Genomic DNA, 57671 nt, shown 5'->3' with positions numbered 1-57671 from the left:
ACGGTGCAGGGCAATGTGACCCTGCGTCTGGTCAATGTGCCGTGGGACCAGGCACTGGACATCGTGCTGCGCGCCAAGGGCCTGGACAAGCGTCGTGACGGTGGTGTGGTCTGGATTGCGCCGCAGCAGGAGTTGGCGAAGTTCGAACAGGACAAGGAAGACGCACGTATTGCGTATGAGAACAAATCAGATCTCATCACCGATTACGTGCAGATCAACTACCACAGCGCCAACGCCATCTTCAAGGCAATCACCGAGGCCAAGGGTGTCGGTAACTCGGGGAATTCCGGTGGTTCAGGTGGTTCCGGTGGTTCAGGCCAGAACGAGAATGGCTTCTTGTCGCCGCGCGGTCGCTTGGTAGCCGATGAACGCACCAATACTTTGATGATCAGTGACATCCCGAAGAAAGTCGCGCAGATGCGCGAGCTGATCGGGGTGATCGATCGTCCGGTTGACCAGGTGTTGATCGAAGGCCGGATCGTCATTGCCAACGACACATTTGCCCGCGATCTGGGTGCCAAGTTCGGCATCGGTGGCACGCGCAGCTATGGCGACAACGACGCAACGATCGGTAGTACCACGAGTGGCGTGGGCAATGCCAATCGCGGGCTCAACGTCAATCTGCCTGCGGGTACGTTTACTACGGGTGGCGCCCCCAGCTTGGCCTATACCCTGCTTGGCGCGAACTTCAACTTGGATCTGGAGTTGTCGGCTCTGCAACAGGAAGGTCGAGGTGAAGTCATTTCCAACCCGCGCATCGTCACCGCCAATCAGCGCGAAGGTGTGATCAAGCAGGGTAAGGAAATCGGCTATGTCACCATCACTGGCGGTGTTAACGGTGCTGCGGCGACCCCGAACGTCCAGTTCAAGGAAGTGCTGCTGGAACTGAAGGTCACCCCGACCATCACCCAGGACAACCGCGTCTTCCTCAACATGAACGTGAAGAAGGACGAAATCGACGATTACCTGGAAGTGGAAAACTTTGGTGTTGTCCCGATCATCAACCGCCGCGAAATCAACACCGCGGTATTGGTCGACGACGGTCAAACCGTTGTGATTGGTGGCGTATATGAGTTCACGGACAAGGAGAGCGTCAGCAAGGTGCCGTTCCTGGGCGATATCCCGTTCCTTGGCAATCTGTTCAAGAAGCGTGGCCGTAGCAAAGACAAGGCTGAGCTGCTGGTATTCGTGACCCCGAAGATCCTGCGCGTAGCCAAGGCTGCCCAGTAAGCACTTGTTACATCTAAGGAAAAGGGCCGCTATCGCGGCCCTTTTCCGTTTGCAGGCTGGCGTTTGGAACCATTTCACCGCAGATCGGTCAAACTGCGCCTATGAACCTGCCTCCCCAGCTGCCCAACCAAGACGATGCCGTGGTCCGTGACACCGGCCTGCATCAGGAATTCACCGCATTGCGCGACGCACTGTCCAGCGAAATCGTTGGCCAGTCTTTGTTGGTCGACCGGCTGCTGACCGCGCTGCTGGCGGACGGTCACTTGCTGGTTGAAGGTGCACCCGGCCTGGCCAAGACCACCGCCATCCGCGCCTTGGCCTCGCGTATCGATGCCAGCTTCGCGCGCATCCAGTTCACCCCGGACCTGCTGCCCGCCGATCTAACCGGTACCGATATCTGGCGTTCGCAGGAAGGCCGCTTCGAGTTCCAGGCTGGGCCGATCTTCCACCCGATCCTGCTCGCCGACGAAATCAATCGTGCACCGGCCAAGGTACAGTCGGCTCTGCTTGAAGCAATGGGCGAGCGGCAGGTAACGGTAGGTCGCAATACCTACCCGCTGCCTGACGTGTTCCTGGTGATGGCCACACAGAATCCGATCGAGCAGGAGGGCACTTTCCCGCTGCCAGAGGCGCAGCTGGACCGTTTTTTGATGCATGTGCGCATCGGCTACCCGGATGCCAGCGCCGAAACCGAAATCCTGCGGCTGGCGCGTGAGCGTGCGCTGCGCGCGATGCGGCCGCAACAGGTGACGATAGAAAAGATCTCGTTGCAGAAGATCGAACAGGCGCGCCGCGAAGTGCTGGAACTGCATATGGCGCCGCAGCTCGAGCGCTATCTGATCGCGCTGGTGCTGGCCTCGCGTGACGCCAGTGCGTATGACGCACAGTTGGCCAAACGCATTGCCTGGGGGGCCAGCCCGCGAGGTTCGATCGCGCTGGAACGTTGCGCCCGCGCCCGCGCCCGCGCATGGTTGGCCGGCCGCGACTACGTCACCCCTGACGACATCCGCGCCGTGGCAGCCGACGTGCTACGCCATCGCGTGCTGCCCAGCTACGAGGCCGCGGCCGAAGGCTGGGATGGCGAGCGCTTGGTGGCGGCGTTGCTTGATTGCGTGCCTCTGCCTTGAGGCAGAGTGTGATGATTTGCGGCGTTGATGGAATGATCATGAGGCCACGTTTGCAGGCGGATCAGCGATGAGTGCGCCCGTAGCCAGACAAACGCAGACGGTTGCGGCTGCCGCAGACGGCATCCGCCCGCAGCTGGCCGAGCTGATCGCGCTACGTGGCGCTGCCAATGGCGGCCGCAAGGCGCGGCGCGGGCACTACGCGGTAAGTGGCCGAGCCGCATCGATGCTGCGCGGTCGCGGCATGGAATATGCCGAGTCACGCGAGTACGTCCCCGGCGACGATGCACGGCACATCGACTGGAAGCTGACCGCGCGTACGGATGCCACGCACACCAAGACCTTCCAGACCGAACGTGAGCGGGTCACCTTGTTGATTGCGGATACCGCGCCTGCCTTGTATTTCGGCACGCGGGTGCGTTTCAAGTCGGTGCAGGCGGCACGGGCTGGTGCGGTGGCGGCATGGTCGGCGTTGCGCGATGGCGATCGCATCGCGGCGCTGCGCGGCTCCGCCCAGCAGGCCTTGGTGCCACCGGCAGGTGGTACACGCGGTGTATTGCGGACGCTGGATGCCTTGGTGCGCTGGTATGGCGAACGGCCTGCCGACGATGGCGGATTGCAGCTGGCTCTGGAGCAGGCTGCGCGGGTATTGCATCCCGGCGCGCGTGCGGTGGTGTTGGCTGATCCAGCCAGCGCGCAGGCAGTGCCTGCAGCAACCTGGTCGGCGCTGTCGATGCATGTTGAAGTGGAGTTGGTGTTGTTGCTTGATCCCCTGGAAATTTCACCACCGCGCTGTGTATTGCCGCTTGCAACGCGATCCGGCCGCCTGCAACTGGATCTGACCTCGTCCGCTGTGCGCGATGCCTGGCATGGCGCGCTGATCGGGCCGGTCGAAGAACTGTGCCGGCAACTGCCCGGTCGCCGTATTCGTGTCAGTACCTTGGTGAGTGACGATGCCAGCGATGCCTGGCTAGGCGCAGCGCCAAACCGGAGCGTGGGTTGATGGCCGCGCAACTGCAGCTGCGTGATGTGCATTTGCCGGCAGCACCGGGTTGGTGGCCGCTGGCACCGGGTTGGTGGCTGTTGATTGGCGCGGTCGTGGTGATTGCTCTGGTCGTGCTATCCATCCATTTCTTGCGCCGGCGCCGATTGCAGCGCTGGATGACCCTGTTTGACCGGCAGGTACAGGCGGCGCAGCAGGGGCCTGCCAGGCTGGCCGCAGCCTCGGAGCTGCTGCGTCGAGCGGCGCGGCGGCTTGATCCGCAGGCGGTGCAGTTACAGGGCGAGGCGTGGCTGCGTTTTCTCGATGGCGCCAAGGGCGAGGACTTCAGCAGTGGCGTCGGACGTCTGCTGTTGGATGGCGGCTTTCGCCCGACGCTTGAAGCTGCGCAGGTCGACCGTGTCTGCCAGCTGGCCCGCAGCCGTTTTCTGCAATTGATGGCCGGGCGCCGCTGATGCAGGACACGATTGCAAACTGGTTGAGCCTGTTGCCGGCGTTTGCGTGGCCTTGGGCATGGCTGGCGCTGCCATTGCCGCTGCTGATGTTGTTGTGGCCCTTGCGTGAACAGAACGGGGCGGCGTTACGCGTGCCTTACGAGCCGGCGCGTCTGCAGGGCCAGGCGCCTTCGCGCGCCGGTGCAGTTTTGCAGACCGTGCTGCTGTGGTTGGCCTGGTTGTGCCTGTGTGCCGCATTGGCGCGCCCGCAGCAATTGGGTGAGCCGATCGAGCCGCCGCGACAGGCGCGGCAGATGATGTTGGCGGTGGACCTGTCCGGCAGCATGAGCGAGCCGGATATGCAGCTTGGTGGCCAGGTGGTCGACCGCCTGACGGCGGCCAAGGCCGTGCTGGCTGACTTTCTTGAGCGTCGCGAAGGCGACCGCATTGGTCTGCTGGTATTCGGTCAGCGTGCCTATGCATTGACGCCGCTGACCACGGACCGCGCCACCGTGCGTGATCAACTGCGTGACAGTGTGGTTGGCCTGGCCGGGCGTGAGACCGCATTGGGTGATGCGATTGCGCTGTCGGTGAAGCGCCTGCGCGAACAGCCGCAGGGGCAGCGCGTACTGATCGTGTTGACCGACGGCGTGAATACAGCCGGCGTGCTGGAGCCGTTGAAGGCGGCCGAGCTGGCCAAGGCCGAAGGCGTGCGCGTCTACACCATCGCTTTCGGTGGTAGCGGTGGCATGTCCCTGTTCGGTGTGCAGCTGCCCGGTGCTGACGACCAGGTGGACGAAGCCACCTTGACCAAGGTGGCCGATGAAACCGGTGGGCGTTTCTTCCGCGCCCGCGATACTGATGAGCTGGTCAATATCTATGCCGAGCTGGATCGACTGGAACCGGTGAAGGACGCTGGCCCGGCAGTGCGCCCACGCATCGAGCGCTATCCATGGCCATTGGCGTTCTCCTTGTTGCTGGGTGTGGTGGCGTTGGCTTGGCGGGGGCTGCGGGCATGATCAATTGGCAGGATCTGCACTTTCTGCGCCCGGAGTGGCTATGGGCTTTGTTGCTGGTACCGGCAGCTTTGCTGGGAAGCTGGTGGCGGCGTCACCGCAGCGCGCGTTGGCATGAGGCCGTGGACCCACATCTGCTGGCTCGCCTGCTCACTGATGGTGGCAAACGCGGATGGTGGGGTAGCGCGGCGCTGGCGCTTGGCTTGACGCTGGCGGCGCTGGCGCTTGCAGGGCCGAGCTGGCGTCAGCTGGAGCAGCCGTTGTGGGAGTCGAAGACACCGCTGGTGATCGTGCTGGACCTGTCCAGCAGCATCCGCGCGACCGATCTGCCACCGTCGCGCTTGCTGCAGGCACGCGCAAAACTGGCAAGCTTGCTGCGTGAGCGCAAGGGCGGCGAAGTGGCCTTGATCGCCTTCGCCTGGGAGCCGTTCACCGTCGCACCGCTGACCGATGACGCAGCCAACGTCGCTTTGTTTCTGGATGCGTTGGCGCCGGAGGTGATGCCGGCCGATGGGCAGCGCGCAGAAAAGGCGCTGCTCTGGGCCGGCGATCTGCTGAAGCGATCCGGTGCCCGAAACGGCGAGATACTGCTGCTGAGTGATCATGCCGATGCAGCAGCACTGGCCGAGGCGGCCAAACTGCGTGCTGCCGGCTACCGGGTCTCGGCGTTGGGCTTGGGCAGCCTGCAGGGCGCCTCCTATCGCGATCAGCGTGGCGCGATTGAACAGGCGCATCTGGATGAAACCTCGCTGCGTGCTTTGGCAGCCGCTGGCGGCGGTGCTTATCAACGCATCGCCAACACCTCGGCCGACCTGCAGGCATTGGGTGTGCTGGAACCACAGGCCGGTGCGCAGGATCGTGAGCAGCAGGCCAGTGCTGGCAAGCAGTGGCAGGACGAGGGCTATTGGTTGTTGCCGCCGCTGCTGTTGCTGGCGGTATTCGCGTTCCGTCGCCCGCGTCGGGTGATGCCGGTGCTCGCGCTATGTCTGTTGTTGCCAATGCTGCAGCCGGCCCATGCGGCCGAGCAGGGCGGTTGGTGGCAGCGCGCCGATCAGCGCCAGCACCAGCGTCTGGGTGAAGGCGTGGAAGCGTACCGGCTCGGCGATTTCGCCACGGCGCAGAAGAAATTCGAAGGCATCGACAACGATCAGGGCTGGTACAACCTTGGCAATGCGCTTGCCCGTCAAGGCAAGTACGACGAGGCCATTGCCGCGTACGACCGTGCACTGAAGGCACATCCGGGCATGCAGGATGCGCTGGCCAATCGTGCTGCGGTGGATGCCGCGCGCAAGCGCAAGTCGCAGCAGGATCAGCAAGGCAAGCAGCAGAAGCCATCCAAGCCGCAGCAGGGCAAGGACCAGCCTGGGCAGCAGAACCAACAGCAGAATCCTTCGCAGCAGAACCAGCAGGGGCAGCCGCAACAAGGGCAGCAGGGGCAGTCGCAGCAGGGCCAACCGCCGGCCGAGCAGAATCCAGCCAGGGACGGAGGCTCGTCGTCCGACAAGGGTGAACAGCCGCCGCAGAGCGAAGATGCCGGCAAGCAGGAACAGGCTGACCAAGCGCAGAGTCAGCGTATGGCCGAGGCCATGCGTCAGCAGCAGGCGCGCGAAGGCGAGCAGCACAGCGCCGCCGCGCAGGCAGCGATGACACCTGCGCAGCGTGAGCAGCAGCAGGCCGTGGAGGCCTGGATGCAGCGCGTGCCGGATGAGCCGGGTAATTTGTTGAAAGCGAAATTCCAGCTCGAATACGAGCGACGGATGCGGGAAAAAAGATGAGAAAGATGCACACAGGCAACGTCATGCAGCTATGGCTGTTGCTGGGCCTGCTGGCCTTCACTGGCCTGCTGCAGGCACAGACCCGCGCCTGGCTGGATCGCGACAGCATCAAGCAAGGTGAGTCGGTCACCCTGACCATCGAGACCGACCAGTCCGGCAGCCCGGACTACGCGCCGTTGGAAGCCGACTTTGTGATCGGTGCGCAGAGCAGCAGCCGCCAGTTGCAGATGGGCGGTGGCGCCTCGCGCAACTACGCCCAGTACGCAGTTGCACTGACGCCGCGCCGTACCGGCATGCTCGACATCCCTGCGCTGCGTGTTGGCGGCGGCAGCACCACGCCCTTGCTGGTGAAGGTTGACGAGGCGCCGGTCGCCAGCCGTGATGGCAACGCGGTGGCCTTCATCGAAACCGAGGTCGATGACAAGCAGCCCTACGTACAGCAGAGCGTGGGGGTGGTGGTGCGGCTGTACTTCGCTACCCAGCTGGCCTCCGGCGAGCTGGTGCTGGATACCCCGACGGCGGCCTCATTGCAGCGCATTGGTGACGACCGCACCTCCGTGCGTGAAGTGGGCGGACGTCGCTACAACGTGGTCGAGCGTCGCTTCCTGCTGATTCCCGAGCGCAGTGGCCCGTTGCAACTGGCCGGTGCACGTTTCAGCGGGCAGGGCGCGGGCGGTTTCTTTGATGATTTCTTCGGCCGTGACAATGGCCAGCTCAGCGCCCGTGGTCCCGACCAGACCTTGCAGGTGCGCGCGACCCCCGCTGATGCACCGCAACCCTGGCTGCCACTGAAGAACCTGCAGCTGCGCTATACCGCGGCGCCCAACAGCGGGCGTACCGGTGAAGCCATCACCATCGAAGTGGAGGCAATCGCCAGTGGCGCCACCAAGGCACAGTTCCCGGAGTTGCCGGTGCCGTCGTTGGGCGACAGCGCACAGGTGTTTGCCGAGCCGCCGCAATACGACGAGACCTTCAGCGGCTCCAGTCCGCAATTGAAATTGACTCGCCGCTATTCGATCGTGCCGCAGCAGACCGGCGCGCTGACCGTGCCGGGTATCCAGATGCAATGGTGGGACGTGGCTGCTGGGCAGGCACGCACCACCTCGCTGCCGGCGCTGTCATTGCAGATTGCCCAGGGCAGTAATACCGGCATGGTCGCGCCGCCGCTGGTGCAACCGGGAGCGACCGGATCTGCAGCGCTGGCCGCAGGCAATGCCTTGGCGGCGTCGCAGGACGTGGCGAGCAACTGGCTATGGCCTGCGCTGGCGGCCGGTTTCGCCTTGTTGTGGCTGGCCACGCTGATCTGGGGGCTGTCGCGCCGGCGCAATGTGGCGGTGACCCGCAGCGAGCATGCACAGCAAGCTGCGAGCTCTGCTTCACGCTACAGCACCACGGACCTGCGCCGCGCCTTGGATGCCGGCAGTCTGGACGAGGTGGCACACATCCTTGCTGCGATGGGCGGGGTGGATGGTCTGGATGCGGTGCTGGAAAAACTTGATGACCCCGCGCAACGCGATGCACTGCAGCGGATGCAACGCGCGCGCTGGGGTGGCGAGGGCGATGTGAGCGCTGCGCGTGCCCAGTTGCGCGAGGTATTCAAGGCCGGTCCGCGCTGGCGGCACACTGCAGTGGCGGAGAAGCCGTTGTTGGACCCTCTCTACCCAGGACAAAGCTGAAAAGGGCGCTTGTACATCGTCTGTTAAGCTGATCCATTCTCTTGAGGGAAACCCACTTATGGCCAATGCAGCCAAGACCACCGCCAAAATGCCGTTCCACTGGAAGATAGGGATCGGCTTCGGCTTCGGTCTGCTGCTCGGCCTGTTCGTTCACCTCGTCAGCCCTGACGCGGCCTGGGTGCACACGGTCACCACCTACCTGACCACGCCGGTTTCCGGGCTGTTCCTGAGCTTGATCTTCATGCTGATCGTGCCGCTGATCTTCTCGGCGCTGGTGATGGGCGTGTCGGAGATGGGTGACATCCGCTCGCTGGGGCGTATCGGCTGGAAGTCTCTGGCCTACACCATCGTGCTGTCTGGGGTGGCGGTCTTTATCGGCCTGGTACTGGTCAATCTGTTCCAGCCCGGCGCCGGTGTTGACCCGAATGTGGCCGCCAAGCTGCTGGCCGAGAATGCCGAGCGCAGCCAGGCGATCGTGGCCGGTGCAGGCACCGCGCCCAAGGGCCTGGACATGCTGCTGTCGATCGTGCCCAACAACGTGCTCGACGCTGCATCGGACAACGGCAAGATCCTGTCGCTGATGTTCTTCGCATTGATGATGGGCATCGGCATGGTGCTGTCGCCGCCCGAAAAGGTCGCCACGCTGCGCAAGGCCATCGAGGGCCTGTTCGAGATCTCGATGACCCTGATCAATCTGGTCATCCGCCTGGCGCCGTACGCCGTGGCCTGCTTCATGTTCAATCTGGCGGCCATTTTCGGCTTTGACCTGCTGGTCAAGCTCGGTGCCTATGTGGGCGTGGTGGTGCTGGCGCTGGCGGTGCACATGTTCGTCAGCTACGGCATCGCGGTGAAGCTGGCCGGGCGTTCGCCGATCAAGTTCTTCCGTGAGACCCAGGAAGCCACGGTGATGGCATTCTCCACCGCGTCCTCCAACGCGACCCTGCCGACCGCGCTGCGCGTGGCTGACCAGATGGGTTTCCCGCATAAGGTTTCGCGCTTCGTGTTGACCGTGGGTGCTACCGCCAATCAGAACGGCACCGCGCTGTTCGAGGGCGTGACGGTGATCTTCCTGGCGCAGTTCTTCGGCGTGGACCTGAGCATCGGCCAGCAGTTCATGGTGATGGTGGTCTGCATCCTCGGTGGCATTGGTACGGCCGGTGTACCGTCCGGCTCGTTGCCGGTGGTAGCGCTGATCTGTGCCATGGTCGGCGTCAATCCGGCCGGTATCGGCCTGATCCTGGGCGTGAACCACTTCCTGGACATGTGCCGTACCGCGCTGAACGTGACCGGTGACCTGGCCCTGACCACGCTGGTGGCACGCGGCGAGAGCGACGACAGCGTCGGCCGGCATCATCCGCAGGATTGAGCTTGTTTGCCGAGTAACAGCGAGAAACGGCCACCCTGTTCAGGGTGGCCGTTTTGCTTGGGCATGTTCCTATCAGCCGAAACGAATGCAAACTATCGTCAGCCTTTACGGACTGATCCCGGCGGTAGCTTGTGGGACAATAGGCCGCCCGCAGTTCCGCGGGAGCCTCCTGATTCTGACGACCCATGACGCAGCCCACCCGCCGCCAGTTGGCGAACGCCATCCGTTTCCTTGCCGCTGATGCGGTAGAAGCCGCCAAGTCCGGTCATCCCGGCATGCCGATGGGCATGGCCGATATCGCCGAAGTGCTCTGGAACGACTATCTCCGTCACAACCCGAACAACCCGAAGTGGTTCAACCGCGACCGTTTCGTGCTGTCCAACGGTCACGGCTCGATGCTGCACTACGCGCTGCTGCACCTGAGCGGCTACGACCTGCCGATCGAAGAACTGAAGGCCTTCCGCCAGCTGGGCAGCCGCACCGCCGGCCACCCGGAGCGTCATGAAACCCCGGGCGTGGAAACCACCACCGGCCCGCTGGGCCAGGGTCTGGCTAACGCCGTGGGCTTCGCGCTGGCTGAAAAGCTGCTGTCGCAGCGCTACAACCGTCCGGAATTCGAAGTCGTCGACCACCGCACCTGGGTGTTCATGGGCGACGGCTGCCTGATGGAAGGCATCTCCCACGAAGCCGCATCGCTGGCAGGCACCTGGGGCCTGAGCAAGCTGGTCTGCTTCTGGGATGACAACAACATCTCCATTGATGGTGAAGTGGAAGGCTGGTTCACCGACAACACCCCGGCACGTTTTGAAGCCTATGGCTGGAACGTGGTGCGCGGCGTCGATGGCCACGATCCGGAAAGCATCAAGGCCGGCATCGAGCAGGCGCTGTCGCAGTTCGACAAGCCGACCCTGATCTGCTGCAAGACCACCATTGGTTTTGGCTCGCCGAACAAGGCCGGCCAGGAATCCAGCCACGGCGCACCGCTGGGCAAGGACGAGCTGGAAGCCACCCGCAAGGCACTGAACTGGCCGTACGGCCCGTTCGAGATCCCGGAAGAGATCTATGGCGGCTGGCGCGCTGGCGGCACCGGCACCCTGCGTCAGGCCGAGTGGGAGCAGCTGTTCGACAAGTACGCCGCACAGTTCCCGGCCGATGCCGATGAACTGACCCGTCGTTCGCACGGCGAACTGCCGGCTGACTTCATTGCCCAGGCCGATGCCTACATCGCCCAGGTGCAGGCCGAAGCGCCGAACATCGCCTCGCGCAAGGCTTCGCAGAACGCCATCCAGGCCTTCGCACCGCTGCTGCCGGAAATCATCGGCGGCTCGGCTGACCTGGCAGGTTCCAACCTGACCCTGTGGAAGGGTGCGCAGACCGTGGTCGGCGAAGACCCGCATGCCAACTACGTGCACTACGGCGTGCGTGAGTTCGGCATGAGCGCGATTGCCAATGGTCTGGCCCTGCACGGTGGTTTCCTGCCGTTCGACGCCACCTTCCTGGTATTCAGTGACTACGCCCGCAACGCGCTGCGTATGAGCGCGCTGATCCCGGCGCACGTCATCCACGTGTTCACCCATGACTCGATCGGTCTGGGCGAAGACGGCCCGACCCACCAGCCGGTGGAGCACGTGTCCTCGCTGCGCTACATCCCCAACAACGATGTGTGGCGTCCGTGTGATGCGGCCGAATCGGCGGTCAGCTGGAAGGCTGCCATCGTCCGCAAGGATGGCCCGAGCTGCCTGATCTTCAGCCGCCAGAACCTGGCCCCGCAGCCGCGTACGGCCGAGCAGGTGCAGCAGATTGAACGCGGTGGTTACGTGTTGGCTGATGCCGTCGGTACCCCGGACGTGATCCTGATCGGCACCGGTTCGGAAATTGGCCTGGCGGTGGCCGCCAAGGCTGAGCTGGACGCTGCCGGCATCAAGACCCGCGTGGTGTCGATGCCGTGCACCGACGTGTTTGATCGCCAGGACGCCGCTTACCGCGAGTCCGTGCTGCCGAACGCCGTGCGCAATCGCGTTGCCGTTGAAGCCGGTGTCACCGGTTTCTGGCGCCAGTACGTGGGCCTGGACGGTGCGGTCATTGGTCTGGACACCTTCGGCGCATCGGCCCCGGCCGACAAGCTGTACAAGCACTTCGGTATCACCACCGAAGCGGTTGTGGCAGCAGCCAAGGCGCAGATCGCGGGCTGATAGCCTTACATCGCATGTCTTGAACAAAAGCCGGGGAAACCCGGCCTTTGTTTTTGCGTCGCCGCAACTGTAGTGCCGAGCCATGCTCGGCAGGGGCTTTCCCGGTATCCCCGCCGTTGTGGAAGCGGCGTCAGCCGCGAAGCTGACAACAGATAAAGCTGACGATAGCCAAGGGTTATCATCTTCGCGGCTTACATCGCTCCCACAAAACCCAGGCTTCCCGGCGTGCGATCAGGTTGCGATGCACACCATCAAGCTTTCCCCGCAGTCCGCGCCAGACCAACCCGCAACAAGCCCGCATTGAGCCGCTCGCCAAAACTGGCAGGCCGCTCCAGACCCATCCGCTGCATATACATCGCATCGTTCTCGGCGGGCGCTTGGCGCAAGGCTGCGACTACGGTGCGTAGCTTGCCCATTGGCGTCGCAGTGGCAGATTTCAGCCAACCCAAGGCCCGCACCAGATCCTGCTCGACGGCATCGAAATCACTGCCGAGCGGATAGTCGGGCAGGCTGCCATCGGCGCGGAACGGGGCCAGCTTTGCCTTGAGCAGCTCGGCGCGATTCTGTTGCCAATGCGCGGGCGCAACGAAGTTCGCAGCCAGCTTCTTCGAGGCCTTGGCTTGATCCAATAGCGCCGGCTGGAACGCCGCATCGGTGATGCTGGTCATGGCGATGACGCAGTCTTCGTCGGTCATGTTGCGCAGGTCGGCGATGCCGTATTCGTTGACGAACACATCGCGCAGGTGGCGCGGAATGGTGGTGTGGCCGTAGTTCCAGCGCACATTGGATTGCGGCTTGCCAGCATCCTCGCGGGTCGCGCGGAACATCAGGATGCTGCGCGCATCGGGCAGGGCATGCGCCATCGCCACGAAGTTGTACTGGCCACCGACGCCGGAGACCACGCGGCCGTCCTCCAGCGCATCCGATGCCGCTGCGCCAAGCGCGCTGGCGATCATGCAGGAGTTGAAGAAGCGCGCATCGCGGCGCTGCAGGCGTTCCAGCGCTTCGTTGCCGCCATAGAGCTGGTTGATCTCACTGATGCGGCGCATGCCGATGGCGGCGCGTTCGGCTTCCGGGAGATTGCGCAGCCAGTCGTAGAACTCGGCTGAGCCCAGGTAAAAGGCACCATGCAGGTACTCACCTTCGCGTGCCAGTCGGCCGCGGTCGCCATTGCTGGCGGTACCATCGGCCAGGCGCTGCATCAGGCCGAGATCGTCATGCACCTTGCGCCAGATCACGCCGGTCTGCACCAGCTTGCGGAAGCCTTCGTTGAGCATCTCGCTGCAGCCGTACAGGCCGATCTCGAACGGCCCAAGTCCACCTGCTTCATGCACCAACGGGTGCTCGGCGATTTGCGGATCCAGCGCGTGCAGGATCTGCCGGTAGCGTGCGTTGTCGGTATGCCGCAACACCAGCGCATGGCTGAGTGCGTCGGCAAGTGTGCCGATACCGATCTGCAAGGTGCCGCCGTCGCGTACCAAGGTGCTGGCGTACAGGCCGATGGCGTAGTCGGCATCGCTGACCGGTTGCCGCGGCAGGCCGAACAGCTGCGGATAGGGGCCGGGTGGGGTGATCACCAGGTCGAAGAAATCGGGATCGACGGCAGCGGTGCCGCCCAGCCACGGTAATTGCGGATCAATCTCGGCAATCAACAAGGGCTTGGGCAGACCGCGCGCAGCGATGGCGTCGAGCGTGTCCTGGGTGATGTCGTTGTTGCACGACAGCGAGAGCTGGTTGCTGCCTTCGCGATAGGCCACTTTCTGCACGATTGCGTTCGGTGCACGTTGCGCCACCGCATCGGCAGCATGCGTGTAGTTGAGACTGGTGTAGTAACGCTGCGCCTGCGACGAACGCAGCAGCGCACCGGATTGCATGTAGAACTCTTCCACCTGCACGTGCGCGGGCAACGCATCACGGGCGATGGCATCGGAATAGGCAAGGCGTGGGAAATCGCTGCCGAAGTGGCGCTCGACGAACGGGCGCATGAAGCGGGCCTCCAAACCATCGCCTTTGGCTTGCGGCGGATTCAGCGACAGCGCGGTGTACAGCTGCAACGGCCGCGCCGGGTCGTTTTCGATCCGCGCGTACAAGGCATTGAGCAAACGATGAGGTTTGCCCAGTGCCAGTGGTGCGCCGATGCGCAGTGGGCCTTGGGTATTGCTGAGCAGCCAGTCCACGGCGGCGTCGAGGTCGGTCACGTGATGGGGCATGGTGTCCGGTATCTGCGGGGGTATCGGCATTACAGCATGTCCCCCCTGAATCACTTGGTGAGGGCTTGACAGGGCTTTCGTTTACTCGTGTAATCGCAAAAAATTACAGGCGTAAACGATGATCCGTATCAGCGAGGCCGAGGCCGTTGTCATGGAAGTCCTGTGGGGTCAGCACCCGCTGTCCGCCGACGAGGTCATCGCGCGACTGCCCGGCGGCAATGACTGGGCCGAAGCTACGGTCAAGACTCTGCTCAACCGCCTGCTCAACAAGGCCGCGATCAGTGCAACCAAGGATGGCCGGCGTTTCCTGTATACGCCGCTGGTGCAGCGCGATGCCTGGTTGCTTGAGGAGAGCAGCAGCCTGATCGAGCGGCTATTCGATGGCCGGGTCGCGCCCTTGGTCGCTCATTTCAGCCAGCACCAGCGGCTCAGCCGCGAAGACGTGGCCGAGCTGCGCAAACTGCTGGAGGGACTCGACGATGACCAGCACTGAGATCCTGGCACTGCTGCTGAAGACCACCTTGGCGAGCAGTGCTGCTGTTGCACTGGTGCTGATCCTGCGCCGGCCGTTGCGGCGTTGGCTAGGGGCAAGCGCTGCCTATCTGCTGTGGCTGCTGTTGCCGGTGACGCTGCTGTCGGTGCTGCTGCCTGCACCGCAGGTTGCGACGGTGCCGATGCGGGTCAGTGAGGTCGCGGTGCAGTTTGGGCAGGTGGTAGTTGCTGGCCCTGCGGTGATTGCGTATTGGCCGTTGTGGCTGTGCTGCGCATGGTTGGCCGGGGTGCTGCTGATGGCAGTGCGTTTGTACCGCCAGCAGCAGAACTTCCAACGCGGGCTGGGGCGGCTCAGCCAACGCGATGACGGGCTATGGCAGGCACAGGCAGTGGCGGGCTTGCCTGCGGCTATGGGATTGCTGCGGCCGCGGATCGTGCTGCCGGCCGGTTTCGAACAACGCTATCTGCCAATCGAGCAGCAACTGGTGTTGCTGCATGAGCGCGTACATCTGCAACGCGGCGACATCGCGATCAACGCCTTGCTGGCGCTGCTGCAGTGCCTGTACTGGTTCAATCCGCTGTTGTTGTTCGCCCTGCGCTGCTGCCGCGAAGACCAGGAGTTGTCCTGCGATGAACGTGTGATTGCGCAGGTGTCAGGCGCACGTCGCAGTTACGGCGAGGCCATGCTCAAGACCGGGCTGGCCGCGTCCCCGTTGCCGGTGGGGTGTCACTGGCAGAACCATCATCCATTGAAGGAGCGTATTGCCATGTTGAAGCGTCCCGTACCCGGCAGGAAGCAGTGGTGTGCCATGTTGGTGCTGTCGTTGGGCTTGTCGTCCGCTTTCGGCTATACCGCCTGGGCCGCGCAGCCGGGCAAGGCGGTATCCACCTCCACCTCGACATCGTCGTCTTCTTCATCGACATCTACAACGACCGGCAAGGGCACGGTCTATGCAACCTTCGTGGAAGCTACGCTGGAAGGCATCAGGCAGCGCTTCGAGCTGCAGCAGTCGGCCGGCACGCCGTTCTCCTTCAGCGCAAGCTCGGACAAGGGCGTGCAGTGGGCAGCGGAGTTCACCTTGCAGCCTGCAGCTGACGGGATGCTCGCGCTCAAAGGCACACTGAAGGCGAACGGGGATCTGATCTCGTCGCCGACCCTGCTGATCAAGCCCGATGTGGCGGCAGGCATCGAAGTGTCCACGGCTGACGGTCGCTCAACCTGGGTGCTGGAGCTGCGATCGATTGCCCTGGCGGCTGGAGATCCGGCCATCGTATCGGCAGCATCCGGCAAGACCGAGCAGGTTGCCTTGCAGAATGCCGGGCGGATGCCGCCGCCCAGCTATCCGCGCGCTGCGATCGACAGTCGCACCACGGGCAAGGTGGTGCTGCGTATCGCGGTGGATGCCGAAGGCCGGGCGACCGACGTGGTCGTTACCGAGGCGCATCCCAAGGGTGTGTTCGAGGCGACGTCGATTGCCGCTGCGAGGCAGTGGCGGTTCACGCCGGCAATGAAGGACGGCAAGCCGGTTGCCGGCGTCATCCGGGTACCGATTTCGTTTGATATGGATGATGAGGAAATGGAATACACCGAAACCCAGAGCAGGGGCTGAGGTGCGCGGGCATGCTGTGGTGCTGGCTGCGTTGATGCTGGCCGGCTGTGCGACGCAGCCGCAGAAAGAGCAGGCGAGCAGCAGTTTCAACCTCAACCAGCACCGGCAGATGCTGACGCCGGAATCTTCCGGTGGCGCAGGCGAGATACAGCCCTATCAGTTGGCGGCCACGGAAAGCTTCCGCATGCCGGTTGCCGTAACTGCCGATGATCCGGTGTTGCCGTCGGAGTACGCAAAACGTTCGCTGGATGCCACCACGGTATGCGTGAATGTCATCCTCGATGCGCAGGGACGGGTGGAACGCAGCGCGCCACTGTTGGCGCACTCGGCCTGCGGTGCGGGAAACGATGCGGGTAACGCGGGTCTGCTGCAGGCTGCGCTGACAGCCACCGCAGGATGGTCGTTCGAGCCAGCTGCCGTCTGTCATTACGCTGCGGGCGTGCAGGCGCCGTCGAACGGAGACTGTAGTAACGCCTCACGTATCGAGGTAGTGCCGGTAACCCTGGCCTACGCCTTCACCTTCGAGGTGATTGAGGGCAGGGCAATGGTGCGGCGCGAGGACGCCTTGCACTGAATATGCGCCTGCACGTGGTGCAGGCGCGTTGATTGCTCAGGGAGTATCGAGCAGCTGGTTCAGCAGCGCGGCCAGCTGTTCACCGCCCAGACGAAGCTGGGCCTCGGCAACCGGCTCCCACACGGCGGTGTAACGCTCGTCGATCTTGTGACCGTCAGGGTACAGGCCTTTGCGGGTGGCGATGCGGCAGGTCTGCTCGGCCCACAGGGCGGGATCGCGCTGCAGGTCCGGTGTGCGCACACCACTGGGCGCCGGCAGCGCCTGCAGGCGTTGCAGGAACTGGTCATCATTCAGTTGCAGCGGATAGAACATGCCGCTGTCCCAGACCGAATGCAGGTTGGTGCCGCGACCGTTGAACTGCAGCTGGTAGTTGTTGCCACCGCGATCATGGCCGTAACCGGCGTGAAGCGGCTGGTGCAGGTCACCAACCAGATGCACGACGAACTTGAGCGCCTGCAGGCGTTCGGCATTGCTGAGCTGGCGGTTGGCCAGAATTGCACTTTGCTGCTGCAGGGCGCCGACCACGCAGTTGCCGTTCCGGCAGTGCTTGGTCGGGGAGAAGTTGCAGCCGTCTTCGGCCATGTTGACGTAGTGCCAGCCCGCCGACTTCTTACCCAGATCGGGGTCGTTGGCGCGCAGCTGGTCGGCCCAGGGGGCGATGCTGCTGAGGGTGGCGTCGGGTTCGCTTGCCAGCAGGCGCTCGACTTCAGCCTTTGCGGCAGGGTCAAGGCGGGTTTCGGCAATGCGCGCGACCAGACGGTGGCCTTGCGCGCCCCAAGCCAGTGCCTGGCCAGGGAGGGTTGCGGAGACAGCGATGGCGATGCCCATTGCCGGCATCAGGAGACGGTGGAGCTTGTTCATGCCGCCATTCTAACGGCTGCGCTGCCATCGGCTACGTGCGCCAGATGGCGAAACACGCCCCCGGTTGTGACCGGAGACGTGCTCGCTTGGGGGAGGGCAGTGCCGTAGCTACCCAATAACTGCGGTGGGGCTCAGAACTTGAAGACGTAAGCCACGCCGTACACCAGCGGATCGATCTTGGCGGTGCCCAGCTTGTTGCCGTTGACCTTCACCTTGGTGTCGATATCGGCCCAGCGCATGTCAACGCGCAGCGCGCCCTTATCGCTGACGGCGAAGTCCAGACCAGCGTGGGCGGCGAGGCCCCACGAATCTTCCAGCTTCAGCTTGGTGCCAGCCAGCGCGCCCTTGCTGTCGGTGCTGAAGAACTTGGTGTAGTTCACGCCCAGGCCGACGAACGGAGTGACCTTGCTGCTGTTGGTGAAGTGGTACTGCAGGGAGACCACCGGCGGCAGCTGCTTGGTTTCGCCGACCTTGCCGACGCCGTCAATGCTGACGTCGTGCTTGAACGGCAGCGCTGCCAGCACTTCGATACCGATGTTGTCGGCGACAAAGTATTCAAAGGTGACGGTCGGCTTGACGTCGCTGTCGACCTTGGTGGACAGCTTGCCCAGACCCAACGCGGCGCCATTCAGATCGCCGGCATCGGACTTCGGGTCGACCGCGTGGACGCCGACGCCCAGGGTCCAGTCGCCCTTGGACTGGGCCATGGCGGGGGCGGCGGCAGCCAGGGACACGGCAGCGGCCATGGCGGAAAGCAGCAGGGCGGAGGTCTTGCGCATGTGTAATTCCGTTACTTGGTGGAGGTGGCACCAGTGTCCGGATGGCGCCCGGGGGGCGCTTTGATCCTGATCAAACAGGGGTTTGCGCTCAGCTGGCGCTCAGCTGCGGTGGTAGGGCAGACGGCCACGGAGCGGGCATGGGTCCTGCTAGAATGGCGTCCCCTTTCCACCCCGCCGCAACGGCTTTGCGGCTGCAGGAGCTTGTGAACATGGCAATCAAGGTCGGCATCAACGGTTTCGGTCGCATCGGGCGCAATGTGCTGCGTTCGGCAGTGTTGAACTTCGGCAACGACATCGAGATCGTGGCCATCAATGATCTGCTGGAGCCGGATTACCTGGCTTACATGCTCAAATACGACTCCGTGCATGGCCGTTTCAAGGCGGACGTGGAAGTGTCGGGCAGCGACCTGCTGGTCAACGGCAAGAAGATCCGCCTCACCCAGGAACGCGACCCGGCCAACCTGAAGTGGGACGAAGTGGGCGTGGACGTGGTGATCGAGTCCACCGGCCTGTTCCTGACCAAGGAAACCGCGCAGAAGCACCTCGACGCAGGTGCCAAGAAGGTGATCCTGTCGGCCCCGTCCAAGGACGACACGCCGATGTTCGTGTTCGGCGTGAACCACAAGACCTACGCCGGCCAGAGCATCGTCTCCAACGCCTCGTGCACCACCAACTGCCTGGCCCCGCTGGCCAAGGTCATCAACGACAAGTGGGGCATCAAGCGTGGCCTGATGACCACCGTGCACGCTGCCACCGCTACCCAGAAGACCGTTGACGGCCCGTCCAACAAGGATTGGCGCGGCGGCCGTGGCATCCTGGAAAACATCATTCCGTCCTCCACCGGTGCTGCCAAGGCCGTGGGCGTGGTGATCCCGGAATTGAACAAGAAGCTGACCGGCATGAGCTTCCGCGTGCCGACCTCGGACGTGTCGGTGGTCGACCTGACCGTCGAGCTGGAGAAGGAAGCCACCTACGCTGAAATCTGCGCCGAAGTGAAGGCTCAGAGCGAAGGCGCGCTGAAGGGCATCCTCGGTTACACCGAAGACAAGGTGGTTGCCACCGACTTCCGTGGCGAGACCCACACCTCCGTGTTCGACGCCGAAGCCGGTATCGCCCTGGACAGCACCTTCGTCAAGCTGGTCAGCTGGTACGACAACGAGTGGGGCTACTCCAACAAGTGCCTGGAAATGGTGCGCGTCGTCGCCGCCTGATCCACGCAACAGTTGTAAACAGAACGGGCGCCGAAAGGCGCCCGTTCTGCATTCAAAGCCCTCCCTTTCGCCGAAGGTGAAGGGGAGGGTTGGGAGGGGTGCTGTTGCTATTGCTTGTGCTCCAGGTCATTGCCCAGGTTACCCGCTGTTGCAAGTGACACACTCGTTCGCCTTTCACGCCGAAGGCGGCAACTCAATCCCATCACTGCCCGGATGCTTGGCAAACCGCCCCTGCCCAGCCGCATGCACCGGCCCATGGCTGGACCACGGCCAGCCACCGAACTGGGTACGGCCATAATCGCGCCGCGCCTGCTCGATCTCCTCGGCGGTGTTCATCACGAATGGGCCATAGGCCACCACCGGCGCGCCGATCGGCACGCCCTGCAACAACAGGATCTGTACCACGTCATCGCCGCTGTTGTGCAGCGGCAAGGCACTGCCGGCAGCCACTTCCAGCAAGCGTGGCCCGCTGATCGCATCACCGTCCAGCTGCAGTTGCTTGCCGTCGTGGAAATACAGCGTGCGTCTGCTGCCTTGCACATTAGCCGGCGGCAAAATCACCGAGGCACCCGGCTGCAATGTGATCTGCCATACCGCGACATCGGCTTGCGGATTGGCGGCCCAGGAGCTGCGCCCGGGTGCCAGCGGCAGCAGCTCGGCATGGCCGGCTTCCTGCGGGACATAACGCCCGGCTATCACCTTCACCTCGGCACCATCGATGCGGTATTTGGGGATGTTCTCGCCCCACAGCATCACGAATTCCGGGTCAGCCATCTTGCTTTGCGGCGGCAGGTTCAGCCAGATCTGATACAGATCCAGCGGGTTGGCGTGTTCGCGTGAGCGCAGCGGAAACATCTCCGAATGCTGGGTGCCGCCACCGGCGGTGAGCCATTGCACGTCGCCGTCGCCGTAGCGGGCGGTCGCGCCCAGCGAATCGGCGTGGTCCACCAAGCCCTGCGGCACGATGGTGATGGTTTCAAAGCCACGGTGCGGATGCGCAGGGAAGCCGGGTACGTTGACCCCGTGGTACATGCTGAAGCCGTCCTTGCCGCTGAAGTCATGGCCGAGTTCGCGGCCGCCCAGCTGGCGCATGTCCACCCCCTGCTCGGCGGTCGCCTGCGGGTACTGGTCCAGGTGATGGGCGCAGAACAGGAACGGATCGGTGCCCGGCCACGGACGGCCCAGCGGCTCATTGCGGAGGATCAGATTGGACATCGGTGACTCCTTGGTTGTTGGGGCCGCGTTGGTGGGCTGGCGCCCGCCTGCGTCGACATGCTCTATTGATGGGTGCGCGGTTCTAGGCCACAAGGAGGCACGCCGATGACAGCAACTCACACCGGTGATACTGGCCCAGCGGCAGGTGAAGACGCCGCGTATTGCCAACAGATGCGGCTGCTGCTGGACCGCGTCGGCGAGAAATGGAGTCTGTTGGCGGTAATCGCATTGCGCGAACAACCCCGCCGTTTCAATCAGCTACGGCGCGAGCTGAGCGGGGTGTCGCCGCGCATGCTGGCGCGTACGCTGCGCGGCCTGGAGCGTGATGGTCTGGTCAGCCGCAGCGTCTACCCGACCGTGCCGCCGCAGGTGGACTACGCCTTGACTGAACTGGGGAAATCCCTGCTGCAACCAGTCGATGCCTTGCTGCAATGGGCATGGACGCACCAGCCGCAGATGGATCAGGCGCGCTCTGATTTCGATGGGCGCCAGCGCGATGCTGAGGAAGCCTCGCTGTAAGGCTGATGTTGTCCGCTCACCACCCGATTACCAGGCCGATGCCAGTGTTGCGCGAGCATCTTTCTGTGTGGGAGCGGCGTAAGCCGCGAAGCTGAGGGTGCTGAAACCCTTGGCATCTGTGCCATCTGATGATGTACCGGCTTAGCGGCTTACGCCGCTCCCACAATGAGGCATGCTGGGCCGCAACGGCCTTCCTGCGCTGGCATTGTTCTGTGGGAGCGGCGTAAGCCGCGAAGCTGGGGATGCTGAAACCCTTGGTATCCACGGCATCTGGTGATGTACCGGCTTCGCGGCTTACGCCGCTCCTACAAAAGCGCGGTCTGTCGGCTCTCGACTTGGCTCAAATGCTCCAGCGAACAGCATTGCGTCATAGGGACGGGCTGAAGCTGACTGGGCGCACCTTGCGTTTTCAGGTGGCGCGGATAAGGTGATGCAGCACGTTCAGGTGCACAAGGATGATCAATGGACGAGGGTTGGGTGTTGTTGATAGTGCTGCTGGTACTGGCTGCATTGGCGATGCCGGTGTTGCTGGCGATTGCCTTGGTATCGGTGTCCTCGCTCAAGCGCCGCGTGGCGGCGCTGGAGGAGCGACTGGATGCTGGCGAGACGGAAGCAGCACCCAGCCGGCAGCGTGTCGAAGCCACCCGGCCCTACGCTTGGGCGGAGCCCGAGCCCGATTCGGATGAATCCGCTATCGAACCGGTGGCAGTGGCGTCTCCGCCATCCGCGGCTGAGCCCGTCGCTGCCTCGCCAGCACCACCGCCGCTGCCACCCAGGCCAGACCCGCTCGATCCACTGGCGAGCGCGCCCCGTCGGCCCATTCCTGCCCGCCGCGAGCCGCCGCCGGAGCGGGCGTGGGCGGCCGCGGAGCCGGCCGAACCCAACTTCGTCGAGCGTGCGCTTGCTTACGCCAAGCAGTGGCTGACCAGCGGCAATGTGCCGGTCAAGGTCGGCATGCTGGTGCTGCTGGCTGGTGTCGCCGCCTTGCTGAAGTATGCAAGCGACCAGGGCTGGTTCGTGGTGCCGCCGAGCCTGCGTCTGGCCGGCATCAGTGCCGCTGCTTTGGCGGGTTTGGTATTCGCTTGGCGCAAGCGCGAGAGCCACCGCACCTTCGCACTGGCGATGCAGGGCGGCATGATCGGCATCCTGTTGCTGGTGGTGTTTTCCGCCTGCAAGAACTACGGAATGATCGGTGTCGCGCCGGCGTTCGGGTTGAGCGTGGTACTGATTGCCGGCTTGTCGGTGATGGCTGTGCTGCAGGAGAGCAGAACCCTGGCCATCCTTGGCGTGCTGGCCGGCTTCATGGCGCCGATCTGGTTGTCAGACGGCAACGGCAACCATGTCGCCCTGTTCTCGTACTACGCCTTGCTCAACGTCGGCATCTTCGCCATTGCCTGGGTGCGGCCGTGGCGCATCCTCAACCTGCTTGGTTTTGTTTTCACCTGGGGCATTGGTACCGGCTGGGGTGTACTGAAGTACGAGCCTGCCAATTTCAACAGTATCCAGCCATTCCTGGTGTTGTTCTTCGTGTTCTACCTGTTGCTGCCGTTGCTGTATGCCCGCAAGGCCAGCAGTGCAGGCAATGCGCGCATCGATGGCTGCCTGTTGTTTGGTACGCCGCTGATCGCATTCTCGTTGCAGGCCGCGTTGTTGCAGGGCGATCGCATGCCCTTGGCATTCTGCGCATTGGGTGTGGCTGCACTGTATGCAGTGTTGGCGCGCGCGCTGATCAACAACGAACGCTTGAATGTGCTGGCACGCGGCTACGCCATTCTCGCCGTGGGCTTTGCCACCTTGGCGGTTCCGCTGGCCTTGTCGGCCAAGGCAACCGCGTCGGTGTTCGCGCTGGAAGGTGCGGGTCTTGTCTGGCTGGGCTTGACCCAGGACCGTCGATTGGCCCGCTGGACCGGCATCGGCCTGCAGCTGGCCGCTGCAGCCGCTTTGGCGATCGGCGTGTCGGGTAGCCATCTCAGTGCGACTATCGCCATTGCCAACGCCGCCTTCATGGGTGCCTTGCTGATCGCCGTGGCCGGCTTCGCCACCGCATGGTGGTACCGAAGCGCGGGCAATCTGCAGGTGGCGACGGTGGCTTATCTGTGGGCATTGGCCTGGTGGCTGGGCAACGTGATCCTGGAAATCGGTGATTTCGTCGAGATCGACAGTCGCCTGCACGCAGTGCTGCTGCTGCTCGGTGTGACCGGTTGGCTGGCGGCGGAAGTGCAACGGCGTGCACCTGCGTTGGCGCTGTCCTTGACCACTCTCGGCTCTCTGGTGATGGCCTTCCCGGTGGCCTTCCTGCAGGTGTCCGAGTACGGGCAGCCATTCGCTGGCTATGGGGCGATTGCGTGGGCGGTATTCGCTGCCTTGGGCGTGCGCAGCTTGATGTGTCTACGCGAAGGTAGCGGTGCGGTCGCCGGTTTGGCGCAGTTGGCCTGGTGGCTGCTGTGGCCGACGGTACTGTCGCTGCTGGCCTGGCATATCGGCGATCACTTCAACTTGGCCGAAGGCTGGGTAGGCATGTTGCTGGCGCTGCCGTGGCTGCTGCTGGCGGTGCTGTCGATGTATCGCTGGGGTTGGCTGTCGCAGCCGCTCGGTGAGGCGTTTGGTCGCTATCGCCCAGCCTTGCAGATGGCGGTGTTCGCGGTGTTGGGCTTGTGGTGGTTGACGTCCTTGGCCAGCGCCGGCTCGGCTGCACCGCTGCCGTGGATTGTCGTGTTCAACCCACTGGAGCTTGCGGAGATCGCGGTGCTTGCCTTGCTGGCAATGCGCCTGCGCCAGAACGCTGGCGCAGCGGTGTTGCCGATGCAGTTGGTGGGCACGGCAGTGGCCGCGCTGGTACTGGTGACGGTGATGACGCTGCGTGCCGTGCATCACTGGGGCGATGTGCCGTGGAGCGACAGCCTGCTCGGCACCAAGTTGGCGCAGACCAGCCTGACCGTGGTGTGGAGCCTGCTGGGTGTGATCGGCTGGATCAGCGGTTCGCGTCGTGGCCAGTGGGGACTGTGGTTGGCCGGTGCCATCCTGATGAGCGTGGTGCTGGCAAAGCTGCTGCTGGTAGACCGCGGCAATCTCGGCGACCTGCTCGGTATCGGCGCCTTCATCGCCTACGGACTGCTGTGCACCTTGGTGGGCTGGCTGGCGCCAGCACCGCCACGACGGCCGGGTGCTGCTACAAACAACGAGGAAACAACCGCATGATCAAGCGCCTGCTGGTACTGGCCTTGCTGCCTTTCAGTGCAATGGCCGCTGACGACTTCGCCCGGCAATGGCCGCTGCAGTTGTCGCAGCCTGATGCCGGCGCCTACCGGGTGCCGCTGGATGCAACGGTGTATTCGGCGGTGCATTGGCGCGACCTGCGCGATGTGCGGGTAATCGATGCCGATGGCAAGCCGGTGGCCAGCGCGGTGTATGCGGCTGCAACACCGCTGGGCGGCGCGCTGCGTATCGCGCCGCTTCAATGGTTTGCATTGCCTGCAGCCAGCGCGGGCGGCGATGAGGACCTGAGCATCGTGGTGGAACGCGATACCGCTGGCAAAGTGGTTTCGATCCGCAATTCGGTGGGCGCGGCAACAGCGGCTGGCAGTGCCGACCCGGTATGGCTGATTGATCTTGGTGACGAGGCTGGCAAGCTGCACAAACTGCTGGTGGATTGGAGTGATACGGCGGCAACCCTGGATCTGGGCTATCGCCTCGAAGGCAGCGACGACCTGCGCGGTTGGCAGGTGCTGGATCCGCAGGTGCGGCTGGTGCAACTGCGCAACCAGGGCAACGAGCTGCGCAGCAACAGCATCAAGGTCGAATCCGGCTTGCGCTATCTGCGCCTGGTGCCCTTGCAGCGTAGCGGCGCACCGCAGCTGCAGGGCCTGCGCGGCGAGTTCGCCGATGCGGTCGAGGTTGGCGATTGGCAATGGCAGGAACTGCAGGCGGCTGCCGGTGGTAACGGCAAGGATGGTTATCTGTACCGCTTGCAGGGGCGATTCCCGGTGCAGCGATTGGATGTGGTGATGCCCGCCAACAGCGCGGTGAGCTGGACTGTCTCCAGTCGCGATGAAGACCGCGCGCGCGCTGCCGACGGTGAACCGGTCTGGCAGACCCTGACCACGGGTTGGAATGCGTGGAACCTCAGCCAGGCCGGCAAGCAGCAGCGTTCACCGCCGTTGGAAACGTCGGGCATCGTTGATGACAGGCAGTGGCGTCTGCAGGCAGAGCCCGGCGCGGTGCCTGCTGCTGCGCCAAGCTTGCGTCTGGGTTATCGCCCCGGCAGCGTGGTGTTTCTTGCGCAGGGTCGTGCGCCCTACCTGCTGGTTGCAGGCAGCGCGGATGAAGGCAAAGCGCAGGCCGCGTTGGATCCGATGTTGGCAGCCTTGCGTGCTCATAACGGCGCGCAATGGCAACCGGTCGCAGCGACTTTGGGCGCGGGTGCGCAGCGTGCCGGCGATGCGGCCTATCAGCAGGTCGAAGCACCGCGCGATTGGAAGAACATCGTGTTGTGGGGAGTGCTGGTGCTTGGTGCAGCGGCGGTAGCGGGTTTTGCGTTCAGCCTGATTCGCAGCAGTCGCGCAGAAAAAAAAGAGGCCTGATGTAGTGCCGAGCCATGCTCGGCAGGGGCTTTCCCAATGCGCCGGACTGGCTTATCTCCCTCTCTTTCGCACGGCGAAGGGGAGGGCTGGGGAGGGGTTGGTTTTTTCTCTATTGGTTTGTCTGCTTCGCGGCTTACGCCGCTCCTACAGTCTGGGTTTGTCGGAAGTTCTCTGCCGAGCATGGCTCGGCACTACAGGTGCTGCTGGCAACGGAAAGGATTGGTTGGCTTATGCGTTTGACGTCATTTGCGGTTGCAGTTCTGCTTGGTTTTTCGACTGCCGCAGCTGCCAAGCAGCCTTTGCCTGATGCCCACGCCGAGCAGGTCTTCGATTTATGGCTTGCTGCATACAACAGCGGTGAGCGCGATGCGCTGCAGACGTTTTTGACCGACTACAAGGTTGGGCAGGAGGCGCAACGCTTTCTGGATATCCGTCAATCACTGGGTACGTTCAAATTATTGGGAGTCAAATCCAGCACGGCGGACAATGCGCAGCTGATCTTGCTGTCGGAGATGACCGATCGAGGAGTGCTGGCGACGCTGGATATGGATCCTGCGGATCGATTTGATGTTACCAAGCTGCAGCTGGAAGGGATGGACCTGCCGGATGAGTTCAAGCCGCAGCGGATGTCACGTACCGAGGTGCTGGCCGCAGGCAAAGCGCGGTTGGATTCCGCGCGTGCTGCCGACACCTTGTCCGGTGCATTGGTGGTGGCGAAGGACGGCAAGGTTCTGTTGTCCTGGCATGGCGGCGCAGCTGATCGCGAGCGCGCTGTTGGCGTTGATGAAACCACTCGGTTCCGGCTCGCCTCATTGAACAAGATGTTCACTGCCGTGGCCATCCTGCAGTTGCGGCAGGCGGGCAAACTGTCGCTGGATGACACGGTCGCCATTCACCTTGAGAACTATCCGAATCAGCAAGTAGCCAGGGCAATCAGCATCCGCCAGCTGCTCAATCACACCAGCGGCCTGGGTGATGTGTTCGGCGAGGAATTCGAGAAGCGTTCGCAATCCTTGCGGACCTTGAACGACTACTGGAGCCTCGCCAGCGCCACGCCGCCGAGCTCAACCCCGGGCAGTGAGGATGGTTACTCGAACTACGGCTATATCCTGCTCGGCTCGATCATCGAGGCGGTGAGCGGGCAGTCGTATTACGACTATGTGGATCAGCATATCTATCGTGTTGCGGGAATGAACGCGACTGGCTCTGAGCCGGAATCCGCGGCTGTGCCGGCGCGCGCGGTTGCCTATGCCAAGCTCGACGGCGAGTGGGTGCAGGAAACCAAAACGCTGCCATGGCGCGGCACATCAGCTGGTGGTGGCTACAGCACGGTTGGCGACATGTTGAAGTTTGCCGAAGCACTGCGCGCTGGTCGGCTGATATCACCCGAATCGTTGGCATTGGCCACATCGCCGCAGAACAACAAAGCCTGGTATGGCTATGGCTTCATGGTCAGCGGGCAGGGCGCGGAGCGGCAGTACGGGCACGAAGGTGGTGCGCCTGGCGCGAATACATCGCTGGTGGTGCTGCCGGAACCGGGCTACGTGGTGATCGGTTTGAGCAATGTTGATCCGGGCGCGATGGAGAACGTGGTGAACTTCATCGTGCATCGCCTGCCGCTGTGACCGGTAGTGCCAAGCCATGCTCGGCAGGGGCTCTATCGCCGCGATTGTGGGAGCGGCGTAAGCCGCGAAGCTGGTGCAAATCAAACTGGTAAGATAGCTGCAACTGCGATTGGCTCAGGCAGCGGTTGCATTGCCAGCTTCGCGGCTTACGCCGCTCCCACAAGTAGTGCTGGTATGGCCCCAGCCGAGCATGGCTCGGCTCTACAGTTTGAAGTCCTGGCGTAGCAGCCCGTAGATGGCGCTGTCACAGATTTCGCCGTTTACATGCCAGCGTTCGCGGAGCAGGCCTTCGCGGACGAAGCCGAACCTTTCCACCAGGCGGCAGGAGGGCAGGTTGCGCGGGTCGATGTCGGCTTCGATACGGCGCAGCCCCAGCTCGTTGAACACGTAGCCCAGTACCAGCTGCAGGGCTTCGCTGGCCAGGCCGCGGCCCTGCCAGTCGGGATGCAGGCTGTAACCGATCTCGGCACGCGCCTGTGTCAGATCCATGTAGAAAATGGCACTGCTGCCTATCAGTAAGTCGGTGTCCGCATCGGCAATTGCCCAGACCAGCATGTCCAGCTCGCGGCGCTGGCGCTGGATGTCGGCGATCTTCTGTTCGGCCTGTGCCAGTTCGGTCCAGGCCGGGTAGCTCCAGTAGCGCATCACCCGCGCGTCGCTGTGGATGGCGAACAGCGCCGCAGCGTCGTCATCACGGACCTCGCGCAGGCGCAGGCGGGGGCTGGACAGTTCGGGTTGCGGCAGGCGTGGTGACATCCATTTCACTCAAGGTTTGCCCCGGTCGGCGGGGCGGGCGAGAATTGCGGTTTCCCCCTACTTTGCGGAGCTGATCCTGCCATGTCCATCGTTCGCATGACCGACCTCGACCTTTCCGGCAAGCGCGTACTGATCCGCCAGGATCTGAACGTGCCGATCGACGAGAGCGGCAAGATCACCTCCGAGCAGCGCATCACCGCCTCGCTGCCGACCCTGAAGCTGGCACTGGAGAAAGGCGCTGCCGTGCTGGTGACCTCGCACCTGGGCCGTCCCAAGGAAGGCGTATGGAGTGAGGCCGATTCGCTGGCACCGGTGGCCAAGCGCCTGTCCGAGCTGCTGGGTGTGGACGTACCGCTGGTCAAGGATTGGGTGGACGGCGTCGACGTGGCCCCGGGCCAGATCGTGCTGCTGGAAAACTGCCGCATGAATGTGGGCGAGGGCAAGGACGACGAGGCGTTGTCGCAGAAGTACGCCGCGCTGTGCGACGTGTTCGTGATGGATGCCTTCGGCACCGCGCACCGCGCGCAGGCCTCGACCCATGGCGTGATCCGTTTCGCACCTATCGCTGCTGGCGGCCCGCTGCTGATGGCTGAGCTGGACGCGCTGGACAAGGCGCTGGCCAACCCGGCGCGCCCGCTGCTGGCGATTGTGGCCGGCTCCAAGGTCTCCACCAAGCTGGAGCTACTGTCCAGTCTGGTCAGCAAGGTCGACCAGCTAATCGTCGGTGGCGGTATCGCCAACACCTTCATCGCTGCCGAGGGTCATGGCGTGGGCAAGTCGCTGGTCGAGAACGACCTGCTCGACACCGCGCGCAAGATCGACGCCGATGCCAAGGCACGCGGTGCCGAAATCCCACTGCCGATCGATGTGGTGGTGGCGCCGGCCTTCGCCGCTGACGCGCCGGCCACGGTCAAGGCGGTTGCTGCGGTAGACGCTGACGACATGATTCTGGATATCGGTCCGCAGACCGCTGCGCAGTACGCAGAGTTGATTGCAAAAGCCGGCACCGTGGTCTGGAATGGCCCGGTCGGCGTGTTTGAGTTCGATGCCTTCGGCAAGGGTACCGAAGCAATGGCCAAGGCCATCGCCAGCTCCAATGCGTTCTCGATTGCCGGCGGTGGCGATACCCTGGCTGCCGTGGACAAGTACGGCATCGCCAAGCAGGTGAGCTACATCTCCACCGGCGGCGGCGCGTTCCTGGAGTTCCTGGAAGGCAAGACTTTGCCGGCGGTTGCAGCGTTGGAGGCTCGCGGCCAGTGAGCCGCGATGTTTTCTTCTTCGATCTCGACGGCACGCTGATTGATTCGGCCGTCGGCATCACCCGCTGCGTGGCCTATGCACTGGAACAGATGGATCATCCAGTGCCGGGCGATGCCGAGCTGCGCAAGTGGATCGGCCCGGCGCTGCGTACCAGCTTCAAGCCCTTGTTCGGTGACGCCCTGCGCGTGGAGCGGGCGGTGGAGTTGTACCGCGAGCGTTTCGATGTGCACGGTTGGAAGGAACACGACATCTACGCCGGTATCGGTGATGTCGTGCAGGGCCTGCATGCGGCCGGCCATAGGCTTGCCGTGGTCACTGCCAAGAACGAGCCGCACGCGCGGCGCATCGTCGAGCACCTGCCGTTTGGTAGCTGCTTCGAGGACATCATCGGCGCGACTGAAGATGGTTCACGCAGCCACAAACCGGAGTTGATCGCTGAAGCATTGCAGCGTTTGTCGTTGCAGGCCTCGCAGTGCTGGATGATCGGTGACCGCCGCATGGATATCGAAGGTGCGCGTCACCATGACATGCGCAATGTTGGCGTGCTGTGGGGCTTTGGTGGTCGCGAAGAGTTGCAGGCTGCCGGGGCTGGTGCGCTGGCGGCTACGCCGGATGAGTTGGCGGCGGTGTTGCGCGGGTGATTGATGGGCTTGGGGTTTTCGCGGCTCCGGTAATTGGAGCCGCGATGCAGTCAGATCTCAGCAAAACTTCAATTCGTCATTCCCGCCTGCGCGGGAATGACGATCTGGGAGGTCTCAGGGGAAAGGCCCAGGCGCTCGCGCCGGTCATGCTTCACTTGTCGCCCGATGTCCTCGACGTGTCTCCATTGTCAATTTTCTTTGCTGCGAAGCAGCATGATTTACCCTTCGAATCAGCGCACAACCGCAACACTTCAATGTTGAGCTATCACCCTGGCTTATCGACCTATGCAGGTCAGCTATAGGTCCCGCGTTGTCATACCGTACGGTATGTCCAGACCGACTGTCTGGCCTGTCTTTGGGACACAGCAGAAAGTGTCGTATGAAATCGTATGCGACATCGTTGTCATGCAATGGATGTGCTACTTTCGGCGGTCTATTAGGGAGACTACGCACAATGATTGAACGTCAGCGCCGCACCAAGATCCTCGCCACCCTCGGGCCGGCAACTGACGCGCCGGGCGTGCTGGACGATCTGTTCCGCGCCGGCGTCAACGTTGTGCGTTTGAACTTCTCCCACGGTGATCCGTCCGGCCAGGCCAAGCGCGCCGCCGACGTGCGTGCCGCTGCCCAGCGCGTAGGTGTGGAAGTCGGCATCCTGGCCGACCTGCCGGGCCCGAAGATCCGCATCGAGCGTTTTGCCGAAGGCAAGATCAAGCTCAAGGCCGGCGACCGTTTTGACCTGATCGCCAGCACCTCGGCGCCGGCCGGTGACACCAACCAGGTGGGCGTGAGCTATCTCGGCCTGCCGCAGGATGTGGCGCCGGGCGACGTCCTGCTGCTCGACGACGGCCTGATGCAGCTGCAGGTTGTGGAAGTGCAGGGCGAACGCATCATCAACACCGTGCTCAATGATGGCGTGTTGTCCGACCGCAAGGGCTTGAACAAGCAGGGCGGCGGTCTGTCGCTGGGCGCGTTGACCGAGCGCGATAAGGAGCTGATCGGCATCGTTGCCAAGATCGGTGTCGATTTCATCGCCGTCTCGTTCTGCCGCAACGCGCAGGACATGAACGATGCGCGCGAAATCGCCGAGTCGCATGGCTGCTACGCCGCGCTGGTGTCCAAGATCGAGCGCACCGAAGCCATCGAGAACCTGGAAGAGATCGTCGACGCCAGCGATGTGGTGATGGTGGCGCGTGGTGACCTGGGCGTGGAAATCGGCGACGCCGAGCTGCCGGGCCTGCAGAAGAAGATCATCAAGGCCTCGCTGGCGCAGAACAAGGTGGTGATCACCGCCACGCAGATGCTGCAGTCAATGGTCGAAAGCCCGATCCCGACCCGTGCCGAAGTGCTGGACGTGGCCAACTCGGTCATCGACGGTACCGATGCGGTGATGCTGTCGGCCGAAACCGCAGCCGGTGCTTACCCGGTCAAGGCGGTCGAGGCGATGGCTCGTATCTGTCTGGGCGCCGAGCGCCAGTTCCAGACCGAGACCGACTTCAACGCTTCGCCGCGCAATCTGGAGCGTGCCGACCAGGCCATCGCCATGGCTACCATGTTCCTGGCCCAGCACGTGGGCGTGCGCGCCATCGTGGCGATGACCGAATCCGGTGGTACCGCGCGCTACCTGTCGCGCTTCCGCGCCAAGTCGCCGATCTACGCGGTCACCCGCCATGACGGTGCGCGCCGGCAGATGGCGCTGATGCGCGATGTGTTCCCGATCAACTTCGACAGCCGTGGTTTCACCCCGCGTGAGGCCGCGCGCGGCAGCATCCGTCTGCTGGTTGAGTCCAACCTGCTGGAAGCCGGTGATCGCGTGGTGTTCACCAGTGGCGAGCACATGGAAACCCATGGCGCCACCAACACCCTGCGTCTGCTGGAAGTGGGTAACGACGGCCGCGCCAGCGGTCTGGGCGACCTGTAAACGACGCCAGCAACAAGCCACCGCTCCGGTCATCAATTGATCGGAGCGGACAGCTTTTGTCCTGACATGACAGCCTGAAACCGGTTCCAGACCTTGCGGGCAGCCAGCCGGTGAGCGTGCCGGGCTATAATCCGGTTTTTCCCGCACGCTGTCACAGGAACCTCATGAGCATCGAACTGCTGGCTGAAACCGCCCAGGCCATGGTCGCCCCGGGTAAGGGCATCATCGCCATTGACGAATCCACCGGTACGATTGCCAAGCGCTTCGCAAGCGTCGGCATCGAAAACACGGAAGAAAACCGTCGTGCCTACCGCGAACTGCTGCTGACCACGCCGAAGCTCAACGAGCACATCTCCGGCGCGATCCTGTACGACGAAACCATCCGCCAGTCGACCAAGGACGGCGTGCCGTTCGCCAAGTACATGGCCGACAACGGCATGATCCCGGGCATCAAGGTCGACAAGGGTGCGCATCCGCTGGCCGGCTGCCCCGGTGAGCTGGTGACCGAAGGCCTGGACGGCCTGCGTGAGCGCCTGCAGGAGTACTACAAGCTGGGCGCGCGTTTCGCCAAGTGGCGTGCGGTCATCAACATCGGCGACAACATGCCGTCGGGCACCTGCATCGAGTCCAACGCCCATGCGCTGGCCCGTTATGCCGCGCTGTGCCAGGAATGTGGCCTGGTGCCGATGGTTGAGCCTGAAGTGATCATGGACGGCGACCACGACATCGAGACCTGCTACGAAGTCACCGAAGCCACCCTGCGTTCGCTGTTCGACGCCCTGTACCAGCAGAACGTTGTGCTGGAAGGCACCATCCTGAAGGCCTCGATGGTCATCCCGGGCAAGGGCTGCGACGAGCAGGTTGATGTCGAGGAAGTGGCCGAGTCCACCGTGATGTGCCTGAAGTCGACCGTGCCGGCAATCATGCCGGGCATCGTGTTCCTTTCTGGTGGCCAGAGCGACGAGCAGTCCACTGCTCACCTCAATGCCATGAACGAAGTGGGCACCCTGCCGTGGCCGCTGAGCTTCTCCTACGGCCGCGCCATGCAGCAGGCTGCACTGAAGCTGTGGGCCAAGGACATGAAGGGCAACTACGCCGCCGCACAGAAGACCGTGTACGAGCGCGCCAAGGAAAACGGCCTGGCTGCACAGGGCAAGTGGGAAGGCTGATAAGCCAACCCGCGTGAGGTAGACAAAACGCCGGCTAACAGCCGGCGTTTTCTTTTCTGCTTTTGGCTGTTGTTCTTGTGGGAGCGGCGCAAGCCGCGAAGTCGGTTCCGATCAAACCACCAGCATGGCTGCAATTGCAAACACCTTGTAGGGCTTCAGCCTTGCCAGCTTCGCAGCTTACGCCGCTCCCACAAATCCACCATTCCCACGATTTTCGCAGCACAGCCCTACAATCGGATTTTCCGTTGGGGATGATCGGATGCATCGCAGAATCGTGCTGGGACTGTTCGCATCGACCATAGCCGTACCCGCCTTCGCTGCGGAACTACGAAACTTCGACATCCAGCACTACGCAACCACCCTCGATCTGGATATCGCCGCTGGTCAGCTGCAGGGCGAAACCCTTGTCCGCTTCAACGCAACCGCTCCACTACAGCAATTGGTTCTGGACAGTGGCGAGCTGGTCATCGATTCAGCCGCGCACAACGGCCAGCCGGCGAACTTCCAGCAGGCCGATGGAAAGCTGACCGTCAGTCTGGCAACGCCGTTGACCGCCGGCGAGGAGACCAGCGTACGCCTGCACTACCACGGCAAGCCGCGCTTCGGCCTGGAGTTCGCACCGGCGCGCAATGAGGTCTACACCATCTTCTCCACCGATCAGTGGATGCCTTCGATCAACGCGCCGGACGAACGCGCCACCTTGATGCTGGCATTGCGTCTACCCAAGGATCTACAAAGCACCGCGGTAGGCGATGCCTTGCCGTCACGGCAGCTGCAGGATGGTCGCATCGAGCACCGCTGGCAGCTGCGCACACCGATGCCGGGTTATGTCTACGGTTTTGCCGCGGCACCTTACCGGCATGTGCAGCAGTCGCATGCTGCCAGCAAGCTGCATTACTACTCGCTGGATCGCTCCGAAGCGGAACTGGGCAAGCTGTTCGCCGCCACCGGCGACATGCTCGATTTCTTCGCTGAGCGTGCGGGCCTGGCCTATCAGGGCGACTACCGTCAGGCCTTTGTGGAACGCACCATCGGCCAGGAAATGGCCGGACTATCGCTGATGTCCGAAGCCTATGGGCAGGAGGTACTTGCAGATTCCACACAGACGGGCTTGATGGCGCACGAGGCCGCGCATCAATGGTGGGGTAATCGCATTACCTGCAAGAGCTGGGAGCACTTCTGGCTCAACGAAGGTTTCGCCAACTTCATGACTGCTGCGTGGCTGCAACACGCGCACGGCGAAGCGGCGTACCAGACGATGGTGCAGGGCTGGGAACAGCGGGTGCTGGCTTTACGAGCGAAGGGCGCTGATCGGCCATTGGTATACCCGGATTGGAACAAGCCCAGCGCCGATGACCGTGCGGTGGTCTACAAGAAAGGCGCTTACGTGCTGCACCGCTTGCGGTTGGAATTAGGCGAGGAGCTGTTCTGGCGTGGTTTGCGCGAGTACACGCAGGCCAATGATGGAAAGTCGGTGGTTACGGCAGATTTCCAGAAGGCGATGGAGCGTGCGGCGGGGCGCTCGCTGCAGGGGTTTTTTGATGCCTGGGTTTACGGGGTAGGTGGTGAGCTGGGGTGATGGGTTTGCTGCTAAGAGCTACCCCTCCCCAACCCTCCCCTTGCCTGCGGCAAAGGGAGGGGCTGTTTGTGCAGGTCGGTCAGATCGCGGGTAGCCGCTCTTACCCCCTCCCTTTCGCGTAGCGAAGGGGAGGGTTGGGGAGGGGTAGCTTTTGCTTTTGTTTGGCCGCTGAACAGCCAAGCCTCTCAATGCGCAGGCGCAAACCCGCCAGAAAATGACGCCAGCACCGACCCTGCCTGCTCCTGCATCGGCCCTGCACTGGCCAAGGCCTGCTGATAGATCTTGAACGCGGCAGGGTTGTAAGCCACCAGCACAATCCGTGAAGGCCGCGCATGGCTCTTCTGCCAGGTCATGGTCTCGGTCGCGGCAATCACCGCCGCCGAATGCAGCGGGTAGCCATAAACCCCGCAACTGATCGCCGGGAACGCGATCGACTCCAAGCCCATTTGCTCAGCCAGCCGCAGCGATTGCCAGTAGCAATTGGCCAATAACGCCGCCTCATCATGGCGACCATCGCGCCACACCGGGCCGACGGTATGGAATACGTGCTTGGCCGGCAGGTTGTGGCCGGCGGTGGCGCGCACTTCGCCGGTAGGGCAGCGCACGCCCGCACGCAGCTCGGGCAGCTGCTCGCATTCGCGCAGCAGGCCGGGGCCTGCGGCCCGATGGATTGCACCGTCCACGCCGCCGCCGCCAAGCAGGGTTTCATTGGCTGCGTTGACGATGACGTCAACCGCCAGTTCGGTAATGTCGCCCTGCCAAACTTCAATGTTCATGGCCGTGATCTTCCGTTGCGATGTATGAGAAAAATGTGACGGCTACCGCCAGGCCGGGCACAGCTCCAGTCTGCGCCCGTCCAGTCTCACCTGCTGTGATTTAAAGACGCGGAAACGCACGAAGGCCGCATAGGCGGCCTTCGCGTTGCTGACGGGTTAAGTAACGACGGTTACGGAAGGCCGGCCAGCCAGTCGTCGTCCGAGCCGTCGTTGATGTCGGCAAACAGCGGCGTGGAGAAGTAGCGCTCGCCGGTATCAGGCAGCATCGCCAGGATTACCGAGCCGGCCTCGGCATTGGCGGCCACATCCAGTGCACTGGCAACCGTGGCGCCGGAGGAGATGCCAACAAATATGCCTTCCTCGGCGGCCAGACGGCGCGAGGTTTCAATCGCGCGTTCGTCCGAAATCGACAGCAACTGGTCGTAGACGCTGCGGTTGAGCACTTCCGGGATGAAGTCCGGGGTCCAGCCCTGGATCTTGTGCGGGGTGAAATCCTTGCCGGCCAGCAGGGCGGCGCCGGCCGGTTCGGTGGCGATGATGCGGGTTTCCGGACGGGCCAGCTTCAGCACTTCGCCGACGCCGGTGAGGGTGCCGCCGGTGCCCCAGCCGCTGACGAAGTAGTCCAGGCGCTTGCCGGCGAAGTCGCGCAGGATCTCGGCGGCGGTGGTCTGGCGGTGATAGGCCGGGTTGGCAGGGTTGGCGAACTGGCTAGCCAGGAACCAGCCGTGCTGCTGGGCCAGCTCCTTGGCCTTGCGCACCATGCCGCTGCCGCGCTCGGCGGCCGGGGTCAGGATGACCTTGGCGCCATAGGCGCGCATCAGCTTGCGACGCTCGATGGAGAAGGTTTCCACCATGGTGGCGACGAACTTGTAGCCGCGCGCGGCGGCCACCATCGCCAGGGCGACGCCGGTATTGCCGGAGGTGGCTTCCACGATCGTATCGCCGGGCTTGAGCAGGCCTTTCTTCTCGGCGTCGAGGATGATGGCCAGGGCCAGGCGGTCCTTGACCGAGCCGGCCGGGTTGAATGACTCGACTTTGACGTAGATGTCGACGCCGGCCGGAGCCAGGCGGTTGAGCTTGACCACCGGGGTATTGCCGATGGTGTCCAGGATGCTGTTGTACAAGGCCATTGAAATCTCCGGGGAGGTGGTCAGGCGGCGTCGGCCAGTGTGGGCGGTGCTGTCTTTGCGGAAAGTGAGGAAACAGTAGGCGTTGCGTGCAGCGGGGCGTCGCCGAACCAATGCAGTTCATCGGCCAGCGCCGCCACGTCGCCGAGGATCAGCAGCGCCGGCGACTTAACATCATGCTGGGCGGCGGCCTCGGGCAGCTGGCGCAGTTGCCCGCTGACCACGCGTTGGTTGGCACGTGAGCCGTTCTCGACCAAGGCGAATGGCGTGCTGGCCGCCAGCCCGGCGCCGAGCAGGTGGCTGCGGATCTGCGCCAGCGCGGCAACGCCCATGTAGAACACCAGGGTCTGTCGCGGTTCTGCCAGTGCTTTCCAATCCAGCGTATCCAGCGAGTCCTTGCAGTGCGCGGTGACCAGTCGCAGCTGCTGGGCGTGATCGCGGTGGGTCAGCGGAATGCCGGCGTAGGCGGCGCAGGCCAGCGCGGCGGTGATGCCGGGCACCACTTCGAAGGCGATGCCATGGCTGCGCAGGAACTGCAGTTCTTCGCCGCCACGGCCGAACACGAAGGCATCGCCGCCTTTGAGCCGTACAACGCGCTTGCCAGCGCGGGCATGCTCCAGCATCAGCGCATGGATATGTTCCTGCGCGGTGCTATGGCCCTGCGCGGATTTGCCTACTTCGATGAAGTCGGCATCGCGCCGGGCGAGTCGCAAAACCTCGGCGCTTACCAGACGGTCATGCAGGATCACATCGGCCTGATTCAGTGCGCGCAGCGCGTTGAGGGTGAGTAGGCCGGGATCGCCGGAGCCTGCGCCAACCAGTACCACCGAGCCAGGATGAACCGGCGCTTCGGCCGCGAGGTCCATCAGCAGCTGGGTTTCGGCAGCAATCGACTGGCGTGCGCGCAGCAGGCCGAGCAGCGGGCCTTCAATCAGCCGATCGAAGAAGCGACGGCGCGCGGCCAACTCGGGGAAGCGCTCGCGGATAAGCCCGCGTTTGCGGCTGACCAGCTGCGCCAACTGGCCCCAGGCCTGATCAAACAGTTCCTCGATCTGGCGGCGCACATGCCGCGCCACCATCGGCGCACCACCGCCGCTGGAAATGGCGATCTGCAGCGGTCCGCGTTCGACCACTGCCGGTACATGGAACCCGGACAGGGCCGCATCATCGACCACATTGACGAACAGCCGGCGGACCTCGGCGGCGTCGGCGACCGCGCGGTTGATGGCGGTATCGTCGGTGGCGGCAATCACCAACCAGATCGCCTGGTCCAGCCAGGCCGGATCAAACTGACCATTCAACCATTGGATGCGGCCGGCATTGGCCAATTGCTGCAGCGCCGGGCTCAAGGCCGGTGCGCCGACCCGGGGCAGGGCGCCAGCACGCAGCAGCGCCTCGGTTTTACGCTCGGCTACCGCGCCCCCGCCAACGACCAGCACGGCCCGACCTTTGAGGTCGGCAAACAGGGGGAACAAGGGGCTGTCCAAGGCGATGGCGGAGGTAGTCGGAGTAAGGACCGTGACCGTAGCGCTGGCCCCGCAGCGCCGGAAATGAAAACCGCCCCACGTCAGATAACTTTAGGTTATAAGTATCGAGACCGTTTTGGCCTACATTCTTCACAGTTCCTTACTGAAGATCTCTCTCCAACACCGCGATGACACTTACCCAACTGCGTTACCTCGTTGCTATTGCCGATGCCGAGCTGAACATCACGCTCGCCGCGACACGGGTGCATGCCACCCAGCCGGGGTTGTCGAAACAGCTCAAACAGCTTGAAGACGAGTTGGGTTTCCTGTTGTTTGTCAGAAAAGGAAGAAGTCTTGAATCGGTAACGCCGGCCGGCGAGGAAGTGATCAACCGCGCGCGCAGCGTATTGTCCGAAGCCAACAACATCCGCACCTACGCAGCCAACCAGCGCCGCGAAAGCCACGGCCAGCTGATCCTGACCACCACCCATACGCAGGCACGCTTCGTACTGCCGCCAGCGGTTGCCCGCATCAAGCTGGCCTACCCGCAGGTCAGCGTGCATCTGCAGCAGGCTGCTGAAAGCGATGCACTGGATCTGCTGAGCCAGGGCGATGCGGATATCGCCATCATCAGTACTGCAGGTGGCGAACCGAGCACCGGTATTGCCGTGCCGCTGTATCGCTGGCGCAGGTTGGTGCTGGTGCCCAAGGGCCACCCGCTGGATCGTGCCGGGGTAACCCCTGACATGGCCGCATTGGCCAGCCATCCATTGATCAGCTATGAATCTTCCACCCGCACCAGTTCCTCGCTGCGTCGTGCATTTGCCGCGCTGGATCTGGAGCCGGACCTGACTTTGACCGCTTTGGACGCGGATCTGATCAAAACCTATGTACGCACCGGTTTGGGTGTTGGCTTGCTTGCGGAAATGGCGGTGAGCGCCAACGACACCGACCTGCGTGCATGGCCTGCACCGGCATCGATTCCAGAGTGCATCGCCTGGGCGGTATTGCCGCGCGATCGCGTCCTGCGTGATTACGCCTTGGAGCTGGTGCACGTGCTTGCACCGCAGATCGACAAGCGTGATCTGCGCCGGGTGTTGGATGGCAATCAGCAGGCCGATTGGCCGGTGCCGCCAACCTGGGAATCGTTGACGCAGACGATTACGGTCTAAGCAAAGCAGACCACCCGTAGTGCCGAGCCATGCTCGGCAGAGGCTTTCCTCGTAGACGGGCCGGATAGTGTGGGAGCGGCGTAAGCCGCGAAGCCATTGGTCCAACGGATTGCAGATGATCCGGTGATTTCATTGAAATCAGCTTCGTGGCTTACGCCGCTCCTACAACAGCCGTCGGGGTGAGGTATTGCTGGGAAAGTCCCTGCCGAGCATGGCTCGGCACTACTGTGCTTCACGCAAGCGCACAGGAGATCAGAGGTAGAGCGGAGCCATGCTCCGCTGATGCTCTACCCGTAGACCGTGACCAATCTTGTGGGAGCGGCGTAAGCCGCGAAGCTGGTGGTCAGTCGGGTTGTAGATGATTTGGCCATTTCATTGAAGTCAGCTTCGCAGCTTACGCCGCTCCTGCGACAGCCGTCGGGGTGAGGCATTGCTGGGAAAGCCCCCTGCCGAGCATGGCTCGGCACTACGGACTACCGGTGTGAATGGGGTGTGCGGCAAACGGTCGCACCTTTTGCGGCAGTCTCTGCATTTGTCGTGCCGATAAAATGTGCGGGTCATGCGTTCGGTTCGCTTCCAATCCTTTTTGCTTGTGCTGGCCTTTGCCGCTGCCTTGTTGATGGCAGTTGCGCCGGTGGTCAGCCGCTGGCTGCAATCCCAGCAGCTGCCGATGAACGCAATGGATCATGCCGCGCATGAAGTCGCGATGCCTATGCCTGCCGATGCGCATGCCGGGCATCACGACATGCAGCACATGTCGCACGCAGCTACTGCACTGGCGGCAACAGATGTGAAGCCTTCGCCGCCCGCCGATCCCCACGCCGCTCATGGCGAAGCCTGCGACTACTGCACCATGGCTTCGCGCCTACTGCCATGGTTGGCGGTGATCCTGATACTGGCACCGTTGCTGTATCGACTGACGCCACAATCTCCCCGCAAAACACTTCGCCTCGTCAGCCTGCGCTGGCCCGCGCATCCGCCACGCGGGCCGCCCGTACTCTCCAGATAACGCCACCTTTCCTGTTTGCCGCGCGCTGCTGTTGAGCAACGCGCGGTCGTGTCGTATTGGAGAATTGCATGAAATCCCTTTCCCGTATGCCGGGTGCTCCGGCATGCCTGTCTGTCTGCGTCTGCATGGCGCTGTTTCCATCTCTCGCCCACGCTGCCGAGCGTGATCTGACCCAAACCCTGGACACGCTGGTGGTTACCGCCGCAGCACCCTCTTCGCCGCTGCAATGGGTCACCGATCCGCGCCTGCCACGGCAGCCGGTGCCGGCCAGTGATGGCGCCGACTACCTGAAGACCGTGCCTGGTTTCTCGGCGTTCCGTAACGGCGGCACCAATGGCGACCCGGTACTGCGTGGCATGTCCGGCTCGCGACTGAATATTCTCAGCAACGACGGCAACCTGATCGGTGCCTGCCCGTCACGCATGGACAATCCGCTGTCGTATATCGCGCCGGAAACCTATGACCGATTGACCGTCATCAAAGGCCCGCAGAGCGTGCGCTGGGGCGCGGGGGCTTCAGCTGGCACGGTGCGCTTCGAGCGTGAAACGCCGCGTTTCGATAGCCCGGGCATGGAGTTGAAGGCCAGTGCCTTGGGTGGTTCCAACAATCGCAATGATCAGATGCTGGATGCAACGTTTGGTAGCAGTCCCGGCTACGTGCGGGTCAACGGCAACCGCTCCGAGTCCGATGATTACCGTGATGGCAATGGCGATGTAGTGCCGTCGCGGTGGCGCAAGTGGAACGCCGATGCCGCTATCGGTTGGACACCGGATGCTGACACCGTGGTGGAGCTCACCGCTGGCACGGGTGATGCGATTGCCCGTTACGCCGGCCGTGGCATGGATGGCGCCGCATTCAAGCGCGACAGCTATGGTCTGCGTTTCGAGCGCGAGAACCTGCCGGGCGCGTGGGACAAACTGCAGGCCAATCTGTACTACAACAATGCAGATCACTTGATGGACAACTACACGCTGCGCACGCCCAATCCGGCCAGCAGCATGCCGATGCCGATGGCTTCGAATGTGGAGCGGCGCACCAGCGGCGGCCGCGTCAGTAGCGAATGGCGCTGGCAGGATGTGGCAGTCGTCGCCGGCATCGATGCGCAGGACAGTCGTCATCGCAGTCGCAACGGCATGGGGCGCAATACCTGGCAGCAGACGCCGTGGAAGCGTGATGCAGATTTCAGCAGCCAGGGCGTTTTCACCGAACTGACCTTGGGCGAAGGAACGCCACAGCGCTGGATCAGTGGTTTGCGGTTGGACAAGGCGACGGTCAAGGATCGGCGGGCGACGACCGGCATGATGAGCATGCCAAATCCAACGGCGGGGCAACAGCGTCAGGAAGATCTCGGCAGCGGCTTCCTTCGTTACGAGCGCGATCATGGTCAGGCCTGGACCTGGTACGCAGGCATCGGCCACAGCGAGCGCATGCCTGATTACTGGGAGTTGTTCTCGGCCAATGCCGGGCCAGTCGGCAGCGTCAACGCGTTCTCGGGCGTGAAGCCGGAGCAGACCACGCAGTTGGACCTGGGCGTGCAGTTCCGCAGCGAGAGGCTCGATGCCTGGGTGTCGGCGTATGCCGGGCGCCTGCAGGACTACATCCTGTTCCAGTACCGCAGCGGCGGCATGATGGGCAGCAGCACCCAGGCCCGCAATGTGGACGCGCGCATTGCCGGAGCCGAAGCAGGTTTGGAGTGGCGACCGACGCAGGCGTGGAAGCTTGGCAGCACGTTGGCCTATGCCTGGGGTGAGAACCGCAGCGAGAACAGGCCGCTGCCACAGATTCCTCCGTTGGAAGGGCGCTTCTCTGCATCGTACGAACAGGCGCGCTGGTCGGTGGGGGCATTGTTGCGTGCGGTCAGCCGGCAGAACCGTGTGGCGCAGGATGAGGGCAATGTAGTCGCGCGGGACCTGGGGCCGAGTGCGGGTTTTGCGACCTTGTCACTCAATGGCGCCTATCGGATCAATGACGGGTTGCGTGCCAGCGTTGGCGTGGACAATCTGTTTGATCGCGCCTATGCCGAGCATCTGAATCTGGCCGGTAGCGCAGATTTCGGGTTTCCCGCGGATCCGGTGCGGATCAATGAGCCGGGGCGCTCGTTCTGGTTGAAGTTGGATTACCGGTATTGAAGCAAGGACGCCCGCCTCGGAGAGGAGGGCGTCGAGATTGCTGTAATGCTGCTGTGGGAGCGGCGTGAGCCGCGAAGCTGATTATCCAGGTCGAATTACACGCAAGACCCGATGCAGCAGTGGCTTCGCGGCTTACGCCGCTCCCACAAACCTGTGGGCTGCGCAACGTTGACTCAAATCTCTTCGTGCAGGCCGCACTCACGCTTCAAACCAAAGAAGCGGGTGTCTTCTTCGCGCATGCCGGCTTCCCAGCGGCGGGTGGTGTGGTAGTCGCCGATGGAGACGTAGCCCTGTTCCCACAGCGGGTGGTAGGGCAGTTTGTGCTCCTGCAGGTACTTCCACACGTCGCGGTCGCTCCAATCTGCAATCGGGTTGACCTTGAAGCGCTCGCCACGGCGCTGCAGCACCGGCGTATTGGCTCGGCTTGCCGACTGGCTGCGGCGCAGACCGGTGAACCAGGTGCCTACCTGCAGATCGTCGAGGGCACGCTTCATCGGCTCGACCTTGCGCAGGTTGTTGTACTGCTCGATGCCGACCACGCCTTGTTCCCACAGGCGGCCATGGCGCGCTTCCATCCAGGCGCGGCTCACCTGCGGGCGGTAGACCTTGAGGTTGAGCTTGAGCCGGTCGGTCAGCTCGTCGGCGAAGCGGTAGGTCTCCGGGAACAGGTAACCAGTGTCGATCAGGATTACCGGTACATCCGGACGCTGGCTGCTGAGCAGGTGCAGGGTCACCGCCGACTGCGCGCCGAAACTCGACGACAGCACGTGCGCGCCGGGTGCGTTCTGCAGTGCCCATTCCACACGCTGCTGCGCGTTCATCGAATCGAGCAGGGTATTGAGCGGGCCCAGGTCGTCAGGCAGGGTTACCGACGGGTTGTGAGAGGTTTTGGGCAGGGCGCTCATGCTTGCAGTTCCACGGATATCTGGCGGTGAGTGGGGTATGGAGGAAGGGTGACGATGCCGGCCCGGTGCAGGAAATCACCGAAGCCTTCGCTGCCGTCGCGCTCACCGGAATAGCGGGCGAACAGTGGCGCCAGTGCGTCAAGGATTTCCGGCTCGGTGATGTTCTCGCGGTACAGCGTGTTGAGACGTTGGCCGCGATGATCGGCGCCCAGCATCAGGTTGTAACGGCCCGGTGCCTTTCCAACCAAGGCGATCTCGCCAAGGTAAGGACGCGAGCAGCCATTCGGGCAGCCGGAGATGCGCAGCAGGATCGGTGCGTCGGTCAGCTGATGCTGTTCCAGCAGCGGCTGCAGCTTGGCGCTGAAGTCCGGCAGGTAGCGTTCGGCTTCGGCCATGGCCAAACCGCAGGTGGGCAGGGCGACGCAGGCCATCGCGGCACGTGCCAGCGCGGTCGGGGCGCGGTTGCCGATATCCAGTCCGGCGCTTTGCACGAGGGCATCAATCTGTGCGCGTTGTGCAGCGGGCACGCCGGCGATGACCAGGTTCTGGTTGCCGGTCATGCGGAACTCGCCTTCAACAAAACGGGCGATTTCGCGCAGGGCGGTCAGGTGCGGGGCACCGGCTACATCAGCAATGCGCCCAGCCTGCAGCGACAGGGTCAGGTGCCAGCGGCCATCGTCGCCTTCGACCCAGCCGTAGCGGTCGCCGCTGTGGTCGAACGGGGCAGCACGCGAGGGCGCGAAGCGGATACCCGCGCGTCGCTCGATCTCGGCCACGACCGTGTCCAGGCCGTGGTCGTCGATGGTGTACTTGAAGCGCGCGCGCTTGCGCAGTTCGCGGTTGCCCAGGTCGCGCTGGGTGGTAACGGTTGCGGTGGCGACATCGAGCAGTGCGTCGCGCGGAATGAAGCCGACGCTGTTGGCAATGCGCGGATAGGTTTCGGCATCGCCGTGGGTAGCGCCCATGCCGCCGCCGATGGTCACGTCATAGCCGAGCAGCTCGCCGGTAGCATCGAGCACGCCGATGAAGCCCAGGTCGTTGGCATAGACGTCAACATCGTTGAGCGGCGGCAGCGCGAAGCCAATCTTGAACTTGCGCGGCAGGTAGCGTGCGCCATAGATCGGCTCTTCCTCGGCACCGCTGCCGGCCACGCGTTCTTCGTCCAGCCAGATTTCGTAATAGGCGCGGGTGTTGGGCAGCAGGTGCTCGGAGGTGCGCGCAGCGTCCGTGTACAGGGTTGCGTGTGCGCTGGACAGCAGCGGGTTGGCGGCAACCAGAACGTTGCGGTTGACGTCACCGCAGGCGGCCAGGGTGTCGATCAAAGCAGCGTTGATCGCCTGCATGGTCGCCTTCAGCTCGCGCTTGATCACGCCATGGAACTGGAAGGCCTGGCGGGTGGTGATGCGCAGCGAATGGTTGCCGTAGCGGGTGGCGATGCTGTCCAGCTTCAGCCACTGCTCGGGGCTGATCACGCCGCCGGGGGTGCGGGTGCGGATCATGAACTGGTAGGCCGGCTCGAGCTTCTGCCGGCGGCGCTCATCGCGCACGTCGCGGTCGTCCTGCTGGTAGCTGCCGTGGTATTTGATCAGGGTCTGGTCATCTTCCCGCAATGCGCCAGTGACAGGATCGGCCAGGCTTTCCAGCAGGGATCCGCGCAAGCGGTTGCTGTCGGCCTTGATGTTTTCAACGGAGTGGGTGCTCATTCTTTTCGCTATCTGGAATCAGAGATTGTAGGAGCGGCGTCAGCCGCGAAGCCGGTGCTGGATCAGATCGCAGCGTTCAAGCCTCAATACACATCCCGTCCATAGCGCCCCTCCGTGTGCAGTCGAGTCAGATAGTCGCGGGCGTCGTCTTCATCCAGCCCGCCGTGTTCGCGCAGTACATCCAGCAGTGCTGCATGCACGTCCTTGCCCATGGCGATGGCGCCGCACACATACAGGTGTGCGCCGTTCTGCAGCCAGTCGTACAAATCCTTGCCGCGGGTACGCAGGCGCTGCTGCACGTAAATCTTGTCGGCTTGGTCCCTTGAGAAAGCAAGGTCAAGACGATCCAGTTCCTTGCGCCGCAGCGCGTCCTGCCATTCGCTCTGGTACAGGAAGTCGGTATTGAAGTGACGCGCGCCGAAGAACAGCCAGTTGCGGCCGGTGGCGCCGATCTCGGCACGTTCCTGCACGAAGCCGCGGAACGGCGCGACGCCGGTGCCGGGGCCAATCATGATGATGTCGCGGCTGCTGTCGGCCGGTACCCGGAAGCGTTCATTGGCTTCGATATAGACCGGCAGTTGCGCGCCTTCTTCCAGTGCACTCAGGAAGCCGCTGGCGGCGCCTACGTGCTCGCTGCCATGGGCGTGGTAGCGCAGTTCGTCGACGGTCAGATGTACTTCTTCGCCAACCCGCTTGCGGCTGGAGGCGATGGAGTACAGGCGCTGAGCGGCGGGACGCAGGGTGCCGAGCAGGGCTTCGGCGTTCCACTCGGCTGGCCAGCGGCGCAGCACGTCGACCAGTTGATGGTCTTCAAATACGGAGGCCAGTTCGCTCTTCTGTGCCGGATCGAGCAGGCGGGCCAGTTCCGGATGCGCGCTACGCTCGGCCACTGACGTCAGCAGTGGGCGTGAGATGCGGGTCAGTTCACGGTGCTCGCCCAGCCATTGCGCCAGCGGCCGGCTGTGGCCGTCGTGTTCGATCTGCAGCGCGCCATCAAGGCCGGTGACGTCCAGCACAGCCTCGACCAGTTCGGCCGGGTTGCGGTGCACGATGCCAAGCGCGTCGCCGGGTTCGTAGTGCAGGCCGCTGCCTTCCAGCGAAAGCTCAAGGTGATGCACGGACTTGGCAGCATTGCCGTATTTGGCATAGGCCGGGCCCTTGAAGTCGCGACCGCTGATGACCTGGCGCGACAGTAGTTCGGCACTGAACGGGTGCAGGGCGGTCCACGCGCCGGCATGGCGCAGGGGAGTGACATTGCTGGGCGTAGCGGTGACGGTTTCGCCGATCACAGTGCGGGCATTGATCAGTGCCTGGCTGCGCCACGGCGTGACCACGCTGTCGATGTCCAGGTCGGCTTCGCCCACTTCCTGCAGGCGGGTGGCGCCCAGCTCGGCCAGGCGGCTGTCGAGCTTGCGGGCGATGCCGCAGAACTCCACATAGCTGGAGTCGCCAAGACCCAGCACGGCGTACTTCAGCTCCGGCAGCTTGGGCGCACGCTTGCCGGCAATGAATTCGACCAGGCCGATGGCGTCGTCCGGCGGGTCGCCTTCGCCCTGGGTGCTGATGACGATATAGAGCAGGCGCTCGTTGGCCAGCTCACGAGTGGCGTAGGCATCGGCGCGGACTACCCGCACCGGCAGGCCGGCCGCTTCAGCCTCCGCGGCCAGTTGCTCGGCAGCGCGGCGGGCGTTGCCGGTCTGGCTGCCATAGACCACGGTGAGCCGGGTCTGCGCTGGCTGTGCGGCTTGGCCGCCGGAGATGACGGTAAGGGCAGTGGGAGAGGTACCCTGCGCCAACCCGGCGGCAAACCCGGACAGCCACCACAGGCTGTTGCCATCCAGACCGGCTACCAGTTGCGACAGCAGGACCCTGCGGTCTTCGGGCAAGGGGCTGGGTGGCACGGTAGCGGCGGCGGTCATTTCCATTCCGGTCTAGGTAGGGATGACCGATGCTAGGTACAGCGCGCCATCAGGGGAAAGGAGCAGCGGTTATCGCTTCATGCCCTGCGTTTATTTCAATCGGCGCAGTGTCCCCTCCACACTCGGCGGACTGTCCGGAGTCCCGTCCGGCTTCGCTGCTACTCTTGCCCTCGGGCCCCGCCTCCTTGATTCGGCACGCAATGACCGCCTCTGCACCCCTGTCACACCTCGACCGCCTGGAAGCGGAGAGCATCCATATCCTGCGTGAAGTCGCCGCCGCCTTTGACAACCCGGTGCTGATGTACTCGGTGGGCAAGGACAGCTCGGTTCTGCTGCATCTGCTGCTGAAGGCGTTCGCGCCGGGCGTGCCGCCGATCCCGCTGCTGCACGTGGATACGCGCTGGAAATTCGGCGAGATGATCGCCTTCCGTGACCGCCGGGTGGCCGAGACCGGCACTGAGCTGCGGGTGCATATCAACCCGGATGGCATTGCCCGCGACATCGGCCCGGTCAGCCACGGTCCCAGCGTGCATACCGATGTGATGAAGACCCAGGGCCTGAAGCAGGCCTTGGACAAGTGGAGGTTCGATGCCGCCATCGGCGGTGCGCGCCGCGACGAAGAGAAGTCGCGGGCCAAGGAGCGGGTGTTCTCGTTCCGCAATGACCGCCACCGCTGGGACCCGAAGAACCAGCGTCCGGAGCTGTGGAACCTGTACAACGCCCGTATCCATCAGGGTGAGAGCGTGCGTGTGTTCCCGCTGTCGAACTGGACCGAGCTGGACATCTGGCTCTATATCTACCGCGAGAAGATCCCGGTGGTGCCGCTATACCTCGCCGCCGAACGACCCGTCGTCGAGCGCGACGGCAGCCTGATCATGGTCGATGACGAACGCCTGCCGCTGCATCCGGGCGAAGTGCCACAGCTGCGCAAAGTGCGTTTCCGCACGCTGGGCTGCTATCCGCTGACCGGTGCAATCGAGTCCGAAGCCGATACCTTGGAAAAGATCATCGCCGAAATGCTGGTCTCGACCAGTTCCGAGCGGCAAGGCCGGCTGATCGACCACGACCAGTCCGCATCGATGGAGAAGAAGAAGTTGGAAGGGTATTTCTGATGAGCGCCGTGACCACTTCTTCCGACATCGCCGCCTACCTCAAAACCCACGAAACCAAGCCGCTGCTGCGCTTCATCACCTGCGGCAGCGTCGACGACGGCAAGAGCACCCTGATCGGCCGCCTGCTGTACGAAAGCAAGCGCTTGTTCGATGACCAGCTGTCCGCGCTGGAAGCAGACAGTCGTCGTCATGGCACCCAGGGCGAGCGCATCGATTACGCATTGCTGCTTGACGGGCTGGCCGCCGAGCGCGAGCAGGGCATCACCATCGACGTGGCCTACCGCTACTTCGATACCGACCGCCGCAAATACATCGTCGCCGACTGCCCCGGGCATGAGCAGTACACCCGCAACATGGCTACCGGTGCCTCGACTGCCGACGTGGCGGTGGTGCTGGTGGATGCGCGCAAAGGCCTGCTGACCCAGACCCATAGACACAGCTACATCATCTCGCTGCTGGGCATTGGCCAGGTGGTGTTGGCGGTGAACAAGATGGATCTGGTCGATTACGACCAGTCCGTGTTTGAACGCATCGTCGCCGACTACCAGGCGCTTGCGGCACAGCTGGGGATTGCCAACGTGCAGGCGATTCCTTTGTCGGCGCTGGAAGGGCAGAACCTGTCCACGCGTTCGTCGGCGATGCCCTGGTATGGCGGTCCCAGCCTGATCGAGCACTTGGATACGGTCGAACTGAGCGCGCATGACGCCGCCAGCGGGCTGCGCCTGCCGGTTCAATGGGTCAATCGTCCCAACCAGGACTTCCGTGGCTTTGCCGGCACCATTGCCGCTGGTCAGGTGCGCGTGGGTGACGAAGTGGTGGTGCTGCCGTCGGCACGTCGCTCCACGGTCAAGCAGGTGCTGGGGCCGGATGGTCCGCTGGCAGTCGCCGCGACCGGGCAGGCGGTGACGCTGACCCTGGACGATGAAGTCGATGTCAGCCGCGGTGACGTGATCGCCGCTGCCGGTGATCCGCCGGAGGTGGCCGACCAGTTCGCCGCTCATGTGCTGTGGATGGACGATGCGGCCTTGTTGCCGGGCCGGCCGTACTGGCTGCAGATCGGCAGCCGCACCGTGGCCGCCAACATCAGCGAGATCAAACACCGCGTTGACGTGAATACGCAGGAACGCTTGGCCGCCAAACGCCTTGAGTTGAACGAGGTGGGCTACTGCAATCTGTCGCTGGACGAACCGGTGGCCTTCGCCCCGTATGCGCAGAACCGGGCATTGGGTGGCTTCATCCTGATCGACCGCCAGACCAACGCCACCGTCGCCGCCGGCACCCTGGATTTCGCCTTGCGTCGCGCTGGCAACGTGCATTGGCAGCATCTGGATGTGGACAAGGCCGCGCGGGCGCGGATCAAGGGCCAGCAGCCAAAGGTACTGTGGTTCACCGGTTTGTCGGGCGCGGGCAAGTCCACCGTCGCCAACCAGGTGGAAAAGCGCCTGCATGCGCAGGGGGTACATACCTTCCTGCTGGATGGTGACAACGTCCGTCATGGCTTGAACCGGGATCTGGGCTTCACCGACGAGGACCGCGTGGAGAACATCCGCCGCGTTGCCGAGGTAGCCAGGCTGATGGCCGATGCCGGGTTGGTGGTGCTGGTCAGCTTCATCTCGCCATTCCGCGCCGAGCGACAGATGGCGCGCGAACGTTTCGAGGATGGCGAGTTCATCGAAGTATTTGTCGATGTGCCGCTGGCAGTGGCCGAAGCGCGCGATGTGAAGGGCCTGTACCGCAAGGCCCGCGCCGGGCAGATCCCCAACTTCACCGGCATTGATTCGCCGTATGAAGCCCCGGAAGCCCCGGAACTGCACCTGCGGGCTGATACCGACAGCGTGCCGGTGATGGTGGAGCAGGTGTTGCAGGCGTTGCGCTGATTTGCCGGGAGTTGTGGTTTTGGGTTGTTGGTTGTGGGAGCGGCGTAAGCCGCGAAGCCACCGCACCGTCAGCGCCTGGATTCATCCGTAATTGCAGCTTCGCCCCCTCCCTTGCGCCGAAGGCGGAGGGGAGGGGTGAGCTCCCGCATTACGTGCGCAGGCCCCTGCCGAGCATGGCTCGGCACTACAGTTGAGGCTCTCCTGGGAAAGGCCCTGCCGAGCATGGCTCGGCACTACCGCTGCTCCAACCATGGTGTTCCCCCCCTAACGGCACATCCGGGCGTCATCTGGCACCGCTAGACTGCTTGATCGTGTATCAGATGGGACTGCGTATGTTCGGGCGATTTGCCGTCACCGTTGCGGGTGGCACTGTCTTGGCGCTGGCGTTGGCCGGATGCAACCGCAAGAACGCCGAGGCGCCACGGCAAGCCGCCGGCGCGGTGCTGGTCACCACCCAGGTCGTTGAAACCTCCCCGTGGAGCGATACGCTGCAGGCCAACGGCACTGCCAAGGCGCGCGAATCGATCATCGTCACCGCCAAGGTCAGCGAGATCATCGACAAGGTGCATTTCGAGAGTGGCCAGCAGGTCGCTACCGGTGCGCCGCTGGTGACGCTGCGCGGCCAGGCCCAGCAGGCTGCCCTGGCCCAGGCCCAGGCGACCTTCGCCGAGGCCGACCGGCTGTACAAGCGCCAGCGCGAATTGGCCGCGCAGCAGCTGGTTGCGCATTCAACCCTGGATACCCAGCAATCCATCCGTGACGCCGCCGAGGCCCGTGTGCAGCAGATGCGTGCCGATATCGGTGATCGCAGCGTGCGCGCGCCATTCGCTGGCGTATTGGGCATCCGCCAGGTCAGCCCGGGCTCGCTGGTCACCCCGACCACCGCGATCGCCACGCTGGATGACATCTCGCGCATGCATGTCGATTTCCAGGTGCCCGAAGCGCAGCTGTCCTCGCTGCAGAACGGCGACAAGGTCAGCGGCAGCAGCATCGCCTACCCGGGCCGGACGTTTGAAGGCACGGTCAGTACCATCGACGCACGCGTCGACCCGGGCAGCCGAGCGATTACCGTCCGCGCCGATTTCGACAACGCCGACCATGCGCTGCGCCCGGGTATGTTGCTGGACGTGCGCCTGTATCGTCCCGAGCGCGATGCGCTGGTGATTCCGGAAATCGCGGTGGTGCAGGTAGGTCGCGACTCTTACGTGTTCCGGGTCAAGCAGGATGAAAGCGTTGAGCGCGCCGACATCAAGGCTGGCACCCGCCGTGCCGGTGTGGTGGAAATCGTCGAAGGGCTGAAGGCGGGTGATCGCATCGTGGTCGATGGCACCGGCAAGCTACGCCCGGGTATCCGCATCCAGGATGACAAACCGGCCAAGGCCGCCGACGCGGCCGCGCCGCTGAAGCCGGCTGAAGTTGCCGCGCCGGCCAAGCTGGCGAATGCCGGATGAAGCTGTCCGACCTTTCGATCAAGCGGCCGGTACTGGCCGTGGTGATGAGCCTGTTGCTGCTGGTGCTGGGCATCATGTCGTTCACCCGCCTGACCCTGCGCGAGCTGCCAGCGATTGATCCGCCGATCGTCTCGGTGTCGGTGGACTACACCGGCGCCTCGGCGGCGGTGATCGAAAGCCGCGTCACCCAGGTGCTGGAAGATGCGCTGGCTGGTATCGAAGGCATCGATACCATCAACGCACGCAGCACCAATGGCCGTGCCTCGGTCAGCATCGAGTTCAACGCCAACCGCGACATCGAAGCAGCGGCAAACGACGTGCGCGATGCGGTCAGTCGTGTTGCCGACCGCATGCCGGAGGAAGCGCGGCCGCCGGAAATCGCTAAGGTCGAGAGCGATGCCGACCCGATCATCTGGTTCAACATGTCGTCCTCGGTGATGGATACGCTGGAGCTCAGCGATTACGCCGACCGCTATGTCGTCGACCGTTTCTCCAGCATCGACGGCGTCGCCCAGGTCCGCATCGGTGGCCGCCAGCGCTATGCGATGCGGGTGTGGCTGGACCGCGACCAGCTGGCTGCACGCGGCATGACCGTCAACGAAGTGGAAACCGCGCTGCGCAACGAGAACGTGGAGTTGCCGGCCGGCCGCATCGAATCGGCTGACCGCGATTTCACCCTGCGCGTCGAACGCAGCTACGTGGCCCCGGCCGACTTCGCCAGCATCCCGCTGGGCAAGGGCAATGACGGTTACGTGGTGCGCCTGGGCGATGTGGCCAAGGTCGAACTGGCCTCGTCCGAGCGTCGCGCCTATTTCCGCAGCAACGGCGAGCCGGGCATCGGTCTGGGCATCGTCAAGACCTCCACCGCCAATGCGCTGGACGTGGCGCGCGATACCCGCGCCGAAGCCGAGCGCATCGCCCAGACCCTGCCCAAGGGCACGCAGATCTTCGTTGCCTTCGACAACACGACCTTCATTGAAGCTGCCGTGGAGCGCGTTTACGCCACCTTGGTTGAAGCGATGATCCTGGTGCTGATCGTGATCTGGCTGTTCCTCGGCAGCCTGCGTGCGGCGGTGATTCCCGCGGTGACGGTGCCGGTGTGTCTGGTTGCCGCGTTCATCGCGCTGTTCGCGTTTGGTTTCTCGATCAACCTGTTCACCTTGCTGGCGCTGGTGCTGTGTATTGGCTTGGTGGTGGATGACGCCATCGTCGTGGTCGAGAACGTGCAGCGCCGCATCGACCTGGGCGAGCCACCGTTGGTGGCCGCCAAGCGCGGTACCGCGCAGGTCGCTTTTGCGGTGATCGCGACTACTGCGGTACTGGTCGCAGTGTTCCTGCCGGTTGGCTTCCTCGAAGGCAATACCGGCCGACTGTTCCGCGAGCTGGCGGTTGCACTCGCTGCAGCGGTGGCTCTGTCGGCCTTCGTCGCGCTGACGCTGACACCGATGATGGCGTCCAAGCTGCTCAAGCCACACAGCGAACAGAAGGTGAGTCGCCTGCATGGCTTCATCAATCGTCAGCTGGAGCGTTTGTCGGCAGCTTACGGCCGCGTGCTTGATCGCCATGTGCAGCGCAGCTGGATCTTCGGATTGGTGATGTTGGCTGCGCTCGGCGCCAGCTGGGGCCTGTTCAAGCTGATTCCCTCGGAGCTTGCGCCTGCCGAAGACCGTGGTTCGTTCCAGATCATGATCGATGGCCCGGAAGGTGCGGGCTACGACTACACCGTGGAGCAGGTTCAGCAGGTCGAGAAGATCGTCTCGCGCTTCGTCGGGCCGGAAGAACCCATCGTCCGCGCCAATCCGCGCGTGCCCGGTGGTTGGGGTAACAGCGAGGAAATGCATACCGGCCGCATGAGCGTATTCCTGCAGCCCTGGCGCAACCGCAGCGAAGCCACGGTGGATGTGGCCAATGACCTGCAGAAAGAGCTGAACGACCTCAGCGGCGTGCGCGTGCGCACGATGGTCGGTGGCGGCCTGGTGCGCAGCATGGGCCAGCCGTTCCAGATCGTGCTCGGCGGTCCGGAATATGCGGAAATCGCCCAGTGGCGTGATCGCCTGCTGGAGCGCATGGCCGACTATCCGGGCCTGGTCGGCGCGGATTCGGATTACAAGGAAACCCGGCCGCAGATGCGGGTCAACATCGACCGCCAGCGTGCGGCGGACCTGGGCATCTCGGTCACCGACATTGGCCGAGCGCTGGAAACCATGATGGGCTCGCGCCGCGTCACCACCTTCGTCGATAACGGTGAGGAATACGACGTGCTGGTGCAGGCAGGCCGCGAAGGCCGTACCTCGCCGGCCGACCTGTCGGCGATCCAGGTGCGTGCACGCTCGGGTGAACTGGTGCCGCTGTCCAACCTGGTCACGCTCAGTGAAGTTGCCGAGGCCGGCAGCCTCAACCGCTTCAACCGCCTGCGCTCGATCACCATCAGTGCCAACGTCGCCCCCGGTCACACCCTGGGCGAAACCATAGACTGGGCCAAGCAGGTTGCTGCCGAAGAACTGCCGGAATACGCGCAGATCGACTGGAAGGGTGAATCGCGCGAGTACCAGAGTGCAGGCAGCGCGGTGTTGCTGACCTTCGCGATGGCTTTGCTGGTGGTCTACCTGGTGCTGGCTGCGCAGTTCGAGAGCTTCATCCATCCGCTGGTAATCATGCTGACCGTGCCCTTGGGCGTGCTCGGCGCCTTTGTTGGTCTGTACCTCAGCGGCGGTACGCTCAACCTGTTCAGTCAGATCGGCATCGTCATGTTGGTGGGCTTGGCAGCGAAGAACGGCATCCTGATCGTCGAGTTCGCCAACCAGTTGCGCGATGAAGGCCGCAATGTGCACCAGGCCATCGTCGAGTCGTCGATGGTGCGCCTGCGGCCGATCCTGATGACCTCGATCGCCACCGTGGTTGGTGCGATCCCGTTGGTCGTGGCCGGCGGTCCTGGTTCGGCCAGCCGCGCCACCATCGGCATCGTGGTGATCTTCGGCGTCAGCGTGTCCACCTTCCTGTCGCTGTTCGTGGTGCCGGCGTTCTATGCCTTGCTGGCGCCGTATACCAAGTCACCGGAAACCGTGGCCAACGCGCTGGAAAAACTCGAGCGTGAGACACCTGCGGTTGGTGGCCATGCGTGAGCCGCTGCTCGGTGGTCGCGTCCAGTTGCGCCCCTGGCAGGCAGGGGACCTGGACGCACTGCTTGAGCATGCCAACGACGCGGCGGTATCACGGGGGCTGAGCACGCGCTTTCCCTATCCGTACACCCGCGCCGATGGGGAGGCGTTTCTGGGCGGACAGGTGCTGGACCTGCGGGGGCAGGTGTTCGCGCTGGTCATTGATGGCCAGGCCTGCGGCGGTATCGGGGTCACCCAGGGTAAGGCCGAGCGCCGCTATTCGGCGTCGTTGGGCTATTGGCTGGGCCGGCGCCATTGGGGCCAGGGCATCATGACCACGGTGGTCGGTGCCTACGTGCCGTGGGTGATGGATACCCTGGGGCTGGCACGGCTGTCTGCGCAGGTGATGGCTGGCAACCCGGCCTCGGCGCGGGTGCTGTTGAAGAATGGATTCGTAGAGGAGGGCACCGAGCGCCAATCGGTGTTCAAGGACGGGCAGCTGCATGACATGCGCTGCTTCGCCCAGATCAGGACATGGCTGCAATCCGCGTAAGGGCCCTGCACAACCGGGCTTAATCGTGGAAAAATCGGCCAGCCCCGGGATTCCGGGCTTTGGCTACCTTTCAGCTTTCCGGGGAATTACGTGGAATCCATCGTCGAAACGATCAACGGCATCATCTGGAGTAACGCGCTCATCTTCATGTGTCTGGGCGCGGGTCTGTGGTTCAGTGCGCGCACCCGCTTCATGCAGATCCGGGGTTTTGCCGAGATGTACCGGCTCACCATCCGTGGCGAGAAGTCCGACGCCGGCGTGTCCTCGTTCCAGGCGCTGGCCATGTCGATGGCCGGCCGCATGGGTATCGGCAATATCGCCGGCGTGGCCACGGCTATCGCCTACGGCGGCCCCGGTGCGATCTTCTGGATGTGGGTAATGGGCTTCCTCGGCGCCGCCACTTCTTACGTCGAATGCACCTTGGCGCAGATCTACAAGACCAAGGATGCCGAAGGCCGTTATCGCGGCGGCCCGGCTTACTACATCGAAAAAGCCATGGGCCTGAAGTGGTATGCGGCGGTCTTCGCCATCGCCACTGTCATCGCCGGTGGCTTCCTGCTGCCGGGCGTGCAGGCCAACGCCATTGCCGACAGTGCGGTCAACGTGCTGTGCACCGGCGCCAATGCCTGCGCCTCGGTGGGCGGCGCAGCCAGCATGAAGCTGTGGATCGGCTTGGCTGTGGCAGCGCTGCTGGGCATCATCATCTTCGGTGGTGTGAAGCGTATTGCCAGTTTCGCCGAGGTCGTGGTGCCGTTCATGGCACTGGGCTTCATCCTGATGGCGATCGTGGTGATGATGCTCAACGCCAGCAAGGTGCCGGCGATGTTCTCGGACATCTTCTCCAGTGCCTTCGGCGCACACGCAGCCTTTGGCGGCATCATCGGCCAGGCCATCGCCTGGGGCGTCAAGCGCGGCATCTATGCCAACGAAGCTGGCCAGGGCACCGGTCCGCACGCTGCTGCGGCCGCTGAGGTCTCGCACCCGGCCAAGCAGGGTTATGTGCAGGCATTCGCCATCTACTTCGACACCATGCTGGTCTGCACCTCGACCGCATTCCTGGTGCTGTCGACCGGCATGTACAACGTGTTCCGAGAAGTGACAGAAGGCGGCGTGACCAAGCTGGAAGCCATCATCACCGGCGTACCCGGCGTGCAGGCCTCCGAAGGCGCCCTGTTCACCCAGGCCGCTGTGGAGTCGGTGTTGCCGGGCTGGGGCGGCGGTTTTGTGGCCCTGGCGCTGTTCTTCTTCGCCTTCACCACGATCATGGCCTATTACTACATGGCCGAAACCAACCTGACCTACCTGGCTGGCAGCAACCGCACCCATCCGGCGGCGACCCTGGTGCTGCGCCTTGGCATCATGGCGATGGTGGTGTTTGGCGCTTACCACAATGCGAAAATGGCGTGGGCGCTGGGTGACATCGGCGTGGGCTTGATGGCCTGGCTGAACGTCATCGCCATCCTGATCCTGCAAAAGCCTGCCATGCTTGCACTGTCCGACTATGAGCGGCAGAAGAAGCTGGGCCTGGACCCGGTCTTCGACCCCGATGCACTGGGCATCAAAAATGCCGATTTCTGGCGTAGCAAGAAGTAATTCAAAGGAACCGCTGTGAGCAACCCCTGGAACAACCGTCGCCCTTCCTCGCGGCCACCCCGCGCAATTCCGGCTGCACCTTCGGCCGCACGTGAAGGCGACGGTGTCCCGGTACGCGGCGGTGATGAAATGCGTCTGTACGGCGTCAATGCCGTGCAGGCGATGTTTGCCAAGCGCCCGCAGGCGCTGCGCAAGCTGTATCTGGCCGAGGACATGATCCCGCGACTGCAGCCGGTGCTGAAGTGGTGTGTGGCCAACCGCGTGGGTTACCGCGTGGTCGGCGATGGCGACCTCAACAAGCTGGCCGCGACCACCCACCACGAAGGCCTGGTGGCCGACGTGCAGAAGCAGGAGCCGCTGCCGTTGGCGACCTGGTTGGCCTCGTTGCAGGATGGCCCGGCGCTGGCCTTGTGGCTGGATGGTGTAGGCAACCCGCATAACTTCGGCGCCATCCTGCGCTCGGCCGCGCACTTTGGAGTCAAGGGGATACTGTTGCCGGCTGACTCGACGCTGGCACTGTCCGGCGCCGCCGCGCGCGTGGCCGAAGGTGGCGCCGAGTCGGTGCCGCTGGTGCGTCTGCCGGCTTTGCCGCAGGCCGTGGCGCAGCTGCGTGATGCCGGTTTCGGCCTGGCTGCGACCTTGGTTGCTGATGGCGACAACGTCTTCACCACCGAGCTGCCGGAGCGCATGGTGTACGTGATGGGTGCTGAAAGCGAAGGCATGGACCGCGACTTCGCCCAGAGCTGTGATCTGCGCCTGTCGATTCCGGGTAGCGGCGCGGTGGAAAGCTTGAACGTCGCCTCGGCGACGGCAGTATTCCTGGCCAGCTGGAACAGCCGCAAGCAGCGCTGAAAGATGCAAATGTAGTGGGGGGGGCGGGGGGGGCGGGGGGGGGTGTGTTGTGGGGACTGGCCCGACGGGGCGGGGGGCGCCCCAACCCCCAACAAAACAGCGCCCCGGCGGGCG

43 protein-coding genes and 1 pseudogene (1 of these 44 running past the window's edge) are annotated in these 57671 nt (G+C 63.6%); 33 read left to right on the top strand and 11 right to left on the bottom strand.

Annotation, left to right across the window (positions count from 1 at the left end; genetic code table 11):
• From ACVOLR_RS11170 to tkt, 9 genes and pseudogenes are all read left to right on the top strand, one after another.
• Positions 1–1230: pseudogene (locus ACVOLR_RS11170) on the top strand (type IV pilus secretin PilQ); its annotated part reaches 483 nt to the left of the window's first position; the annotation flags it as partial.
• A gap of 101 nt (positions 1231–1331) precedes the next feature.
• Complete coding sequence (locus ACVOLR_RS11165) at positions 1332–2357, top strand: AAA family ATPase (RefSeq protein WP_481536473.1); 1026 nt, start codon at positions 1332–1334, stop codon at positions 2355–2357.
• Between the two features lie 67 nt (positions 2358–2424).
• Positions 2425–3357, top strand: a complete 933-nt coding sequence (locus tag ACVOLR_RS11160; RefSeq protein WP_481536472.1) for a DUF58 domain-containing protein — start codon at positions 2425–2427, stop codon at positions 3355–3357.
• A complete protein-coding gene (locus ACVOLR_RS11155; protein WP_481536471.1) occupies positions 3357–3809 on the top strand; it encodes a DUF4381 domain-containing protein in 453 nt (150 codons plus the stop codon). The genes ACVOLR_RS11160 and ACVOLR_RS11155 overlap by 1 nt, the downstream gene beginning before the upstream one ends.
• A complete protein-coding gene (locus ACVOLR_RS11150; RefSeq protein ID WP_481536470.1) occupies positions 3809–4807 on the top strand; it encodes a vWA domain-containing protein in 999 nt (332 codons plus the stop codon). The genes ACVOLR_RS11155 and ACVOLR_RS11150 overlap by 1 nt, the downstream gene beginning before the upstream one ends.
• Positions 4786–6579, top strand: coding sequence for a vWA domain-containing protein (locus ACVOLR_RS11145; RefSeq protein ID WP_481536482.1), 1794 nt, complete (start codon positions 4786–4788; stop codon positions 6577–6579). Before ACVOLR_RS11150 ends, ACVOLR_RS11145 begins: the two co-directional genes overlap by 22 nt.
• Entirely contained in the window at positions 6576–8255 is a 1680-nt protein-coding gene (locus ACVOLR_RS11140) for a BatD family protein (protein WP_481536469.1), read from the top strand. The genes ACVOLR_RS11145 and ACVOLR_RS11140 overlap by 4 nt, the downstream gene beginning before the upstream one ends.
• 58 nt (positions 8256–8313) lie before the next feature.
• Positions 8314–9621: a dicarboxylate/amino acid:cation symporter gene (locus tag ACVOLR_RS11135; protein ID WP_481536468.1), complete on the top strand. Its 1308-nt coding sequence runs from the start codon at positions 8314–8316 to the stop codon at positions 9619–9621.
• 185 nt (positions 9622–9806) lie between these two features.
• Positions 9807–11813, top strand: coding sequence for a transketolase (gene tkt, locus ACVOLR_RS11130; protein WP_481536467.1), 2007 nt, complete (start codon positions 9807–9809; stop codon positions 11811–11813).
• 251 nt (positions 11814–12064) lie between these two features.
• Here the strand turns inward: tkt and ACVOLR_RS11125 are convergent, their stop codons facing one another.
• Complete coding sequence (locus ACVOLR_RS11125) at positions 12065–14023, bottom strand: acetyl-CoA hydrolase/transferase C-terminal domain-containing protein (RefSeq protein ID WP_481536466.1); 1959 nt, start codon at positions 14021–14023, stop codon at positions 12065–12067.
• 118 nt (positions 14024–14141) lie between these two features.
• On the opposite strand from ACVOLR_RS11125, the gene ACVOLR_RS11120 reads away from it, so the two are divergent.
• From ACVOLR_RS11120 to ACVOLR_RS11110, 3 genes are read left to right on the top strand one after another with little or no spacing between them, the layout of a single operon-like run.
• On the top strand, positions 14142–14516 hold the full coding sequence (locus tag ACVOLR_RS11120) for a BlaI/MecI/CopY family transcriptional regulator (RefSeq protein ID WP_481536465.1): 375 nt from the start codon (positions 14142–14144) through the stop codon (positions 14514–14516).
• Positions 14503–16125, top strand: a complete 1623-nt coding sequence (locus tag ACVOLR_RS11115) for a TonB family protein (protein ID WP_481536464.1) — start codon at positions 14503–14505, stop codon at positions 16123–16125. The genes ACVOLR_RS11120 and ACVOLR_RS11115 overlap by 14 nt, the downstream gene beginning before the upstream one ends.
• A 1-nt stretch (position 16126) precedes the next feature.
• Positions 16127–16699: an energy transducer TonB gene (locus ACVOLR_RS11110; RefSeq protein ID WP_481536463.1), complete on the top strand. Its 573-nt coding sequence runs from the start codon at positions 16127–16129 to the stop codon at positions 16697–16699.
• A gap of 36 nt (positions 16700–16735) precedes the next feature.
• Here the strand turns inward: ACVOLR_RS11110 and ACVOLR_RS11105 are convergent, their stop codons facing one another.
• Positions 16736–17560 (bottom strand): S1/P1 nuclease, encoded by an 825-nt coding sequence (locus ACVOLR_RS11105; RefSeq protein ID WP_481536462.1) that lies wholly within the window; start codon positions 17558–17560, stop codon positions 16736–16738.
• A gap of 131 nt (positions 17561–17691) precedes the next feature.
• Positions 17692–18339 (bottom strand): OmpW/AlkL family protein, encoded by a 648-nt coding sequence (locus ACVOLR_RS11100; protein WP_481509056.1) that lies wholly within the window; start codon positions 18337–18339, stop codon positions 17692–17694.
• Between the two features lie 209 nt (positions 18340–18548).
• Between ACVOLR_RS11100 and gap the strand changes: the two genes are divergently transcribed.
• On the top strand, positions 18549–19550 hold the full coding sequence (gene gap / locus ACVOLR_RS11095) for a type I glyceraldehyde-3-phosphate dehydrogenase (RefSeq protein ID WP_057629111.1): 1002 nt from the start codon (positions 18549–18551) through the stop codon (positions 19548–19550).
• A gap of 174 nt (positions 19551–19724) precedes the next feature.
• Here gap and ACVOLR_RS11090 read toward each other — a convergent pair whose 3' ends face one another.
• Positions 19725–20765: a pirin family protein gene (locus tag ACVOLR_RS11090; RefSeq protein WP_481536461.1), complete on the bottom strand. Its 1041-nt coding sequence runs from the start codon at positions 20763–20765 to the stop codon at positions 19725–19727.
• A gap of 105 nt (positions 20766–20870) precedes the next feature.
• On the opposite strand from ACVOLR_RS11090, the gene ACVOLR_RS11085 reads away from it, so the two are divergent.
• The 4 genes from ACVOLR_RS11085 to ACVOLR_RS11070 all read left to right on the top strand — a co-directional run bounded on the left by ACVOLR_RS11085 (position 20871) and on the right by ACVOLR_RS11070 (position 27489).
• The gene (locus tag ACVOLR_RS11085; RefSeq protein ID WP_481536460.1) at positions 20871–21284 is read left to right on the top strand and encodes a winged helix-turn-helix transcriptional regulator; all 414 of its coding nucleotides are present in this window, start codon (positions 20871–20873) and stop codon (positions 21282–21284) included.
• Positions 21285–21746: 462 nt separating this feature from the next.
• Positions 21747–24482 carry a DUF2339 domain-containing protein gene (locus ACVOLR_RS11080; RefSeq protein WP_481536459.1) on the top strand — a complete coding sequence of 912 codons (2736 nt, stop codon included), beginning with the start codon at positions 21747–21749 and terminating at the stop codon, positions 24480–24482.
• Positions 24479–25864, top strand: coding sequence for a DUF3999 domain-containing protein (locus tag ACVOLR_RS11075; protein ID WP_481536458.1), 1386 nt, complete (start codon positions 24479–24481; stop codon positions 25862–25864). The genes ACVOLR_RS11080 and ACVOLR_RS11075 overlap by 4 nt, the downstream gene beginning before the upstream one ends.
• Before the next feature lie 230 nt (positions 25865–26094).
• On the top strand, positions 26095–27489 hold the full coding sequence (locus tag ACVOLR_RS11070) for a serine hydrolase domain-containing protein (RefSeq protein WP_481536457.1): 1395 nt from the start codon (positions 26095–26097) through the stop codon (positions 27487–27489).
• Positions 27490–27690: 201 nt separating this feature from the next.
• Here the strand turns inward: ACVOLR_RS11070 and ACVOLR_RS11065 are convergent, their stop codons facing one another.
• Positions 27691–28245 carry a GNAT family N-acetyltransferase gene (locus ACVOLR_RS11065; protein ID WP_481536456.1) on the bottom strand — a complete coding sequence of 185 codons (555 nt, stop codon included), beginning with the start codon at positions 28243–28245 and terminating at the stop codon, positions 27691–27693.
• A gap of 81 nt (positions 28246–28326) precedes the next feature.
• Between ACVOLR_RS11065 and ACVOLR_RS11060 the strand changes: the two genes are divergently transcribed.
• The 6 genes from ACVOLR_RS11060 (at position 28327) to ACVOLR_RS11035 (ending at position 34815) form a co-directional block, all read left to right on the top strand.
• Positions 28327–29505 (top strand): phosphoglycerate kinase, encoded by a 1179-nt coding sequence (locus ACVOLR_RS11060; RefSeq protein WP_481536455.1) that lies wholly within the window; start codon positions 28327–28329, stop codon positions 29503–29505.
• The gene (locus ACVOLR_RS11055) at positions 29502–30146 is read left to right on the top strand and encodes an HAD-IA family hydrolase (RefSeq protein WP_481536454.1); all 645 of its coding nucleotides are present in this window, start codon (positions 29502–29504) and stop codon (positions 30144–30146) included. Before ACVOLR_RS11060 ends, ACVOLR_RS11055 begins: the two co-directional genes overlap by 4 nt.
• Positions 30147–30190: 44 nt before the next feature.
• Positions 30191–30448, top strand: coding sequence for a hypothetical protein (locus ACVOLR_RS11050; RefSeq protein WP_481536453.1), 258 nt, complete (start codon positions 30191–30193; stop codon positions 30446–30448).
• 152 nt (positions 30449–30600) lie between these two features.
• On the top strand, positions 30601–32067 hold the full coding sequence (pyk, locus tag ACVOLR_RS11045) for a pyruvate kinase (RefSeq protein ID WP_481536452.1): 1467 nt from the start codon (positions 30601–30603) through the stop codon (positions 32065–32067).
• Positions 32068–32231: 164 nt separating this feature from the next.
• Complete coding sequence (locus tag ACVOLR_RS11040) at positions 32232–33236, top strand: class I fructose-bisphosphate aldolase (RefSeq protein ID WP_481536451.1); 1005 nt, start codon at positions 32232–32234, stop codon at positions 33234–33236.
• 259 nt (positions 33237–33495) lie between these two features.
• Positions 33496–34815, top strand: a complete 1320-nt coding sequence (locus ACVOLR_RS11035; protein ID WP_481536450.1) for a M1 family metallopeptidase — start codon at positions 33496–33498, stop codon at positions 34813–34815.
• A 185-nt stretch (positions 34816–35000) separates the two neighbouring features.
• On the opposite strand, the gene ACVOLR_RS11030 is transcribed toward ACVOLR_RS11035, so the two are convergent.
• From ACVOLR_RS11030 to cysG, 3 genes are all read right to left on the bottom strand, one after another.
• Complete coding sequence (locus ACVOLR_RS11030; protein ID WP_481536449.1) at positions 35001–35591, bottom strand: O-acetyl-ADP-ribose deacetylase; 591 nt, start codon at positions 35589–35591, stop codon at positions 35001–35003.
• 170 nt (positions 35592–35761) lie between these two features.
• On the bottom strand, positions 35762–36721 hold the full coding sequence (gene cysK, locus ACVOLR_RS11025; protein ID WP_481536448.1) for a cysteine synthase A: 960 nt from the start codon (positions 36719–36721) through the stop codon (positions 35762–35764).
• 20 nt (positions 36722–36741) lie between these two features.
• The gene (gene cysG / locus ACVOLR_RS11020; RefSeq protein ID WP_481536447.1) at positions 36742–38193 is read right to left on the bottom strand and encodes a siroheme synthase CysG; all 1452 of its coding nucleotides are present in this window, start codon (positions 38191–38193) and stop codon (positions 36742–36744) included.
• A 179-nt stretch (positions 38194–38372) separates the two neighbouring features.
• On the opposite strand from cysG, the gene ACVOLR_RS11015 reads away from it, so the two are divergent.
• From ACVOLR_RS11015 to ACVOLR_RS11005, 3 genes are all read left to right on the top strand, one after another.
• Entirely contained in the window at positions 38373–39356 is a 984-nt protein-coding gene (locus ACVOLR_RS11015) for a LysR family transcriptional regulator (protein ID WP_481536446.1), read from the top strand.
• A 559-nt stretch (positions 39357–39915) separates the two neighbouring features.
• Complete coding sequence (locus ACVOLR_RS11010; RefSeq protein ID WP_481536445.1) at positions 39916–40365, top strand: DUF2946 family protein; 450 nt, start codon at positions 39916–39918, stop codon at positions 40363–40365.
• 68 nt (positions 40366–40433) lie between these two features.
• Positions 40434–42494 (top strand): TonB-dependent copper receptor, encoded by a 2061-nt coding sequence (locus ACVOLR_RS11005; RefSeq protein ID WP_481536444.1) that lies wholly within the window; start codon positions 40434–40436, stop codon positions 42492–42494.
• 173 nt (positions 42495–42667) lie between these two features.
• Here the strand turns inward: ACVOLR_RS11005 and ACVOLR_RS11000 are convergent, their stop codons facing one another.
• From ACVOLR_RS11000 to ACVOLR_RS10990, 3 genes are all read right to left on the bottom strand, one after another.
• Positions 42668–43399, bottom strand: a complete 732-nt coding sequence (locus ACVOLR_RS11000) for a phosphoadenylyl-sulfate reductase (RefSeq protein WP_481536443.1) — start codon at positions 43397–43399, stop codon at positions 42668–42670.
• Positions 43396–45102: an assimilatory sulfite reductase (NADPH) hemoprotein subunit gene (gene cysI / locus ACVOLR_RS10995; RefSeq protein ID WP_481536442.1), complete on the bottom strand. Its 1707-nt coding sequence runs from the start codon at positions 45100–45102 to the stop codon at positions 43396–43398. The genes ACVOLR_RS11000 and cysI overlap by 4 nt, the downstream gene beginning before the upstream one ends.
• An 83-nt stretch (positions 45103–45185) precedes the next feature.
• Positions 45186–47021, bottom strand: coding sequence for an assimilatory sulfite reductase (NADPH) flavoprotein subunit (locus ACVOLR_RS10990; protein WP_481536441.1), 1836 nt, complete (start codon positions 47019–47021; stop codon positions 45186–45188).
• 200 nt (positions 47022–47221) lie between these two features.
• Here ACVOLR_RS10990 and cysD point away from each other — a divergent pair, with 200 nt between their 5' ends.
• From cysD to ACVOLR_RS10955, 7 genes are all read left to right on the top strand, one after another.
• Complete coding sequence (cysD, locus tag ACVOLR_RS10985; protein ID WP_481536440.1) at positions 47222–48133, top strand: sulfate adenylyltransferase subunit CysD; 912 nt, start codon at positions 47222–47224, stop codon at positions 48131–48133.
• Entirely contained in the window at positions 48133–50010 is a 1878-nt protein-coding gene (cysN, locus tag ACVOLR_RS10980) for a sulfate adenylyltransferase subunit CysN (RefSeq protein ID WP_481536439.1), read from the top strand. Before cysD ends, cysN begins: the two co-directional genes overlap by 1 nt.
• Positions 50011–50342: 332 nt before the next feature.
• A complete protein-coding gene (locus tag ACVOLR_RS10975; protein ID WP_481536481.1) occupies positions 50343–51461 on the top strand; it encodes an efflux RND transporter periplasmic adaptor subunit in 1119 nt (372 codons plus the stop codon).
• Positions 51458–54583 (top strand): efflux RND transporter permease subunit, encoded by a 3126-nt coding sequence (locus ACVOLR_RS10970; protein WP_481536438.1) that lies wholly within the window; start codon positions 51458–51460, stop codon positions 54581–54583. Before ACVOLR_RS10975 ends, ACVOLR_RS10970 begins: the two co-directional genes overlap by 4 nt.
• Positions 54576–55112, top strand: coding sequence for a GNAT family N-acetyltransferase (locus ACVOLR_RS10965; protein ID WP_481536437.1), 537 nt, complete (start codon positions 54576–54578; stop codon positions 55110–55112). Before ACVOLR_RS10970 ends, ACVOLR_RS10965 begins: the two co-directional genes overlap by 8 nt.
• Positions 55113–55259: 147 nt before the next feature.
• Positions 55260–56705, top strand: coding sequence for an alanine/glycine:cation symporter family protein (locus ACVOLR_RS10960; RefSeq protein WP_481536480.1), 1446 nt, complete (start codon positions 55260–55262; stop codon positions 56703–56705).
• 15 nt (positions 56706–56720) lie between these two features.
• Positions 56721–57557: a TrmH family RNA methyltransferase gene (locus tag ACVOLR_RS10955; protein WP_481536436.1), complete on the top strand. Its 837-nt coding sequence runs from the start codon at positions 56721–56723 to the stop codon at positions 57555–57557.
• Positions 57558–57671: the final 114 nt, after the last annotated feature.

The sequence above is a fragment of the Stenotrophomonas sp. STEN030 genome (genome assembly GCF_056759995.1).
Note: the sequence above shows the minus strand (reverse complement) of the source record. Positions and strands in the feature narration are given on the sequence as shown.

What these genes read in the sequence shown, in the direction of transcription:
- ACVOLR_RS11090 (WP_481536461.1), bottom strand. Translation starts at nt 20,765, where the DNA reads ATGTCCAATCTGATCCTCCGCAATGAGCCGCTGGGCCGTCCGTGGCCG.
- ACVOLR_RS11085 (WP_481536460.1), top strand. Translation starts at nt 20,871, where the DNA reads ATGACAGCAACTCACACCGGTGATACTGGCCCAGCGGCAGGTGAAGAC.
- ACVOLR_RS11005 (WP_481536444.1), top strand. Translation starts at nt 40,434, where the DNA reads ATGAAATCCCTTTCCCGTATGCCGGGTGCTCCGGCATGCCTGTCTGTC.
- ACVOLR_RS11050 (WP_481536453.1), top strand. Translation starts at nt 30,191, where the DNA reads ATGCAGTCAGATCTCAGCAAAACTTCAATTCGTCATTCCCGCCTGCGC.
- ACVOLR_RS11105 (WP_481536462.1), bottom strand. Translation starts at nt 17,560, where the DNA reads ATGAACAAGCTCCACCGTCTCCTGATGCCGGCAATGGGCATCGCCATC.
- ACVOLR_RS10990 (WP_481536441.1), bottom strand. Translation starts at nt 47,021, where the DNA reads ATGACCGCCGCCGCTACCGTGCCACCCAGCCCCTTGCCCGAAGACCGC.
- cysD (WP_481536440.1), top strand. Translation starts at nt 47,222, where the DNA reads ATGACCGCCTCTGCACCCCTGTCACACCTCGACCGCCTGGAAGCGGAG.
- ACVOLR_RS11165 (WP_481536473.1), top strand. Translation starts at nt 1,332, where the DNA reads ATGAACCTGCCTCCCCAGCTGCCCAACCAAGACGATGCCGTGGTCCGT.
- ACVOLR_RS11035 (WP_481536450.1), top strand. Translation starts at nt 33,496, where the DNA reads ATGCATCGCAGAATCGTGCTGGGACTGTTCGCATCGACCATAGCCGTA.
- cysI (WP_481536442.1), bottom strand. Translation starts at nt 45,102, where the DNA reads ATGAGCACCCACTCCGTTGAAAACATCAAGGCCGACAGCAACCGCTTG.
- gap (WP_057629111.1), top strand. Translation starts at nt 18,549, where the DNA reads ATGGCAATCAAGGTCGGCATCAACGGTTTCGGTCGCATCGGGCGCAAT.
- ACVOLR_RS11080 (WP_481536459.1), top strand. Translation starts at nt 21,747, where the DNA reads ATGGACGAGGGTTGGGTGTTGTTGATAGTGCTGCTGGTACTGGCTGCA.
- ACVOLR_RS11065 (WP_481536456.1), bottom strand. Translation starts at nt 28,245, where the DNA reads ATGTCACCACGCCTGCCGCAACCCGAACTGTCCAGCCCCCGCCTGCGC.
- ACVOLR_RS11030 (WP_481536449.1), bottom strand. Translation starts at nt 35,591, where the DNA reads ATGAACATTGAAGTTTGGCAGGGCGACATTACCGAACTGGCGGTTGAC.
- ACVOLR_RS11155 (WP_481536471.1), top strand. Translation starts at nt 3,357, where the DNA reads ATGGCCGCGCAACTGCAGCTGCGTGATGTGCATTTGCCGGCAGCACCG.
- ACVOLR_RS11120 (WP_481536465.1), top strand. Translation starts at nt 14,142, where the DNA reads ATGATCCGTATCAGCGAGGCCGAGGCCGTTGTCATGGAAGTCCTGTGG.
- ACVOLR_RS10975 (WP_481536481.1), top strand. Translation starts at nt 50,343, where the DNA reads ATGTTCGGGCGATTTGCCGTCACCGTTGCGGGTGGCACTGTCTTGGCG.
- ACVOLR_RS11125 (WP_481536466.1), bottom strand. Translation starts at nt 14,023, where the DNA reads ATGCCCCATCACGTGACCGACCTCGACGCCGCCGTGGACTGGCTGCTC.
- ACVOLR_RS11135 (WP_481536468.1), top strand. Translation starts at nt 8,314, where the DNA reads ATGGCCAATGCAGCCAAGACCACCGCCAAAATGCCGTTCCACTGGAAG.
- ACVOLR_RS11000 (WP_481536443.1), bottom strand. Translation starts at nt 43,399, where the DNA reads ATGAGCGCCCTGCCCAAAACCTCTCACAACCCGTCGGTAACCCTGCCT.
- ACVOLR_RS11115 (WP_481536464.1), top strand. Translation starts at nt 14,503, where the DNA reads ATGACCAGCACTGAGATCCTGGCACTGCTGCTGAAGACCACCTTGGCG.
- ACVOLR_RS11040 (WP_481536451.1), top strand. Translation starts at nt 32,232, where the DNA reads ATGAGCATCGAACTGCTGGCTGAAACCGCCCAGGCCATGGTCGCCCCG.
- ACVOLR_RS11010 (WP_481536445.1), top strand. Translation starts at nt 39,916, where the DNA reads ATGCGTTCGGTTCGCTTCCAATCCTTTTTGCTTGTGCTGGCCTTTGCC.
- cysK (WP_481536448.1), bottom strand. Translation starts at nt 36,721, where the DNA reads ATGGCCTTGTACAACAGCATCCTGGACACCATCGGCAATACCCCGGTG.
- ACVOLR_RS11015 (WP_481536446.1), top strand. Translation starts at nt 38,373, where the DNA reads ATGACACTTACCCAACTGCGTTACCTCGTTGCTATTGCCGATGCCGAG.
- pyk (WP_481536452.1), top strand. Translation starts at nt 30,601, where the DNA reads ATGATTGAACGTCAGCGCCGCACCAAGATCCTCGCCACCCTCGGGCCG.
- cysN (WP_481536439.1), top strand. Translation starts at nt 48,133, where the DNA reads ATGAGCGCCGTGACCACTTCTTCCGACATCGCCGCCTACCTCAAAACC.
- ACVOLR_RS11060 (WP_481536455.1), top strand. Translation starts at nt 28,327, where the DNA reads ATGTCCATCGTTCGCATGACCGACCTCGACCTTTCCGGCAAGCGCGTA.
- ACVOLR_RS10965 (WP_481536437.1), top strand. Translation starts at nt 54,576, where the DNA reads ATGCGTGAGCCGCTGCTCGGTGGTCGCGTCCAGTTGCGCCCCTGGCAG.
- ACVOLR_RS11150 (WP_481536470.1), top strand. Translation starts at nt 3,809, where the DNA reads ATGCAGGACACGATTGCAAACTGGTTGAGCCTGTTGCCGGCGTTTGCG.
- ACVOLR_RS10960 (WP_481536480.1), top strand. Translation starts at nt 55,260, where the DNA reads ATGTGTCTGGGCGCGGGTCTGTGGTTCAGTGCGCGCACCCGCTTCATG.
- ACVOLR_RS11075 (WP_481536458.1), top strand. Translation starts at nt 24,479, where the DNA reads ATGATCAAGCGCCTGCTGGTACTGGCCTTGCTGCCTTTCAGTGCAATG.
- ACVOLR_RS11070 (WP_481536457.1), top strand. Translation starts at nt 26,095, where the DNA reads ATGCGTTTGACGTCATTTGCGGTTGCAGTTCTGCTTGGTTTTTCGACT.
- ACVOLR_RS11100 (WP_481509056.1), bottom strand. Translation starts at nt 18,339, where the DNA reads ATGCGCAAGACCTCCGCCCTGCTGCTTTCCGCCATGGCCGCTGCCGTG.
- ACVOLR_RS10970 (WP_481536438.1), top strand. Translation starts at nt 51,458, where the DNA reads ATGAAGCTGTCCGACCTTTCGATCAAGCGGCCGGTACTGGCCGTGGTG.
- ACVOLR_RS11140 (WP_481536469.1), top strand. Translation starts at nt 6,576, where the DNA reads ATGAGAAAGATGCACACAGGCAACGTCATGCAGCTATGGCTGTTGCTG.
- tkt (WP_481536467.1), top strand. Translation starts at nt 9,807, where the DNA reads ATGACGCAGCCCACCCGCCGCCAGTTGGCGAACGCCATCCGTTTCCTT.
- ACVOLR_RS11160 (WP_481536472.1), top strand. Translation starts at nt 2,425, where the DNA reads ATGAGTGCGCCCGTAGCCAGACAAACGCAGACGGTTGCGGCTGCCGCA.